The sequence below is a fragment of the Fuscovulum sp. genome (assembly GCA_035192965.1).
Taxonomy (GTDB): Bacteria; Pseudomonadota; Alphaproteobacteria; order Rhodobacterales; family Rhodobacteraceae; genus Paragemmobacter.
Genome location: CP136571.1, coordinates 3,044,149 through 3,101,677, shown reverse-complemented (window position 1 = coordinate 3,101,677; position 57,529 = coordinate 3,044,149). Strand labels below are relative to the sequence as shown.

Annotated in this window: 48 protein-coding genes (1 of these 48 cut by a window edge); 22 read left to right on the top strand and 26 right to left on the bottom strand. The window is 63.9% G+C overall.

Going from position 1 to position 57,529, the window contains the following annotated elements; all coding sequences use genetic code 11:
- Positions 1–1,644, bottom strand: the 5' portion of a protein-coding gene (locus RSE12_15160; GenBank protein ID WRH61699.1) for an aminopeptidase P family protein. Its footprint begins 153 nt before the window's first position; the window shows 1,644 of its 1,797 coding nt (coding positions 1–1,644); its start codon is at positions 1,642–1,644; its stop codon lies beyond the left edge, outside the window.
- A gap of 70 nt (positions 1,645–1,714) precedes the next feature.
- Entirely contained in the window at positions 1,715–3,583 is a 1,869-nt protein-coding gene (cobT, locus tag RSE12_15155; GenBank protein ID WRH61698.1) for a cobaltochelatase subunit CobT, read from the bottom strand.
- A 214-nt stretch (positions 3,584–3,797) separates the two neighbouring features.
- Between cobT and RSE12_15150 the strand changes: the two genes are divergently transcribed.
- Both RSE12_15150 and RSE12_15145 read left to right on the top strand, forming a co-directional pair.
- Positions 3,798–4,382, top strand: a complete 585-nt coding sequence (locus RSE12_15150; protein WRH61697.1) for an NADPH-dependent FMN reductase — start codon at positions 3,798–3,800, stop codon at positions 4,380–4,382.
- A 426-nt stretch (positions 4,383–4,808) separates the two neighbouring features.
- Entirely contained in the window at positions 4,809–5,528 is a 720-nt protein-coding gene (locus RSE12_15145) for a hypothetical protein (GenBank protein ID WRH61696.1), read from the top strand.
- Between the two features lie 21 nt (positions 5,529–5,549).
- Here the strand turns inward: RSE12_15145 and RSE12_15140 are convergent, their stop codons facing one another.
- Positions 5,550–5,942 carry a hypothetical protein gene (locus RSE12_15140; protein ID WRH61695.1) on the bottom strand — a complete coding sequence of 131 codons (393 nt, stop codon included), beginning with the start codon at positions 5,940–5,942 and terminating at the stop codon, positions 5,550–5,552.
- A gap of 238 nt (positions 5,943–6,180) precedes the next feature.
- Here RSE12_15140 and RSE12_15135 point away from each other — a divergent pair, with 238 nt between their 5' ends.
- The 3 genes from RSE12_15135 to RSE12_15125 all read left to right on the top strand — a co-directional run bounded on the left by RSE12_15135 (position 6,181) and on the right by RSE12_15125 (position 10,782).
- Positions 6,181–6,522, top strand: a complete 342-nt coding sequence (locus RSE12_15135) for a hypothetical protein (protein WRH61694.1) — start codon at positions 6,181–6,183, stop codon at positions 6,520–6,522.
- Between the two features lie 57 nt (positions 6,523–6,579).
- The gene (locus RSE12_15130; protein ID WRH61693.1) at positions 6,580–8,553 is read left to right on the top strand and encodes a calcium-binding protein; all 1,974 of its coding nucleotides are present in this window, start codon (positions 6,580–6,582) and stop codon (positions 8,551–8,553) included.
- A gap of 687 nt (positions 8,554–9,240) precedes the next feature.
- Positions 9,241–10,782, top strand: a complete 1,542-nt coding sequence (locus RSE12_15125) for a hypothetical protein (protein ID WRH61692.1) — start codon at positions 9,241–9,243, stop codon at positions 10,780–10,782.
- Positions 10,783–10,844: 62 nt separating this feature from the next.
- On the opposite strand, the gene cobS is transcribed toward RSE12_15125, so the two are convergent.
- Complete coding sequence (gene cobS, locus RSE12_15120) at positions 10,845–11,831, bottom strand: cobaltochelatase subunit CobS (protein ID WRH61691.1); 987 nt, start codon at positions 11,829–11,831, stop codon at positions 10,845–10,847.
- Between the two features lie 232 nt (positions 11,832–12,063).
- Between cobS and msrB the strand changes: the two genes are divergently transcribed.
- Both msrB and RSE12_15110 read left to right on the top strand, forming a co-directional pair.
- Positions 12,064–12,546, top strand: coding sequence for a peptide-methionine (R)-S-oxide reductase MsrB (gene msrB / locus RSE12_15115; GenBank protein ID WRH61690.1), 483 nt, complete (start codon positions 12,064–12,066; stop codon positions 12,544–12,546).
- A 109-nt stretch (positions 12,547–12,655) separates the two neighbouring features.
- Positions 12,656–13,075 (top strand): hypothetical protein, encoded by a 420-nt coding sequence (locus RSE12_15110; protein WRH61689.1) that lies wholly within the window; start codon positions 12,656–12,658, stop codon positions 13,073–13,075.
- Here the strand turns inward: RSE12_15110 and RSE12_15105 are convergent.
- Positions 13,060–13,695, bottom strand: a complete 636-nt coding sequence (locus tag RSE12_15105) for a J domain-containing protein (GenBank protein ID WRH61688.1) — start codon at positions 13,693–13,695, stop codon at positions 13,060–13,062. The genes RSE12_15110 and RSE12_15105 overlap by 16 nt on opposite strands.
- A gap of 76 nt (positions 13,696–13,771) precedes the next feature.
- Here RSE12_15105 and RSE12_15100 point away from each other — a divergent pair, with 76 nt between their 5' ends.
- Complete coding sequence (locus RSE12_15100) at positions 13,772–14,023, top strand: BolA family protein (GenBank protein WRH61687.1); 252 nt, start codon at positions 13,772–13,774, stop codon at positions 14,021–14,023.
- Positions 14,024–14,286: 263 nt separating this feature from the next.
- On the opposite strand, the gene RSE12_15095 is transcribed toward RSE12_15100, so the two are convergent.
- A complete protein-coding gene (locus RSE12_15095; GenBank protein WRH61686.1) occupies positions 14,287–16,437 on the bottom strand; it encodes a malate synthase G in 2,151 nt (716 codons plus the stop codon).
- A gap of 189 nt (positions 16,438–16,626) precedes the next feature.
- On the opposite strand from RSE12_15095, the gene RSE12_15090 reads away from it, so the two are divergent.
- The 3 genes from RSE12_15090 to RSE12_15080 are packed head-to-tail and all read left to right on the top strand — an operon-like array spanning position 16,627 to position 18,315.
- On the top strand, positions 16,627–16,974 hold the full coding sequence (locus RSE12_15090; GenBank protein WRH61685.1) for a metalloregulator ArsR/SmtB family transcription factor: 348 nt from the start codon (positions 16,627–16,629) through the stop codon (positions 16,972–16,974).
- Positions 16,964–17,440: an SRPBCC family protein gene (locus RSE12_15085; protein ID WRH61684.1), complete on the top strand. Its 477-nt coding sequence runs from the start codon at positions 16,964–16,966 to the stop codon at positions 17,438–17,440. Before RSE12_15090 ends, RSE12_15085 begins: the two co-directional genes overlap by 11 nt.
- Entirely contained in the window at positions 17,437–18,315 is an 879-nt protein-coding gene (locus RSE12_15080) for an SRPBCC domain-containing protein (GenBank protein ID WRH61683.1), read from the top strand. Before RSE12_15085 ends, RSE12_15080 begins: the two co-directional genes overlap by 4 nt.
- Before the next feature lie 47 nt (positions 18,316–18,362).
- Here RSE12_15080 and RSE12_15075 read toward each other — a convergent pair whose 3' ends face one another.
- On the bottom strand, positions 18,363–18,515 hold the full coding sequence (locus RSE12_15075; GenBank protein ID WRH61682.1) for a DUF2256 domain-containing protein: 153 nt from the start codon (positions 18,513–18,515) through the stop codon (positions 18,363–18,365).
- On the bottom strand, positions 18,515–20,032 hold the full coding sequence (locus RSE12_15070; protein WRH61681.1) for an FAD-binding domain-containing protein: 1,518 nt from the start codon (positions 20,030–20,032) through the stop codon (positions 18,515–18,517). Before RSE12_15070 ends, RSE12_15075 begins: the two co-directional genes overlap by 1 nt.
- Before the next feature lie 202 nt (positions 20,033–20,234).
- Here RSE12_15070 and RSE12_15065 point away from each other — a divergent pair, with 202 nt between their 5' ends.
- Entirely contained in the window at positions 20,235–22,328 is a 2,094-nt protein-coding gene (locus tag RSE12_15065) for a sensor histidine kinase (GenBank protein ID WRH61680.1), read from the top strand.
- A 58-nt stretch (positions 22,329–22,386) separates the two neighbouring features.
- Positions 22,387–24,945 carry an aminopeptidase N gene (gene pepN / locus RSE12_15060; protein ID WRH61679.1) on the top strand — a complete coding sequence of 853 codons (2,559 nt, stop codon included), beginning with the start codon at positions 22,387–22,389 and terminating at the stop codon, positions 24,943–24,945.
- Between the two features lie 72 nt (positions 24,946–25,017).
- Here the strand turns inward: pepN and RSE12_15055 are convergent, their stop codons facing one another.
- Positions 25,018–25,677, bottom strand: a complete 660-nt coding sequence (locus tag RSE12_15055) for a transglycosylase SLT domain-containing protein (GenBank protein WRH61678.1) — start codon at positions 25,675–25,677, stop codon at positions 25,018–25,020.
- A gap of 295 nt (positions 25,678–25,972) precedes the next feature.
- On the opposite strand from RSE12_15055, the gene RSE12_15050 reads away from it, so the two are divergent.
- The 3 genes from RSE12_15050 (at position 25,973) to RSE12_15040 (ending at position 28,215) form a co-directional block, all read left to right on the top strand.
- The gene (locus RSE12_15050) at positions 25,973–26,155 is read left to right on the top strand and encodes a hypothetical protein (GenBank protein WRH61677.1); all 183 of its coding nucleotides are present in this window, start codon (positions 25,973–25,975) and stop codon (positions 26,153–26,155) included.
- 68 nt (positions 26,156–26,223) lie between these two features.
- Positions 26,224–27,735, top strand: coding sequence for an Asp-tRNA(Asn)/Glu-tRNA(Gln) amidotransferase subunit GatB (gene gatB / locus RSE12_15045; GenBank protein ID WRH61676.1), 1,512 nt, complete (start codon positions 26,224–26,226; stop codon positions 27,733–27,735).
- 108 nt (positions 27,736–27,843) lie between these two features.
- Positions 27,844–28,215 carry a DUF4177 domain-containing protein gene (locus RSE12_15040; protein ID WRH61675.1) on the top strand — a complete coding sequence of 124 codons (372 nt, stop codon included), beginning with the start codon at positions 27,844–27,846 and terminating at the stop codon, positions 28,213–28,215.
- Between the two features lie 11 nt (positions 28,216–28,226).
- Here RSE12_15040 and RSE12_15035 read toward each other — a convergent pair whose 3' ends face one another.
- The 5 genes from RSE12_15035 to RSE12_15015 form a co-directional block, all read right to left on the bottom strand.
- Positions 28,227–29,333 (bottom strand): pyridoxal phosphate-dependent aminotransferase, encoded by a 1,107-nt coding sequence (locus tag RSE12_15035; GenBank protein WRH61674.1) that lies wholly within the window; start codon positions 29,331–29,333, stop codon positions 28,227–28,229.
- Between the two features lie 159 nt (positions 29,334–29,492).
- Entirely contained in the window at positions 29,493–29,825 is a 333-nt protein-coding gene (locus tag RSE12_15030) for a DUF1992 domain-containing protein (GenBank protein ID WRH61673.1), read from the bottom strand.
- A 117-nt stretch (positions 29,826–29,942) separates the two neighbouring features.
- The gene (locus RSE12_15025) at positions 29,943–33,071 is read right to left on the bottom strand and encodes a valine--tRNA ligase (GenBank protein WRH61672.1); all 3,129 of its coding nucleotides are present in this window, start codon (positions 33,069–33,071) and stop codon (positions 29,943–29,945) included.
- 88 nt (positions 33,072–33,159) lie between these two features.
- A complete protein-coding gene (locus RSE12_15020; protein ID WRH61671.1) occupies positions 33,160–33,984 on the bottom strand; it encodes a hypothetical protein in 825 nt (274 codons plus the stop codon).
- A complete protein-coding gene (locus RSE12_15015; GenBank protein WRH61670.1) occupies positions 33,981–34,427 on the bottom strand; it encodes an ABA4-like family protein in 447 nt (148 codons plus the stop codon). Before RSE12_15015 ends, RSE12_15020 begins: the two co-directional genes overlap by 4 nt.
- A gap of 97 nt (positions 34,428–34,524) precedes the next feature.
- Between RSE12_15015 and RSE12_15010 the strand changes: the two genes are divergently transcribed.
- The gene (locus tag RSE12_15010; protein ID WRH61669.1) at positions 34,525–35,154 is read left to right on the top strand and encodes a TetR/AcrR family transcriptional regulator; all 630 of its coding nucleotides are present in this window, start codon (positions 34,525–34,527) and stop codon (positions 35,152–35,154) included.
- A gap of 6 nt (positions 35,155–35,160) precedes the next feature.
- Here RSE12_15010 and RSE12_15005 read toward each other — a convergent pair whose 3' ends face one another.
- Positions 35,161–35,592, bottom strand: coding sequence for an Lrp/AsnC family transcriptional regulator (locus RSE12_15005; protein ID WRH61668.1), 432 nt, complete (start codon positions 35,590–35,592; stop codon positions 35,161–35,163).
- A 209-nt stretch (positions 35,593–35,801) separates the two neighbouring features.
- Between RSE12_15005 and RSE12_15000 the strand changes: the two genes are divergently transcribed.
- The 3 genes from RSE12_15000 to aguB all read left to right on the top strand — a co-directional run bounded on the left by RSE12_15000 (position 35,802) and on the right by aguB (position 40,270).
- Positions 35,802–36,947, top strand: a complete 1,146-nt coding sequence (locus RSE12_15000) for a type III PLP-dependent enzyme (GenBank protein WRH61667.1) — start codon at positions 35,802–35,804, stop codon at positions 36,945–36,947.
- A gap of 109 nt (positions 36,948–37,056) precedes the next feature.
- Positions 37,057–39,327, top strand: a complete 2,271-nt coding sequence (locus RSE12_14995) for a xanthine dehydrogenase family protein molybdopterin-binding subunit (protein WRH61666.1) — start codon at positions 37,057–37,059, stop codon at positions 39,325–39,327.
- Positions 39,328–39,388: 61 nt separating this feature from the next.
- Positions 39,389–40,270 carry an N-carbamoylputrescine amidase gene (aguB, locus tag RSE12_14990; GenBank protein ID WRH61665.1) on the top strand — a complete coding sequence of 294 codons (882 nt, stop codon included), beginning with the start codon at positions 39,389–39,391 and terminating at the stop codon, positions 40,268–40,270.
- A gap of 57 nt (positions 40,271–40,327) precedes the next feature.
- On the opposite strand, the gene gltA is transcribed toward aguB, so the two are convergent.
- Positions 40,328–41,623, bottom strand: a complete 1,296-nt coding sequence (gene gltA / locus RSE12_14985; protein ID WRH61664.1) for a citrate synthase — start codon at positions 41,621–41,623, stop codon at positions 40,328–40,330.
- Between the two features lie 81 nt (positions 41,624–41,704).
- Positions 41,705–43,114 carry a glutamate--tRNA ligase gene (gene gltX, locus RSE12_14980; GenBank protein WRH61663.1) on the bottom strand — a complete coding sequence of 470 codons (1,410 nt, stop codon included), beginning with the start codon at positions 43,112–43,114 and terminating at the stop codon, positions 41,705–41,707.
- 85 nt (positions 43,115–43,199) lie between these two features.
- On the opposite strand from gltX, the gene RSE12_14975 reads away from it, so the two are divergent.
- Positions 43,200–45,272 carry a ComEC/Rec2 family competence protein gene (locus RSE12_14975; GenBank protein ID WRH61662.1) on the top strand — a complete coding sequence of 691 codons (2,073 nt, stop codon included), beginning with the start codon at positions 43,200–43,202 and terminating at the stop codon, positions 45,270–45,272.
- Here the strand turns inward: RSE12_14975 and lexA are convergent.
- From lexA to RSE12_14945, 6 genes are all read right to left on the bottom strand, one after another.
- Positions 45,266–45,952 carry a transcriptional repressor LexA gene (gene lexA, locus RSE12_14970; protein ID WRH61661.1) on the bottom strand — a complete coding sequence of 229 codons (687 nt, stop codon included), beginning with the start codon at positions 45,950–45,952 and terminating at the stop codon, positions 45,266–45,268. The genes RSE12_14975 and lexA overlap by 7 nt on opposite strands.
- Positions 45,953–46,032: 80 nt before the next feature.
- On the bottom strand, positions 46,033–47,211 hold the full coding sequence (locus RSE12_14965; protein WRH61660.1) for a molybdopterin molybdotransferase MoeA: 1,179 nt from the start codon (positions 47,209–47,211) through the stop codon (positions 46,033–46,035).
- A complete protein-coding gene (moaC, locus tag RSE12_14960) occupies positions 47,208–47,708 on the bottom strand; it encodes a cyclic pyranopterin monophosphate synthase MoaC (protein WRH61659.1) in 501 nt (166 codons plus the stop codon). The genes RSE12_14965 and moaC overlap by 4 nt, the downstream gene beginning before the upstream one ends.
- A gap of 4 nt (positions 47,709–47,712) precedes the next feature.
- Positions 47,713–48,519 carry an indole-3-glycerol phosphate synthase TrpC gene (gene trpC / locus RSE12_14955; protein WRH61658.1) on the bottom strand — a complete coding sequence of 269 codons (807 nt, stop codon included), beginning with the start codon at positions 48,517–48,519 and terminating at the stop codon, positions 47,713–47,715.
- A gap of 46 nt (positions 48,520–48,565) precedes the next feature.
- The gene (gene trpD / locus RSE12_14950) at positions 48,566–49,582 is read right to left on the bottom strand and encodes an anthranilate phosphoribosyltransferase (protein WRH61657.1); all 1,017 of its coding nucleotides are present in this window, start codon (positions 49,580–49,582) and stop codon (positions 48,566–48,568) included.
- The gene (locus RSE12_14945; GenBank protein WRH61656.1) at positions 49,579–50,172 is read right to left on the bottom strand and encodes an aminodeoxychorismate/anthranilate synthase component II; all 594 of its coding nucleotides are present in this window, start codon (positions 50,170–50,172) and stop codon (positions 49,579–49,581) included. The genes trpD and RSE12_14945 overlap by 4 nt, the downstream gene beginning before the upstream one ends.
- 136 nt (positions 50,173–50,308) lie before the next feature.
- On the opposite strand from RSE12_14945, the gene RSE12_14940 reads away from it, so the two are divergent.
- Positions 50,309–51,946 (top strand): divergent polysaccharide deacetylase family protein, encoded by a 1,638-nt coding sequence (locus RSE12_14940; GenBank protein WRH61655.1) that lies wholly within the window; start codon positions 50,309–50,311, stop codon positions 51,944–51,946.
- A gap of 675 nt (positions 51,947–52,621) precedes the next feature.
- Here RSE12_14940 and trpE read toward each other — a convergent pair.
- The 3 genes from trpE to RSE12_14925 form a co-directional block, all read right to left on the bottom strand.
- A complete protein-coding gene (gene trpE / locus RSE12_14935) occupies positions 52,622–54,130 on the bottom strand; it encodes an anthranilate synthase component I (protein WRH61654.1) in 1,509 nt (502 codons plus the stop codon).
- A gap of 8 nt (positions 54,131–54,138) precedes the next feature.
- Positions 54,139–56,010 (bottom strand): SurA N-terminal domain-containing protein, encoded by a 1,872-nt coding sequence (locus tag RSE12_14930; protein ID WRH61653.1) that lies wholly within the window; start codon positions 56,008–56,010, stop codon positions 54,139–54,141.
- Positions 56,011–56,108: 98 nt separating this feature from the next.
- Positions 56,109–57,287, bottom strand: a complete 1,179-nt coding sequence (locus RSE12_14925; protein WRH61652.1) for an aminotransferase — start codon at positions 57,285–57,287, stop codon at positions 56,109–56,111.
- Positions 57,288–57,529: the final 242 nt, after the last annotated feature.

The following is a 57,529-nucleotide window of genomic DNA, read 5'->3' as shown; positions in this document are numbered from 1 at the left end:
GGCGAAGGTGAGCGTTTCAAAGCTGAGTTGGTCACGCCCGTCGCCCAGTGTGGCCGCGGGTTGGACCACGATCAGATTTTCCAGCCGAATCCCGAAGGCGCCTTCGCGGTAATAGCCCGGCTCGTTCGACAGGATCATGCCGGGTTCAAGCGGCACCTCGGAAATGCGGGAAATGCGCTGCGGCCCTTCATGCACCGACAGGAAGGCCCCCACGCCATGGCCGGTGCCGTGGTCAAAATCCATGCCCGCAACCCAAAGCGGGAAGCGCGCCAGCGCGTCGAGATCGCGCCCGGCGATGCCGCGCGGCCAGCGGGCGCGGGAAATGGCGATCAGGCCTTGGAGCACACGGGTATAGCAATCGCGCGCCTCGGACCCCGGATCGCCCACGGCGATGGTACGGGTGATATCGGTGGTGCCATCGGCATATTGCGCGCCGCTGTCGACCAGCAGGAGTTCGTTCTGCCGCACGGGGCGGTTTGTCTCGGTTGTCACGCGGTAATGCATGATCGCGCCGTTCCGGCCTGCGCCGCAGATCGTATCAAAGCTGATATCATGCAGCACGTTCGTCGCCCTGCGATGGCCTTCAAGCGCGGTGACGACGTCGATTTCGGTCAGCCCGCCCTTTGGGGCCTCATGGTCCAGCCAGCAGAGAAATTCCACCACCGCCGCGCCGTCACGCAGATGCGCCTCGCGCATTCCGGCCACTTCGGCGGCGTTCTTGCAGGCCTTGGGCAGGCGGCAGGGATCGTCGCCCCAGGCGACGGTTGCGCCTCCCTCTGCAACCAGCTGCGACACGGCCAGCGGCGCGGTGCCGCGATCCACCCGAATGGTGCCGGTCAACGCCTTGATCGCGGGGGCAAAATCGGCGGGCGCGTGCAGGCGGACGCTCACATCCAGCGCATTGCGCGCCGCGTCATTGAGTTTGGCGGAGGCGAGGAAGGCATCGACCGACCCGTCATCATGCAGGATGGCAAAGCCGTGCAGGATCGGATTGCGCGGGACATCTGCGCCGCGCAGGTTGAGCAGCCAGCACAGCGAGTCGGGCAGGGTGATCACCGCCGCCGACTGCCCGTCCTTGCGCAGGTTTGCCGCCAGCCGGGTGCGTTTCTCGACCGACGTTTCCCCCGCCAATGTGACAGGATGGGGGAAGGCCGCGCCCGCAGGCGGGGCGGGCTGATCGGGCCAGATCGCATCGACGGCATTGGCGACGGCGCGCAGGGTCACACCCGATCCTTCCAGCGCGGCCTCGATCCGGGCGATTTCATCGGCGCTGTGCAGCCACGGGTCGAACCCCACCACGCCTGTCTCCAGATGATCGCGGATCCATTGCCCCGGCTTCACCTCGGGCCAAGGAACGGGGGTATAGGCAGCAAGATCGACCTGGCCTTTCACTTGCACGCGATACCGACCGTCGATGAACACGCCTGCCACATCCGGCAGCACGATGGCAAAGCCCGCAGAGCCGGTGAAACCCGTGAGCCATTGCAAGCGTTCATCGCGTGCCGCGACATATTCGCCCTGATGTACATCGGCGCGGGGGATCAGGAACCCGGCCAAGCCTTCGGCGCGCAGATGATCGCGCAGGCGCGCCAGACGCCCCGGTCCGGCGGCCGGGTCGGAGGTCGTCTCAAAGCTCTGGAACATGCTTTCACCCGTTCTTCAAATATCCTCGGGGGGAATGGGCCGAAGGCCCAGAGGGGGCTGAAAGCCCCCTTTACCCCGCCCGCCGCAGGCCCGCCTTGGCCCGCTTTTTCGGATCGACTTCGAACAGCCCGGCAAGCTGTTCGGTCATGGCTCCGGCAAGCTGTTCCACATCGGTGATCGTGACGGCGCGCTGATAATAGCGCGTCACGTCATGGCCGATGCCGATGGCGATCAGTTCCACCTGACGCCGCCGTTCCACCATGGAGATCACGTCGCGCAGGTGTTTTTCCAGGAAATTCGCGGGGTTGACCGACAGGGTCGAGTCGTCCACCGGTGCACCGTCGGAAATGACCATCAGGATCTTGCGCGCCTCGGGCCGGGACATCATGCGGCGATGCGCCCATTCCAGCGCCTCGCCATCGATGTTTTCCTTCAAAAGGCCTTCTTTCATCATCAGACCCAGATTGGGCCGCGCGCGCCGCCAAGGCGCATCGGCGGATTTGTAGATGATATGGCGCAGATCGTTCAGGCGGCCCGGCCCCTGCGGGCGACCCTGCGCCAGCCAGCGTTCGCGCGACTGCCCGCCTTTCCAGGCGCGGGTGGTGAAGCCGAGGATTTCCACCTTGACGCTGCACCGTTCCAGCGTGCGCGCCAGCACATCGGCGCAGATCGCGGCGATGGAGATCGGACGCCCGCGCATGGATCCGGAATTATCCAGAAGCAGCGTCACGCAGGTATCGCGGAATTCGGTGTCCTTTTCCTGTTTGAACGACAGGGGCGTGGTGGGGTTCGCCACCACCCGCGCCAAGCGGCCTGCATCCAGTGTGCCTTCCTCCAGATCGAACAGCCATGAGCGGTTCTGCTGCGCCTGAAGGCGGCGTTGCAGCTTATTGGCCAGACGGCTGACCGCGCCTTTCAGGGGCTCCAACTGCTGATCGAGATAGGCGCGCAGGCGTTCCAACTCGGCCGCCTCGGCCAGATCCTCGGCACGGATTTCTTCATCGAAATCCGTTGTATAGACGGTGTAGTTCGGATCGGCATCGGAATAGGGGGCAGGGGGCGGCGGCTCTAGCGGGGCCTCGCCTTCGGGCAATTCTGCCTCATCGCCCTGTTCCATATCGGCGCTGTCTTCCATCGTGACCTGCGCCTGCGACTGATCCTGCTGCTCCTCTTGGCTGCGTTCGGGGGCGGCCTCGGATTCGTCGCTGTCCTGTTCATCCTCGCCCGCGCTGTCGGGGCTGTCCTGATCTTCTTCGGCTTCGCCCTGCTGATCGTCGGGATCGCTTTGATCCGGGTCGTCGCCCAGCTGATCGCCATAGCCGAGGTCGGAAATCACCTTGCGGGCAAGACGGGCGAAGGCGGCCTGATCGTCCAGCACGTGATCCACGTTTTCCAAGGTGCCGCCGGCCTGTTCTTCGATGAAGCCACGCCAGAGTTCCATGACGTTGCCGGCACCTTTGGGCATGTCGCGGCCCGTCGCCAGATGGCGCACAAGATAGCCCGCCGCCACGGCCAAGGGGGCATCCTGCATGCTGGTGATCTGGGAATATCCTTTGCGATCAGCCTCATGCGAGATCTTGGCGTCGATGTTGACGGCGGTGCCCGGCATGGCGCGGGCACCCACGGCCTCGCATCTTGCGGTTTCCATCGCCTCATAAATCTCGCGGGCGAGGTTGCCTTGGGGGGCATAGCGGGCGGCGACCGTGTCATCGTGGAACTTGCGGCGCAGGGCGAAGGCATCGGCGGTTCCGCGCGCCAGCATCACCTCATCCCGGGTCATGCGGCGGGAGACCTGCGGCAGGCGCACGCCTTCGCGGTTCATCCCGGGCGGATCGACCGAATAGGACACGGTCATTTCGGGATCGTCCGCCATCGTGCGTGTGGCCTCGGCCAGCGCTTTCTTGAAGGGATCGGCGGGGTTGTCGTTGGGTTTGGTCATCGGGTCATGCCTGAAACAGCGGCCAAAAGGCTTTGCGCCAGAGTGTCACCCCGGGGTGCCGGGGGCAAGGGCGGGCGCGGGAAATATGGGGCCATACGGCAAACTTCGTGCATGGGCGCACATGGGGGTTGCAGCCGCGCCGAATTGCAAGATTCCGAGCGATAACCACTTATTCAGCACAGAACTCAACCTCCTGAATGGACTGGAAAATCCCATGAGCAATCCGAAAATCGCCCTTATCATCGGCTCTACCCGCGCGTCGCGCTTTGCTGACATTCCCGCCCAGTGGATGCTGGCGCAGGCGAAGGCCCGTACCGATATGGATGTCGAACTGGTCGACCTGCGCGACTTTGACCTGCCGCTGTTTGACGAGGTCGCCTCGAACGCTTGGGCGCCGTCGCAATCGCCCGCCGCGGTGAAGTGGCAGAAGAAGCTGGCCGAGTTCGACGGCTATATCTTTGTGGTGGCCGAATATAACCGCTCCATCACCGGCGCGCTGAAGAACGCGCTGGATCAGGCCTATGTCGAATGGGCGAAAAAGCCCTTTACGGCAATGGCTTATGGTTCGGTCGGCGGCACCCGCGCGATGGAGCATCTGCGCCTGATCGGCGTGGAACTTCAGATGGTTCCGACGCGCAACGCCGTGCATCTGGGCATGGGCGATTTCTTCAAGGTCCATCCGGGCATGGGCGGTTCGGGCAATATGGCCGATGTGGAGGCCAACCTGCTGCCCGCCGCAACGGCCTCGCTGGATGATCTGGTTTGGTGGGCGAACGCGACCAAAGCCGCGCGCGGCTGATCTTTCCCACATCTCCCTGTCGGGGAAAGGGGTGGCCGTTTGGCCGCCCCTTTTCTTTTTCTGCGCCGGTTTTGCGTTGTTAACACAAAGGGTTGGCCGGAAACGGGCGTGCAGCGCGTGGTGCAGACGCCGGTGCAGACGGGCGTATGCACGCAGCGCACGGTGTTGGGGCGTTAAGGTTAACGTTTGAGGAAGGGGTTGGGGGATTCTGCGCGCTTTCGCGAGGCGGGCTTCGGACCACTTGCGGTCGGATTGACAAGGGCGGTGGTGTTGGGTTTTTTAAGCGGATGCAACTTTGGGTTGCAGTCTCGGTTGCGGGTTTACTGGGGAGTAAGGGGTGCGTGGGTGTGGGGACTTCTTGGCTGGGGTGATCCGGCTGGCCGCTTTTGCTTGGGGCGGATGCCGTGAACGCGTCAGGGCGATCTGATGGTGACGGCCCTGCTGCGGCGTTTGCTTGCGATCTCGGTCCTTGTCGGGGTGCCGCTCGGTTCGCTTTGGGTGCTGTTTGGCGACAACCTGCCTCAGTCGGTTCGCCCGACGCGAGAGCCGGGGGCAGAGGAGACGCCATTTGTATCCTCGACAGTGACAGATGATCTGAGCGAGGAGCATCCCTTCCTCATGTCCAATGGAAAGCGGTATCGCGACCTCTACCCCTTGTCGAACCGAGAGGCGAAAAACGCTCGCTCGAATTACGGGACAGCGCCGTTCGATTTCCCTTCGGCGCAGTCCTGCTTGCACGGAAGTCTTCCTGAAGGCGCACCGCCGACCCATCACAAGCTGGCTTGGGACAAATTATTGACCGTTGGGGCGGTTGAGGTCTGCCTTGTGCGCGTGATGCGCAGGTTCTTAGAGGTGGAGAAAGCGGTGGCTTGGCTGGGGGCACAGGGGCTTGCGCGCCAATCTGGCACAGAACCCATCGCACCAGATGACAGCGCGGTTTTCTTTTTGTGGAACCCTGCGACTAATGGAGGGCCGCACGCGCTCTGGAATGCAATGAGCGAGCGCGAGAGATCGATCCGACTGAGCTTTGTTGTCACGATGAGTTTTTGCAGTGACCCGCGAGACTGCAGCAGCCTAGATGCACCCATTATCGGTTCGCACTCATTTGCTTTCGATGTGGGGTTTAACACAGTCTACCACAAGTAGAGAGGTCAGCGCTCCACCCGGTCAGGACAGATAGGCCTCACATGACCGCAGGAGCGTTTCCGCCCGCTTTGCGGCGCGAGTCTGGTCTGGTGCGGGGCCGTGGCGGGATTGGCCCAGCAGGGCGGCGTGGGCGGCCTTGGCCTCGACCCGCCAGGCCATGACCTGCGCCTCTTGCCCCGGCGGGGTGAGGGAGGCCACCACATCCAGCACCGCAGACCGCCGCGCCTTGGTGATGTCAGATGCTGGGCCATCGACCAACCATTGATGCTCCATCAGCGCCGACATGCGGCCTGCACAGGTGGCGAAGAAGTGGAGGGGGTTGTCGGGGATGTCCCTGTCGGTCTGCGCGGCCGCGGGTGCGGCAAGCGCGCAGAGGAGCAAGGGGGTGCACAGGTGTGTTTTCAAAGCGCCCATTAATAGAGCATGATTGCATTCATTTTGGTTATCAAGTGTGCGGAAATATAACTTTGGTCTGTATTGGAGACGATTGACAGGTAAGTCAATCTTGGGTTTTCTTGCCGCAAGACAACGCTCGGTTGCGTGTCGGCTGAGGGTATTTGGTGCGTGGGTGTTGGTGGGTTTTGACCGGGCGGATAGAGCGGGCATCCTTTCCCTTGGGTGGTTGCCCTGATCCCGTGGCAGCGGCTGCGACATGAACCTGCTGCGTCGGCTTCTGGATATTGGGGTTTTTGACGGGGTGCGGGTGGGCTCGCCCTCGGTTCGTTTCGGTGGCACGCTTTCTGCGCATACCTGTCTGCGGCGCGTGGTGCCGGATTTGGCGCGCGATCTGCCCGAGGCGTTTTCGGTCACCATTCGCGGGGATCGGGACCGGACGTCCTTTGTGGCGTCGGGACGCAAGGATGAAAACATCCGTTGGGCCGGGCTGCCCGAAAATCGCAGAAGGGAGCGGGCCGGGTCGAAGGCTGAGTTTGGCGTCCGCCAGAGGTCCAGCCTTTGCGGGCAGGTGGAAGGCACCGCGCAATGCGCGCTGTAGCACGATGTCTTTGTCTAAATGTGATCGAATTTTAACGAGTGAAGGGGTGTTGTCCGAATGACCATATATCTTGGTGGGAACCGTTTGCCTGCTGTGCCGCTGTACGGGCATTTGCAGATTGTCCGAGCGGGCCGTGAACTGGAAGTCCAACCCTCGGACGGTTTTCTGGGCGAATGGACGGAGAACAGCTTTTGGGCCTTTCAGAACAGGTCGGTGAACGGCACCGGGGCCGGAGGTTATTCGAATACACCCGGCTATGGCGTCTGGGGTCTTTATGCGCAGGTCGCCCTTGATATCGGTGATCGGAGCGACGCGGATGTCTGGCGGGTGTTGGCTGCCGCAACGGTGCAATTCACGGCACAGATGAACCTGTCCATCCCATACAATGCCGTCGCGCCTGCCTTTAACAGCAACAGCTTTATCACCACCCTGCTTTCGATCATCGGGATCGAGGTTGCAGAATATATCGGCGGGGCCTCACCTGCCGAGGTTTTCGATCCGGTGACGGGCAGCACGCTTTATTTTCTGAGCTTCCCGGGGGCCGGGAACAACGCGCTTGATTATCCTGAGTACTCTCCCGATTTCCGCCTGTTCGGCGGGGCGTCGAATGACATCATCCGAACCGGTTTCGGCGATGACACGATCAACGGAGGTGCGGGGGACGACTCGCTTTCCGGGGCCGCAGGAAATGACAGTCTGAACGGGACAACGGGCAATGACATCCTGGATGGCGGGGAGGGTGACGACTGGTTGCACGGGGGCGTTGATGCCGATCTGCTGGATGGGGGTCTTGGCAGCGATACGTTGGACGGTGCGGCGGGCAATGATACGCTGTTGGGAATCGATGGCAGCGATACCCTGACGGGTGGTGCCGGGGCCGATCTTCTGGATGGGGGAGAGGCGGCGGATCGGCTTGATGCCGGGTCGGGCAATGACACCCTTCGGTTTGATGAAGATGACTTCATCTTTGGCGGAGCCGGGCGCGACGTGGCCTATATGTCGGCTTTCCCGCAATCGGTGACGGAACAAGCCGTGGCTGTGCGTGGCTTTGCGCTGAACATGGATGAGGCCGGGATTGAAGTGCTGATCGCGCCTGCGGCTTTTCTTGGGGTGGGTGGCGATACGATCACCGGGATCGGCGCGAATGACATGGTCGCCGCCGGTGGCGGGGATGATGTGATGGTGATTGACCGCACCACGGGAAGCGGGCCGACGATCCTTTGGGGGGGTGAGGGGGCGGATACGTTCGACTTCCTGCTTGGGCAGGATCGGGGGCGGCCGCTGGGGATCATGGTGGTCAATGTCGACAATCTGACGGAGGGCAACTTTGCCTCGTTCGATCGTTCGATGATCTCGGTGCCGGAAGGGTTCCGTTGGGGGATGATCGACGCGATCATCATCAATCCCGATGCCGGGGATCGCATCATGGCGGATGGTGTGTTGCAGGGGACCAGCGTTCAGCAGCATCTTATCACCCACCGATACCGGCTTCGGGATGGGCAGGAGGAAACCCAACTGGTTGCGACGCGGTCCTATGTGGCGGGATCGCTGGATCCGGACGTTCCCGGTGGCATTGCGGGCAATTACGATGTCCGCTTTCTGGGCGGTGGGGTGCAGGAGGTTTTCGGCGCAGCGGCGACGCCCTATCATGTGAACTTCCATCGGTATGAGTCGACAGAGGTGGAACAGGCGGTGACCGAAGCCTTTGGGCCGCGCTGGTGGACGGGCGTTCTGAACCCTGCCGAAGCGCAGCGGGTGATGGCCTCCTATGGCGTCGATTATCTGCTCGAAGAGCATTACGTCACCAACCTGAACCATGTGCTGGCCTATACGCGGGGCTATGGGCAAGCGCCTGCCGGGCGCGTGATCGACGGCACGCCGCTGGGCGTTCCCTCGATCGACGCGCTGCCTGCGTTCACGCGGGCGGATGCGTTCGGTCCGTGGTTCGTGCTGGGGGGCGAATTCGACGGCGCATCGCTGGAGTCGCTGGACCGGTTCCGCGTGACGATGCCGGACGCGCCCTTGCTTTGATCGTCAGGCCTGCAGGGGATGCTGTGTCAGACCGGATGGCCCCGTGAGGGGGCCTTTCCGCGGGCGGGGCTGGGGCGTTGGTGTGTTGATTGGTGGGTGGGGTGTTCTGGTGCCTATGGGGGGCACGCCCCACACCGCCGCCCGTGGCGCCTTGGTGATGGGGGAGGCGGGGCCATCCACCAGCCGTTGATGTTTCATCTGGGTCGATTGGTGGCTGGCGCAGGTGGTGAAGGCGTGGAGGGGGTCGTCGGGGACGTCACTCTGGGCCTGCGCCGGGAGGGGGGCAGCGAGGGCGCAGAGCAGCGCCGGAAGGAGGAATGTTCGCAAACCGCCCATGTTGGCAGGATCAGGCAGGATTTTTGGGTTAGCAAGTGGGCGGTTTGGGGGGGTCTTGAAGTACAAACTGTACTAGCAAAAACTTGGCGCGCAACGTTTACAGTGGCGGCGGTTCTGACTCTAAATGCGATGGTTGTAGGAGGCGCAACTTGACCACAGTAAGTGAAGGCTTGTGCAAATTGCGGTTTAGATGGCTTGAGAGGACTGCAAGTAGCCCAATGCAAACTTGATCTGAATGTTTACACTATGTTGTATAACCGTAGGTGGGAAATTGGCTTGAGGAGTGCTCAAGCTAAAGAATGCCGGCGGTCGTAGCGTGCTTGTAAACAGTGACCTAAGTGGAATTGCGAAATGAAGGAAGAGCAATCAACATCTACCAACAGTGAAATCGCATTGGACGAAATCACTACTGAGCAAGATTCGGTCCATGTTTGGAGGCAACGCTTGCGAAAGATGGTCTGGCCATTACACGCGGCTTTTCCTAATACTGTTCCAAGCCCATACGGAGATGAGACGGATTATTTCCTAGAACTCGATAAGGAAGAGAATGCCAAGTCACAAATTGAGGATGGCGTAAGCCTTCGCCTTGCTTGCATAATGGTGACTGAGTTATTCGGGCCAAACGAAATTGACTCACTTTATGAATCGCTTGAAAGAATAGGATGGGATCAAGATGGGATGTTTGCGCGATCTGATTCGAATGTTGAATGGCTGAAAGCGCAGCGTCTTTATGGCGCTTTTGGTTATTTACCACTTGGGAGGATCATACGGGCTAGCGAAGCCAAGAGCTATCACTTTGTAAGATATACGGCAGATTTTCCAAGAGAGTTTTCTTCGCTGCTGGTCAATATTTCGCAGCTCACTCCCTCAACAACGTGTTTAAGTGTTGGCTTTGTGCTCGCGGACAATGTGGCGAACGAATACGCTAGTGCAATAAACGCGCCTGCGAGAACAGTCCGAGTTCCAAAGAGACGTTTCAAATCCTATTCAATAAAGGGTGCCGAACATGTCAAAAGAGAACGCGTTCGTAACATTAGAAGAAAGTATCTCAAATTAGGCGTTGGATGGGTATCGAAGAACTTTCCTGGCTACTTCAGCGCAAGTGGTCAGCAAGGAAAGTTTCCTACGGCGGAATTTCTATCCTTGGACGGCTTTACAGCCTTTGAGCGAGATGCTGAAAGAAAAAGAAACTGGCTACACTGGTCGAGATTTCTGAACATCGAAGATGACTTGGGCAGTTGGGTTTGCACATCTGTTCCGTCTTTGCGGTTCTCTTTCGAACATGGATATCGTGATGACCTCCCTAATCATATGACAATAGCTCTACGCTGGGACGATCTAAGTGAGAGTGAGAAAGATTTATTTCAAGATGATAGTCTGTTTATCAGAACATTCTTTGCTCGCGAAAAATTGGGCGGAATAATCGCCAGATTTGCGTTGGCAAGTTATCTTCGGGAGTTGCTTAGATACTTAAAGGAAACACAACAATCTTTATCTTTTCGTTCAAAGCCACATCGGTCCACAAGTCAAATTGACAGGATCAGTGCGTTCTTCAGTCAATCCATCGGGGTTCCGATGGTTGCACGCGAAGTACTAGCACTTTCTCAGAATGACGCGTCCTTTCAATGGAACGCCACTGGCTTTACTCGGAAGACCAGCGTCGGAAAGGAAATTGCTGACATAAAGGATGGTTTAAAATCTCTTCTCGCGCAGCTTTCTAAGCGGCTTCTCGAAGAAGATCGCGATACGCGTGAACTATTAAATCAGCTTTCGTCAGCAATCGGTACTCGAGAAAGCGTTCTGGCACAGGGGCGCATGGAGTTTATTGCACGGGTTGCCTTAGCTGTAGCCGTGGCTTCTTTAATAGCAGCGGCGGTGACGATTTTTAAGTGAAGTGGAGGTGAAAAGCTAAATGGGATCAACTTGATCCGGACACTTGTTCACCTTCCCCCACCTCACTTCATCGCCATACTCGCCGCGCTTTCCGGGAGTTCCTCGCCGAAGCAGCGTTGGTAGAACTCGGCCACCGTCTGGCGTTCCAGTTCGTCGCATTTGTTCAGGAAGGACAGCCGGAAGGCGTAGCCGACGTTGCGGAAAATCTCGGCGTTCTGGGCCCAGTTCAGGACGGTGCGCGGGCTCATCACGGTCGACAGGTCGCCGTTCATGAAGGCGGTGCGGGTGAGGTCGGCCACGGTGACCATCTGGCTGATGGTCTTGCGGCCCTTTTCCGTGTTGTAATGCGGGGATTTCGCCAGAACGATGGCGGCCTCGGCATCGTGGGACAGGTAGTTCAGCGTGGCCACGAGCGACCAGCGGTCCATCTGGGCCTGGTTGATCTGCTGGGTCCCGTGGTAAAGGCCCGTCGTATCGCCCAAGCCCACGGTGTTTGCCGTGGCGAAGAGGCGGAAGGACGGGTGGGGGGTGATGATCTCATTCTGGTCCAAGAGCGTGAGCTTGCCGTCATGTTCCAGCACGCGCTGGATGACGAACATCACATCGGCGCGGCCGGCATCGTATTCGTCGAACACGATGGCCACGGCGTTGCGCAGCGCCCAAGGCAGGATGCCTTCGTGGAATTCGGTGACCTGCTTGCCGTCGCGCAGCTTGATCGCGTCTTTGCCGATCAGGTCGATCCGGGAGATGTGGCTGTCGAGGTTGACGCGCACGCAGGGCCAGTTGAGCCGGGCGGCCACCTGTTCGATATGGGTGGATTTGCCGGTGCCGTGATAGCCCTGGATCATCACGCGGCGGTTGTAGGCAAAGCCTGCCAGGATCGCCAGCGTCGTGTCCGGGTCGAATTTATAGGTGGGGTCGATATCGGGCACGCGATCGGTCCGGTCGGCGAAGCCCTTCACCTTCATATCGGTGTCGATCCCGAAAACATCCCGGACCGAGATTTCTTCGGTGGGTTTCATCACAGTGTCCAGCATACCGTCCGCCATCGTTTCGCGTCGCGCCCTGAGTTCGGGCCATGGGAAGTGTGTGGAACATATCGCGGGGGGCTGCAAGGGGAAGGGCGGCAATGGGCGGGCAGGACGCGACATCAGGCCGCCGGGGGGGCGGGGATGCGGGGTTTGGGGGGGAGGGAAACGCAATCGCGTGATCGGGTGAAACCTTGTGCCGCGCCGGGGCGTAACTTCTGCCACTATGACCCGCATCCAAGGGAGGATCCCGATGCACCGCCGCCACCTTCTGCGCCTGACCGCGCTTGCCGCCCTGTTCCCCGTCCTGCGGCCCGCTTTGGGGCCTGCCATGGCGTCTGAGGGGGATTTCCCGTTCAAGCTGACCGATGCCGAATGGCGGGCAAAGCTGACGCCGCTGCAATATGCCGTGCTGCGGGAAGAGGATACCGAACGCGCCGGGACCAGCCCGCTGGACAAGGAAACGCGGGCGGGGGTCTATCACTGCGCGGGCTGCGATCTGGCGGCCTATTCGTCTGAGCACAAATATGATAGCGGCACGGGGTGGCCGAGCTTCTGGCAATCGCTGCCGGGGACGATCGGCACCAAGGAAGACAACAGCCTGTTCGCCACGCGGACCGAGGTGCATTGTATCCGCTGCGGCGGGCATTTCGGGCATATCTTCGACGATGGTCCGGAGCCGACGGGGATGCGCCATTGCCTGAACGGCGCGGCGCTGACGTTTCGGGCGGCCTGATCGGCCAGTCTTGACCAGCCTGTCTTGATCGGCATGGCTTGATCGGCGTGGCTTGATCGGGCGGGTGAGGCAGGCCAGATAGGGACAAGCCTTATCTGGAGCCGCCCCCATGACCCTGCGTGATCGACTGACCCTTGTGCTGCCGCTGGCGCTGTTGATGGCGGCGGCGGTGGCGCGGGCGGAGTTGGGGGCGGATACCGAGGCCTCAGTTCTGTTCACCCCGGCTTTTGCCCGCGCGCTGCCGGTAGCGGCAGTCGTGGCCTGGATCGTGGCGCCCGGTTTCGGGCGGCCCGGTCTGGCGGGCTGGCTGCGCGCGGGCATTCTGTCGGCGCTGGTGCTGGTTGTGGCAGGGCTGGCGGCTGCGCTCATCTTGCCGGTGCTGCAGCCCGAAGGTGGGCCTGCGGCTTTGCTGCTGGCGCTGCCGCACTATCCGCTCGCCTGGGGAAGCGCGCTGTTCGGCGCGGCTGTGGCGCAGCTGATGGCGCTGCGCCAGCAACGCGGGGTATGGCCGGGTCAGTCGCGGAAGTAGCGGCTGTCCTTGATCTGATCCCAGGCCCAGACGACCTCTTGCAACCGGTCCTCATCGCTGCGGTCGCCGCCGTTCATGTCGGGGTGCAGATCCTTGACCAGTGATTTATAGGCCTTGCGGATTTCGGCCTTGGTCATGGTGTCGCGGGCATCCAGAATTTCCAGTGCCTTGCGTTCGGTGGCGGGCAGTTTGCGGGTGGCGTTGCCGGTGGGTTTGGCCGGGTTGAGTGTGGCCTTTTCACCAAGGATCGCCATGGGATCATCCACGCCGAGGCGTGACCAGGCGCGGCCTTCATCGGGGCGCTTGCCGAAAGGCTGGGTGGCGCGGCCCCAGACGCGGTCCTCATCAAGAAACTTCTTGAACTCTTCATCGGTGGAACCCTGGAAAAAGTTCCACTTCAGGTTGTATTCGCGGACGTGATCCTTGCAGAACCAGAAGTACTCATCGAGGTGGTCTGGCGATTTCGGGGCGCGGTAGGCCCCCTGTTCGGAACAGCCCGGATATTCGCAGCCTTTCTGCGATGTCTCGAACGCGCCGGACATGCCGCGCCGGGTGGTCTTGCGGCGCTTCTTGTCGGAAGAGACGCGGATGTCGAACTCAAAAGGGGGACGGGTAGACATGTTTCGCGCTGGCCTTTCCGACTCGGAGGCAAGAGTTTAGGGGTTATCGCGGCAGATAGAAGGGGCCTTCGGAAAAATGGCAGCACAGGATGAGATCACAAAGCGGTTGACCGCCGCTTTTGCGCCCCGCGAATTGCAGGTGATCAACGAAAGCCACAAACATGCCGGCCATTCCGGGGATGACGGTTCCGGCGAGAGCCATTTCCGCGTGGTGATCCGCGCGGATGTCTTTGCCCCGATGAACCGGGTGGAGCGCCACCGCGCGGTGCACAAGGCGCTGGGGGATCTGAACACCCGCATCCATGCGCTGGCCCTCGATATTGGTTGAGTTGACATGAGCGCGCCCCAAAGGGGCCGCGCATTCCTTTTGCCTCGCCTGCGCGCCTGCGCGCTTGGCTCAGGTGGGGGCTGCCGCCCCCGTCGCCCGTTCCGGGCGCCTCCCCCGCGGGTATTTTTGCCAAGATGAAGCGGCTTTCACCTTGGTTCAAATACCCAGGGGGTCCGGGGGGAACCCCCGGCCTGAGCCAAGCGCGCATGCGCGCAGGCGAGGCAAAAGACGTGCGGGCGCATGCCCGCGCAATCTGATTGCCGTCAGACGAGGTGGATGCGGCTGCGGGCTTTGAGTTCCAGTCTGCGGCGATGCAGGACGGGCTCGGTGTAGCCTGAGGGTTGCGCGCGGCCGTCGAAGACCAGATCGCAGGCGGCCTTGAAAGCGATGCCGTCAAAGCGCGGGGCCATGGGGATGTAGGCCGGATCGTTGGCATTCTGGCGGTCGACCACGGCGGCCATCTTGCGCATGGCGGCCATGACCTGTGCTTCGGACACCACGCCATGGTGCAGCCAGTTGGCCAAGGCCTGGCTGGAGATTCGGCAGGTGGCGCGGTCTTCCATCAGACCGACATCGTGGATGTCGGGCACCTTGGAGCAACCCACGCCCTGATCCACCCAGCGCACGACATAGCCGAGGATACCTTGGGCGTTGTTTTCCACCTCGGACCGGATGTCATCGTCTGACCAGTTCGCGCCGGTGGCGAGGGGGATGGTCAGCAGGTCATCCAGCTGTCCGCGCGGGCCGCCTTTGGCGATGGTATCCTGCACGCCCATCACATCGACGCGGTGATAATGGGTGGCGTGGAGGGTGGCGGCAGTGGGGGAGGGGACCCAGGCGCAGGTGGCGCCGGCCTGCGGGTGCGCGATCTTGGCCGCAAGCATGGCAGCCATCAGATCGGGCATCGCCCACATGCCCTTGCCGATCTGCGCGCGGCCTTTGAGCCCGCAGGCAAGGCCGATATCGACATTGCGATCCTCATAGGACTTGATCCAGGCGGAGGACTTCATGTCGCCTTTGCGGATCATGGGGCCGGCTTCCATGCTGGTGTGGATCTCATCCCCCGTCCGGTCGAGGAAGCCCGTGTTGATGAAGGCCACGCGGTCGGCGCTGGCGCGGATGCATTCTTTGAGGTTTGCGCTGGTGCGGCGTTCCTCATCCATGATCCCGAGTTTGACGGTGAAGCGGGGGAGGGAGAGGGTTTCTTCCACCCGGTCGAAGATGGCGCAGGCGAGGGCCACTTCCTGCGGCCCGTGCATCTTGGGTTTGACGACGTAGACCGAGCCGTGGAGCGAGTTGCGGGGGCCTTGCGTCTTTTGCAGATCGTGGAGCGCGCAGAGCGTGGTGAGGAAGGCGTCCATGATACCTTCGCCCACCTCGCGCCCTTGCGCATCCAGAATGGCGGGGTTGGTCATCAGGTGGCCCACGTTGCGCACGAGCATGAGCGCGCGGCCCTTGAGCAGGAGCGGGCTGCCGTTCGGGGCGCTGAAGGCGAAATCGTCGCGCAGGCGGCGTTCGATGGTCTGGCCGTCTTTCTGCACCATCTCGACCAGATCGCCCTTCATCAGGCCGAGCCAGTTGGCATAAGCGAGAACCTTGTCTTCGGCATCCACGGCGGCGACGCTGTCTTCGCAATCCATGATGGCCGACAGGGCGGATTCCATGCGGATATCGGCCAGACCGGCCCGGTCGGCGGCGCCGATGCGGTGGCCCGGGTCGATGCGCAGCACGAGGTGGAGGCCGTTGTTTTTGAGCAGGATGGCGGAGGGGGTTTTGGCATCGCCGCGGAAGCCTGCGAATTGGGCGGGGTTCTTGAGAGCGGGGACGAGTGTGCCTTCTGCGATGTGGTAGCCGGTCACGTCGGCATGGCTGCCTTTGGCGAGGGGGGCCACATCATCGAGGAAGGCCTTGGCCCAGGCGATGACCTGTGCGCCGCGGGCGGGATCATAGGCCTTGCCCTGCGGGGCGTCGCCCAGTGCATCGGTGCCGTAAAGCGCGTCATAGAGCGAACCCCACCGCGCATTGGCGGCGTTGAGCGCATAGCGCGCGTTCATCACGGGGACCACCAGTTGCGGGCCGGGAACATGGGCGATTTCGGGATCGGTGCCAGTGGTGCGGATGGTGAAATCGGGGCCTTCGGGGAGGAGATAGCCGATCTCATACAGGAAGGCGGTATAGGCGGTGGGGTCGTGGGGTTGGCCCTTGCGGGCGCGGTGCCAGGCGTCGATCTGGGCCTGCATTTCGGTGCGGACAGCCAGCAGGCGGCGGTTCTCAGCGCCGCAGACATCGACCGCCTCGGCCAGGCCTTGCCAGAAGCGGGCCGGGGCGATGCCGGTGCCGGGCAGGGCGCTGTCTTCGACAAAGCGGGCGAGGCGGGCATCCACCTGCAATCCGTGGCGATCCAGACGTTCCATGGGCGGCTCCTGACGTTCGGTATGCGATGGCACACCATACCGAAGGGCGAGGCGGGGCTGCAACCCGGGGACGGGGAAGATTGCCGTGATTTTCCGAACATCAGTTTTCGGTCTGGGCGGGAAATCGGATGGTTTGTCGATTGGCTAAGTTTTTCTGGTTCGACTCGGTGGGATATGTTACTTAGCAGTATGGCTAAGCATGATCCTGACCTTTCGTTGCTGTTTCACGCGCTGTCCGATCCGACGCGGCGCGCGATGCTGGCGCGCTTGGCGGCGGGACCTGCGGCGGTGACGGAACTGGCGGCGCCCACGGGCCTGCGCTTACCGACGGTGCTGCGGCATCTGGCGGTGTTGGAGGCGGCGGGGTTGATTGCGACGGCGAAGGATGGGCGGGTGCGGACCTGTGCCTTTGTGCCGGCGGCGCTGACCCCTGCGCGCGACTGGATGGAGGCGCAGCGCGCGCTTTGGGAAGGGCGGCTGGACCGTCTGGATGACTATGTGATGAAACTGATGCAGGAGAACGGCCGTGACGGATGATCTGGACCCCGACCTTGATCTGGTGCTGGTGCGCGAACTGGCCGCGCCGCGCGCGGTGATCTGGCGCTGCTGGACCGAGCCGGAGCACCTGATGCAATGGTTCGTGCCGAAACCGCACAAGGTGACGGCCTGCCATCTGGACGTACGGGTGGGCGGAGCCTGCAACACCACATTCGACGTGGAGGGTGCAGTGATGGAGAACAAGGGTGTCTATCTGGAGGTGGTTCCGGGTGAAAAGCTCGTTTTCACGGATACTTATACCGAAGGCTGGAAGCCCGCGGCGGAGCCGTTCATGACGGCGATTGTGACGTTCGAGGATCTGGGTGGGGGGCGGACGCGCTATACTGCCGTGGCCCGGCATCGCAATTCCGAGACGGCGCGACAGCACCGCGACATGGGGTTCCATGACGGGTGGGGGACAGTGGCCACGCAGTTGGAGGCCTATGCGCAAGGGTTGGGGCAATGAGTGATCCGCTATGCGCGACCCTGACATTCGAGCGGGAGGTTGATGCCCCGGCGGCGACGCTGTGGCAGGCCTGGACCGCGCCCGCCGCGCGGGCGATCTGGGCGGCGCCTGCGCCCGAGGTGGCGGTAGAGTTTGTCGAGGCCGATACCCGCATCGGTGGGCGTGAGGTTTCCATCTGCCGGGTGGCGGGGGAGCCGGATGTGCGCTGTGAGGTGGGGTGGCTGGATTTGCAGGCCGGGTCGCGCAGCGTGAATTATGAGGTGCTTGAAAGCGGCGGGGAGCGGCTGTCCGCCGCGCTGGTGACGGCGCGGGTGGCAGAACAAGGCGAGGGAAGCCTGCTGTCGGTGACGGTGCAATTGTCCAATCTGGCGCAGGACATGGCGGCGGGCTATCGCGCGGGGTTTGGTGCGGGGCTGGACAATATGGCCGGGGTGGCCGGACGGATGATGATGCTTACGCGGGTGATCCAAGCGCCGCGTGCGGCGGTCTGGGGCGCGTGGATGAATGCGGAGTCGTTGCCGAAATGGTGGGGGCCGGACGGGTTTTCCTGCCGGACGCAGCGGATTGACCTGCGCGAGGGCGGGGAATGGGTGTTCGACATGATCGCCCCGGATGGCACCGTCTTTCCCAATCACCACCGCTATGGCCGGGTGATCCCCGAGGCGCGGCTGGATTATGCGCTGCTGTGGGGGGAGAACGGGCCGAAACATGCGGATGCCTGGGCGGCGTTCGAGGATTCGGAGGGCGCGACGCGGGTGACGCTGTGCATGGTCATGGCGACGCGCAAGGAATGGGAAGACGCGCGCGGCTTCGGGGCCGAGGCTTTGGGTCAGCAGACGCTGGGCAAGCTGGCGGCGATGGTGGGTGCGGCCTGAGGGGGACGATTTTTCTGCGAAAAATCTGAGGGGACGAGCCGTGCTGTTCAGGTTTTCCGCTTTGCGTCGTTGCGGCAGCGGTCGGAGCAGTATTTTACCTCGTCCCAAACCTTTTCCCATTTCTTCCGCCAGGTGAACGGCAGCCCGCAGCAGGCGCAGGTCTTGGTGGGCAGGTCGCCTTTTTTGCGCATCTTGGCCATCAGAGATCGAGGCTCATTTGCGCTGTGTCCGCGTGGCGGCGCGGAGCGCGGGGGCTGCGGTCGTTGACAAAGCGGGGATCGGCGCGGCTGGCGTGGCGTTCGATGACCTCGGCCATCTCGGCTGCGTGGCCACGTTCGCGGCGCAGGCCCCAGCAGGCATCGCGCGCGGCGCGGGCGGCGGCTGCGACATCGACGATGGGTTCGGGATAGAGCCGCCCGAGCAGGCCGCGCGCGCCGGGCCATTTCCACGGCTCTTGCAGGAAGGCATCGGGAACGCTGGCGAGTTCGGGCACCCAGCGGCGGGTGAAGGCGCCGGTCGGATCCTGATCATGGCCCTGCTTGATGGGGTTGTAGATGCGGATGGTGTTGATCCCCGTGACGCCTGCCTGCATTTGCACCTGCGGCCAATGAATGCCGGGTTCGTAATCGGTGAAGCGGCGTGCCAGCACCGCCCCGGTGGCCCGCCAATCCAGCCAGAGGTGGTAAGAGGCCACGGCCATCACCATGCTGCGCATCCGGAAATTGAGCCATCCTGTGGCGCGCAGATAACGCATGCAGGCGTCAAGGAAAGGCATCCCGGTTTCCCCCGCCTGCCACGCGGCCAGCCGGAGCGCATCGGGTTCACGCGGGCGCAGGGCATCTGCGGCGCGGTGCAGGGCGCGAACCTCAATCGCGGGTTCGGATTCGAGTTTCTGCATGAAATGGTCGCGCCAGGCCATGCGGCTTTGGAAACTGGCCAAGGCGCCGGGCCAGCGCCCACCGGGGCGTTCCGCCGTGCGGGCCGTGGCGGCCTGCACCACCTCACGCGATGAGAGCGTGCCGAGCGCCAGATGCGCCGAAAGACGGGAACAGGCGCGTTCGCCGCTGACGGGTGAGGACATGGCGGCGCGGTAGCCTTCGCCGCGCTGGGTGAGGAAGCTGTCCATCAGGATCAGGCCCTGTGCGCGCCCGCCCTGTTGGCGATGGGCGCAGGGATCATCGGGCAGGCGCAGGGCGCGGGCAGTGGGGATTGCGCCGGGTTCCACCCCGGCCACCGGATTGAGCGCGAGAGGCGCGGGAATTTGCTGGGCGGCGACAAAGCCATCGCGCCGCCGGGCCCAGCCGTCGCGGTGGGGCAGGCGGCGGATGACGCCCTGCTGGGGCAGTTCGTGCCAGATCACCCCCGCCTCGCGCGCCCAGGCGGCGACGCGCCGGTCGCGGGCATAGGTCCAGAGGTTGCCGGTTTCTTCATGGCTGAAGATGCGGGCGATGTGGTGCTGGCGGCAAAGCCGGTCCAGCACCTGAACCGCGTCGCCCATGCGCACCACGAGAGGCGCGCCAAGGCTGCCCAGGTCGGCGCGCAGATCGGCCAGCGAGTCGGCGATGAAATCCCATTGCCGGGCCGATGCATCGGTCTGCCGCCACAGATCGGGTTCCACGATATAGAGCGGCAGTACCGCCCCCGTGGCCGCGGCGGCGGCAAGGGCGGGGTGGTCATGGAGGCGCAGGTCGCGTTTGAACCAGATGAGAACATTCATGGAACATTTATCTATCCACCCCGGCAGATTCGTAAAGCCCCCGCGTGGGGAAAAGCCGGGGCCCAGACCTATGCGGAAGGATGGGTGTCCACTTGCCAACGACAATGCGACACTTCGCATGATCCTGTTGCCACAGGGCAATGTGTCGTATGTGATCCACTGTTTTTCTTGAGGAACGCCTTTTCCGGAGCGTGTTGATCAGATGCAGGACGCAAAAGGGATTGGCAAGCACGGGCCTCCGCAGCTGAAGACATGGCTGTGGCGGTCCTATCTGCGGGCCGCGCTGGTTCCGCTGCTGCTGATCGAATTGACCTTTGTCGGGCTCTATTGGGGCACCAGCCGGGTGGTCTATGATCGCAGCGCCACCGCCATCACCGAAGTATCGACCGAGGCTTTGCGTGCTGCCTCGCGCCGCGAGGCCGAGGTCATTGCGCGGCGGCTGGAGACTATTGCGGCACTGACCCGCATCTATGCCGGGGAAACGGCGCGGGCTTTGGCGACACCGGCCACGGATGTGAGCGCCGCCGACAAGGCCCGCCATGCCACGTCGCCTGACGGGGTGTTCTACAGCACCGAAGATACCGGTGGTTCGGCGGTGTTTTATAGCGGGATCGTCCCGGTAGGGCCTGTGGAACAGGACAAGGTCTGGCGCACAGCGCGGCTGGACCCAATCATGCGGTCGATCACGGAAAGCGATCCGCTGATTCAGCAGGTCTATGTCAACACCCATGACAGCCTGAACCGCATCTATCCCTGGTTCGATGTGCTGGCGATCTATCCGCCGAAAATGGATATCCCCAGCTACAATTTCTATTACGAGGCGGATGCCCGCCATAACCCCAAGCGGTCGGTGGTCTGGACCGACAGCTATCTTGATCCGGCCGGGGCGGGCTGGATGGTGTCGGCCATTGCCCCTGTCTATGGCGGCGGGGATGGGGTGGAGGCCAAGCTTGAGGCGGTGGTGGGCATTGATGTGACCATCGGGACTATCGTCGAGGATGTGCTGGACATCGAACTGGAAGGCGATGGCTATGCGATCCTTGTCAGCCGCGACGGCACCATTCTGGCGCTGCCCCCGGCGGGCGAGAGCGATCTGGGGGTGACCGCGCTGATCGAGCACAGCTACAGCGAGGCGATCCTCCAAGACACGTTCAAGCCCGACAGTTTCAACCTGTACCGCCGGGCCGAACTGTTCAGCGTGGCCGACGCGTTGCAATCCGCGCCCGAGGGGCAGAGCACGGTGGACCTTGGCCGCCCGATGATCGCCGCTTGGGCCACGATTGCGGGGCCACAATGGAAGCTGATCGTTCTGACCAGTGAAAGCAGCATCCTGTCGGGGGCCACCACACTGCGCGAGCAGCTGGCGCTGGTCAGTCAGGGGATGCTGGCGATATTGGTGCTGTTCTATCTGGGTTTCCTCCTGTTCCTCTGGCGGCGGTCGGTTGCCATGTCGGCGCGGGTGGCAGAACCGCTGGCCGAGATTGAGCGCAAGATGGGCCAGATTGCCGCCGGGGGCAGTGTGCCGCCGGGCCACCGCTATGCGGTGGCGGAATTGCAGACTGTGGGCGATCATCTGGTGACGATGGGCGACAAGCTGAAGGCCGCGAGCCGCGCGAAGGCGAGCTTTCTTTCGGCCATGAGCCATGAATTCCGCACGCCGTTGAATGCGATCATCGGCTATTCCGATCTGCTGTCCTCTTCGACCGTGCACCCGCTTGCGCCCGAGGATCAGCGGCAGGTGCAGGCGATTTCGGCGGCGGGATGGCAGCTTTTGCAACTGGTCGACGGGGTGATCGAACTGAGCCGGATCGAGCAGGGCGAAGTGCTGCACAGCCTGCTGCCGCTGGATGTGCTGCCCAGCCTGCGGCAGGCGGTGGCCAGCGTCCAGGTGCCGCCAAACGCGCCGAAGGGGGTAACGGTCCGGCTGGAAGAACCCGCTGCATCGCCGCCGCTGGCGAAGACGGATGCAGAGATTGTCCGTCGGATCGTTGCGCATCTGGTGGCCAACGGGGTGAAATACAACCGCGAGGGCGGCAGCGTGACCGTGTCTTTGGCGGTGGAGGCGGGGCGGATGGCGATCCTGGTCAGTGATACCGGGATCGGGATTGCTTCAGAAATGCAGCCGCGACTGTTCACCCCGTTTGACAGGCTGGGCCATGAAAACGGCACCATCGGCGGCACCGGGATCGGCCTTGCGATCTGCCGCCGTCTGGCCGATCTGATCGGGGCCGAGATCGGCTTTGAAAGCCGGGCCGGGCAGGGATCGACCTTTACGCTCTATCTGCTGCTGGCCTAGGGCGTGCCTTGCCTTCGCCCGTCCTGCTTCATAGCTTGCCGGTCAAAGGGAGTGTTCCATGACCGACCAGCCGCGCGCCGTGCATCTTGCCGAGTATCAGCCGTTCACCCATCGGGTGGAGGGGGTGGCGCTGAGCTTTCGCCTTGCGCCCATGGCCACGCGGGTTGGCGCGGAACTGCGCCTGTCGCCCAACCCGGCGCGGCCCGGGCGGCATGACTTGCGGCTGGATGGGGAAGGGCTGCGCCTGATCGCGGCGCGGATCGACGGGCAGGAAGTGGCGCTGACCCCGGATGCGACAGGCCTGACGATCGCGGCTGCGCTGTTGCCGGACGGGCCATTCACGCTGGAAACCGAGGTGGAGATCGCGCCGGAGGCGAATACCGCGCTGGAAGGCCTGTACATGTCGAGGGGCATGTATTGCACGCAATGTGAGGCGGAGGGGTTCCGCAAGATCACCTTCTATCCGGACCGGCCCGATGTCATGGCGCCGTTCCGGGTGCGGGTGGAGGCGGACCTGCCGGTCTTGCTGTCGAACGGCAACCCGGTGGGGCAGGGCGCGGGCTGGGCGGAATGGGATGATCCCTGGCCCAAGCCTGCCTATCTGTTCGCGCTGGTGGCGGGCGATCTGGTGGCACATTCCGCGCCGTTCCGAACCATGTCGGGGCGCGAGGTGGCGCTGAACATCTGGGTGCGCGACGGCGATCAGGACCGCTGCGCCTATGCGATGGACAGTCTGATCCGGTCCATGCGGTGGGATGAGCAGGTGTATGGCCGCGAATACGATCTGGACGTGTTCAACATCGTGGCCGTTGATGATTTCAACATGGGCGCGATGGAGAACAAGGGATTGAACATCTTCAACTCCAAATTCGTGTTGGCCAGCCCCGAGACGGCGACGGATGATGATTTCGGCCGGATCGAAGCGATCATCGCGCATGAGTATTTCCACAACTGGACCGGCAACCGGATCACCTGCCGGGATTGGTTCCAACTGTGCCTGAAGGAAGGGTTGACCGTGTTCCGCGATCAGCAGTTTTCGGGCGACATGCGATCCCATGCGGTGAAGCGGATCGAAGATGTGCTGATGCTGCGCGCGCGGCAGTTCCGCGAGGATGGCGGGCCGCTGGCCCATGCGGTGCGGCCCGACAGCTATGTCGAGATCAACAATTTCTATACCGCCACGATCTATGAGAAGGGCGCGGAAGTCATCGGGATGCTGAAGCGGTTGGTGGGGGATGCGGGCTATGCCAAGGCGCTGGATCTGTATTTCACCCGCCATGACGGCGAGGCGGCGACGATTGAGGATTGGCTGAAGGTGTTCGAGGATGCGACGGGGCGCGATCTGACCCAGTTCAAACGCTGGTACACGGAGGCGGGAACGCCGCGCGTGAAGGTGTGGGAAGATTGGGACGGGGCGACGTATACCCTGACGCTGGAGCAGGAGAACCCCGCCACGCCGGGACAGCCGGAGAAGGGGGCGAAGGTGATCCCCGTGGCGGTGGGGTTGCTGAACCCGAATGGGGATGAGGTGCTGCCGACGACCGTGCTGGAATTGACGGAGACGCGGCAGAGTTTCCGCTTTCTGGCCGCCACGCGGCCGATCCCATCCATCCTGCGGGGTTTCTCCGCGCCAGTGATCCTGGAGCGCGAGGTGAGCCCCGAAGAGCGGGCCTTCCTGCTGGCCCATGACACCGACCCGTTCAACAAATGGGAGGCGGGGCGCGCGCTGGCCAAGGATCTGCTGATGCAGATGGTGACGGAGGATGCCGCGCCCGGCCCTGATTGGCTGGATGCCATCGCCCGCGTGACCTTTGACGAAACGCTCGACCCGGCGTTCCGCGCGCTGGCGCTGCGCCTGCCGGGCGAGGATGACATGGCGGCGACGCTGCATGCCGCGGGGATCACCCCCGATCCGGCGCGCATCTGGGCGGCGCGGCGGCGGATGGGCGATGCGCTGGCGGGGCGGTTGGGCGGGCAATTGCCCGCGCTGATCGACGGGCTGGCGGAGCCGGGGCCGTTTACCCCTGATGCCCGCGCGGCAGGGCGGCGGGCGCTGCGCATTGCGGCGCTTGCCTTGCTGACGCGGGTGGATGGCGGGCGGGCGGCGGGGGCCGCCTATCGCGCGGCAAACAACATGACCGAAGAGGTGGGCGCACTGTCGGCGCTGCTGGACATCGGGCAAGGGCAGGCGGAATTGGGCTTGTTTCAGGCGCGCTGGGCGGGGGATCGCAACGTGATGGACAAGTGGTTTGCGTTGCAGATCATGCTGGCCCATCCCGACCGTGCCGCAGAGGTGACCGAGGGTTTGACCCGGCACAAGGATTTTGACTGGAAGAATCCAAACCGGTTCAGGTCGGTGATCGGGGCGCTGTCGGCCAATCATGCCGGGTTCCACCATGCTTCGGGCGCGGGGTATCGGCTGATCGCGGATTGGCTGTTGCGGCTTGATCCGCTGAACCCGCAGACAGCGGCGCGCATGTCCACCGCCTTTGACACCTGGCCGCGCTATGATGCGGACCGGCAGGCGATGGTGCAGGGGGAATTGGCGCGGATGGCCGGCACACCGGGACTGAGCCGGGATCTGGGGGAAATGGTCGGGCGGATGCGGGGGGTGTGAGGGGCGGAGGCGCCCCTCAATGTTACGATGGGCCAGCGATATCCCAGCGGGGCGCCGGGCAGGGTGGGGCCGTCAGCCCTTGGCTGAGAGGGTCACGCCCTCGCGCGGGGCGAAGAAGCCACCGCCATCCTTGACCTGGCAGTAAGGCTGCGCCCGCGTCCAGTTGGCCATGGCTTCACGTTTGCCGCCATCGCGCAGGGGCATCCAGTCGCGGCCGATGCCGCGATTGCCGCCGCCGGCGACCAGACCGTCGCGTTCCACGGCCTTGGCCATCATCTGCGCAGCGCATTCCAGATTCTCGGACCCGTCCTTCAATTCGGACACGGTGTCGGCCTCGCACTGGTGATAATCGGCTGAAACGGGCGAGATCTGCATGATTCCTATATAGCGCCCGCCGCCGCCCGAGGCCTGTGGGTTCCAGGTGCTTTCATAGCGGGCGACTGCCGACATCAGCCCCGCCCAGAAGGCGCGGCGATCCTCGATCGAGGCGGTGGCGTAGCCGGGGCACCACGTTTCCATGTCGCTTGGCACGGTTGACGCCAACACGGCGTCATGGGTTTGAAGAGCACTGAGCGTGTCGCGGGTCCATTCCGGCCCTTCGGCACGGACATCCCATTGCATCGGCGGCGTCTGGCCGCTGGTCGACAGGCTTGTCGTTGCATCACTGGACACACAGCCGCCGAGAATGACGGCAACAACGGAAAAGGCCACAAAGGCGGAAGGACGTATCATCGATTCCTGATCGGCAGCGCCGCACCCCCATGCGCGACCCGGGGCTTTTGATCAGGGACGGTTCCACCTGTCCATGGAAACAGTTTGTTGCCGGCCGGGATAGGCAGAAAACCGCCTTTTCGGGCCGGTCGTTAACCTTGCGTTAAGGGTTTGCCCTCAATTTGCCACAATACCGCTACACGAATGACACTGCTCGCTAAACCGTCGGTGGACTGCCCGCCGATCCTGCCCAAGATGTGCCTGAACGTAACGGACCGAAAGGTCCGCGTAACCCTGTAGATGGTGTGACACTGCCATGTCGCGTTTTATTGCTTCGTCGGTCACGGCCGATATCCTGAGCCGTGCCTGGAACATGCTTTTGTTCATCCTGCTTTTGCCGATCGTGCTGATCCTGACGCGGATGCCAGAGGTCGACAAGCAAGAACCCAAAGGGCAGACATGGCCGCGCTCGGCAACGCCGCCAGGGCAGAACCGGTGACAGCATGCTTGATGCCGCTGCCCTGACGCCCTAGACAGGCGGGCAAACGGATCACAGGACGGCACGCCATGCTTGACATCAGTTATCAGCCCCCGAAACCCAAGGTCATCGCGGGCGCGAAGGGCGATTGGGAACTGGTGATCGGGATGGAGATCCATGCCCAGGTCGCGTCAAACGCCAAGCTGTTTTCGGGGGCCTCCACGCAGGTAGGGGCAGAGCCCAATTCCAACGTGGCCTTCGTCGATGCCGCGATGCCGGGGATGCTGCCGGTCATCAACGAGTTTTGCATCGAACAGGCGGTGCGGTCCGGGTTGGGCCTGAAGGCGCAGATCAACCTGACCTCGGCCTTTGACCGGAAGAACTATTTCTATCCCGATCTGCCGCAGGGCTATCAGATCAGCCAGCTGTACCACCCCATCGTGGGCGAGGGTGAAGTGCTGGTCGAACTGGCCCCCGGCGTGGCGCGTCTGGTGCGGATCGAGCGCATTCATCTGGAACAGGATGCCGGCAAGTCGATCCATGACATGGACCCGACCATGTCCTTCGTGGATTTCAACCGGACCGGCGTGGCGCTGATGGAGATTGTCAGCCGCCCCGATCTGCGCGGGCCAGAGGAAGCGGCGGCCTATGTGGCCAAGCTGCGCCAGATTCTGCGCTATCTGGGCACCTGTGACGGCAACATGCAGAACGGCAACCTGCGCGCCGACGTCAACGTGTCGGTCTGCCGCCCCGGCGATTACGAACGCTATCAGGCGACGCAGGACTTTGGCCATTTGGGCACGCGCTGCGAGATCAAGAACATGAACTCGTTGCGGTTCATTCAGGCCGCCATCGAATACGAGGCGCGGCGTCAGATCGCCATTCTGGAGGATGGCGGCAAGGTCGATCAGGAAACCCGGCTTTACGATCCCGACAAGGGCGAGACACGGTCGATGCGCAGCAAAGAAGAGGCGCATGATTACCGCTATTTCCCCTGCCCGGACCTGCTGCCGCTGGAGATCGAACAGGCTTGGGTCGATGATATCGCCGCCCGGATGCCGGAACTGCCCGATGCCAAGAAGGCGCGGTTCATGGCCGATTTCGGGCTGACTGATTACGATGCCAATGTCCTGACCGCCGAGCTGGACAATGCCGCCTTTTTTGAGGAGGTGGCCAAGGGCCGCGATGGCAAGCAGGTGGCGAACTGGATCATCAACGAACTGTTCGGTCGGTTGAACAAGGAAGGTCTGGGCATCAGCGACAGCCCGCTGTCGGCGGCGCAGATTGGTGGCGTGCTGGATCTGGTCGCGAGCGGTGAGATCACCAGCAAGATGGCGAAAGAGCTGTTCGAGCTGCTGTGGACCGAAGGCGGGAACCCCGCCGAAGTGGCCGCAAAGCATGGCATGAAGCAGGTGACGGATACGGGCGAGATTGAGCGGGCGTTGGATGCCCTGATCGCGGCCAACCCCGATCAGGTGGAAAAGGCCAAGGTCAATGCCAAGCTGGCGGGTTGGTTCACAGGCCAGGTGCTGAAGGCGACGGGGGGCAAGGCCAATCCGGCGGTGGTCAACCAGATGGTGGCACAGAAGCTGGGCCTGTAAGGGGCAGGGCTGGGTGCGGTCGGCGGGAAAGCCCGCCTGCCCGCGCCAGCCCCTTTGCCAGAACGGCGCAAACCTCTACTTACGCCCTAGAAACTTCCGGAGAGTCCGATGCAGCGTTATGAATACAAGGTTCTTCCGGCCCCGCGCCGCGGCACCAAGGCCCGCGATGCCAAGACGACCGAGGATCGCTTTGCGCTGACCCTGACCACGCTGATGAACGATCTGGGCCGCGACGGGTGGGAGTATCAGCGTTCGGAAACCCTGCCTTGCGACGAACGGTCGGGCTTTACCAAGACGAAGACGACTGAACAGACCATGCTGGTCTTCCGCCGCGCCCTTCCTGCAGGGGTGGCTACTGCGCCTGTGGCGGGCAGTGCAGGCACGGTGACCGCTGTTTCGGCAGAGGCCCCGACGCCGCGCCTTGGCCCGGCGACGGATGCGCCTGCCGGCCCGACGCCCGCGCTGGGCCGGGCTGAGTGATCAGGCGGTGATCAGCGCCGCAGGGCGGCCAGCGCCTGCGGCAGAACCTCGGCCAGCACGTCCAGATCGGCATCGGTTCCCGCGCTGATCCGCAGGCAGCGGTCCAGCGGCGCCACGCCGGGCATGCGGATGAACACCCCCCGTGCGATGCATTCAGCGAGCACTGCGCGGGCGAAATTGCCATCCCGCCCGGTGTCGAGCGTGACGAAATTGGTGGCCGAGGGCAGGGCTGTCAGGCCGTTTGCGGCCCCGATCTTGGCGATACGCGCGCGGGCCTGCGCGACATTCGCCTGTACGGTGGCCAGCCAGTCCTGATCTGCCAGCGCCGCGAGCGCCGCCGCCTGCGCGACGCGGCCCACGCCGAAATGGTTGCGGACCTTGTCGAAGGCGCGGATCAGGGGCGGTGCGGCCAGCGCATAACCCAGCCGTAACCCGGCCAGACCGTAGCCTTTGGAAAAGGTGCGCATGCGGATGACGCGGGGATCATCGGGGGGAATCTCCGGTGCGGTGCCGGGAGGGGCGAGGTCGATATAGGCCTCGTCCAGCACCAGAAGCGTGCCTTCGGGCAGCGCGTCGATCAAGGCGATGACGGTTTCGGCCGGGTGGCAGGTGCCCATCGGATTGTCGGGATTGGCGAAGTATACGAGTTTCGCCCCCACCTGCCGCGCCATGGCGGCGAGTGCCTGCGGGTCTTCGTGGTCATCCCGGTAGGGGACACGGTGCAGGGTTGCCCCGAAGCCCGCGACATGGAAGTTGAAGGTGGGGTAGGCGCCCAGCGAGGTGACGACATGATCCCCCGGCCCTGCTGTCAGGCGCACCAGCGTGCCGAGAAGCCCGTCAATCCCTTCGCCCACGATGACATGGGCAGGTGTTGTGCCATGATGAGCGGCGATTGCCGCGCGCAGATCGTGCATTTCGGGGTCGCCATACATCCAACCCTCGGCCGCCGCCGCCGCCATGGCCGCGATGGCACGGGGCGAGGGGCCAAAGCGGCTTTCATTCGCGCCAAGACGTGCGCGGAAGGGGCGACCCAAGGTGCGTTCCTGCGTTTCGGGCCCGACGAAGGGCACGGTTTCAGGCAGGCTGTCGGCAAGCGGGGTGAGGCGGGGTCCGGTCATGGGGGCCAAGGAAGCGCGGCTTCGGGCGAAGCGCAAGAGGCGAATTTTTCGTGAAAAATTCGCAGGGGCAAACTTTCCTTGGAAAGTTTGGGCAGGTTTTCCATGGAAAACCTGCAGCAGAGAAGAATTTTCAGTGAAAATTCTTCGCCAGCGGCGCGGTCAGCCGCGCAGAAAGGCGCGGCGGGCCTCTTCCGCCATGGCCTGCCGCATCTGCACATCGGCAATGCGCGCCATCATCGCTTTGCGCGCCTCGGGATCGGTGATCGTGGCGAGTTCGGCCATGAGCCGGGCGGCTTCCTTTTTCAGGACAATCTCTTCGGGCAGGACGCCCGCCTCGGCCATGATGCGGAAACCCATCGCCTCACCCGGCGTGACAAAGGCATCGGCGGTGTGGTCGGGCAGGGGCTTGCCCTCTCCCTTCAGACCTTGAAGCTCACCCTTGAGGCGGGCTTTCTGCATCTGGCGTTCGGCGAGGCGGTTGAGCCATGACATTGGCAATCTCCTTCACCGGGAGTGTTGCGCGAATGATTGGCAAAGAAAAGGGGGCTGCGCGCCCCCTCGCCCCCCTGCGGGGGGCCTACCCCGCGGGATATTTTTGCAGAGAAGAAATCAGCCGATTTCAGCAAGACGGGAGAGGGCCGATTGCAGTTTGGCTGCCTCATCCTGACGCGCTTCGAGGTTTGCGCGGGCTTCATCCACCACCTCTTCGGGGGCAGAGGCGACGAAGGCTGGGTTGTTCAGCCGCCCGTTCAGCCCGCCGATTTCCTTGGCGAGTTTGTCCAGCGTTTTGGTCAGGCGGGCCTTTTCCTCGGCAATGTCGATGATCCCGTCCAGCGGCATGGCGAAGGCCGCGCCGTCCAATGCGATGGAGACGCTGCCTTTGGGGGCGGTGGCCGCCTCGGTCAGAGCATCAATGCGGGCGAGGCGTTTGATCAGCACTTCGTTTCGGGTCCAGGCGTGGCGGGCCTCATCGGACAGGGTGGTGGCAACGAGGTCGATCTTCAGGCCGACGGGGACATGCATCTGCGCGCGGGCGGAACGGATCTCGTCGATCAGGGTGGTGACCCAGCCCATTTCGCGGTCGGCGGCGGGATCGGCGAGCGACAGGTCGGCGGTCGGCCAATCGGTATGGACGAGCATCTTGGCGCGGGTGCCAGTGGTGGCCCAAAGCTCCTCGGTTATGAAGGGCATCATCGGGTGCAGCAGGATCATGCAGTGATCGAGCACCCAGGCCATGGTCCGGCGGGTTTCGTCGGCGGCGGGGCCGTCGAAGAGCGGTTTGGCGAATTCGACATACCAGTCGCAGACCTTGCCCCAGACGAATTTGTAGAGCGTGTCTGCGGCCTGATCAAAGCGGTAGTCGGTCAGGGCGGCGTCAACCTCGGCCAGGGCGCGGAGGGTTTCGCCGATGATCCAGCGGTTGGCTGTGGCGGTGGCCGTGGGGGGTGCGGATTGGGTGGCGTGGCCTTCCCACACCCCGTTCATTTCGGCGAAGCGGCAGGCGTTCCAGAGTTTGGTGCCGAAATTGCGATAGCCCGCGATGCGCTGGGTGTCGAGTTTCAGCACGCCGCCCAGCGAGGCCATGGCCGCGTTGGTGAAGCGCAGCGCGTCGGCGCCGAATTCGTCGATGATGTCGAGCGGGTCGATGACGTTGCCGAGCGACTTGGACATCTTCTTGCCCTTGGCATCGCGCACGAGGCCGTGAAGGTAGACCGTCTTGAAGGGTACCTGATCCACCACGGCAAGCTGCATCATCATCATCCGGGCGACCCAGAAGAAGAGGATGTCTTGCCCCGTGATCAGGACGGAGGTCGGGAAGAAGCGCTTCAGCGCATCGGTCGGTTCGGGCCAGCCCAGCGTGCCGATGGGCCAGAGGCCGGAGGAGAACCAGGTGTCGAGGACGTCGGGGTCGCGGACCAGAGGCGTCTTATGGATGTATTCCTTCCGGTCGTAGAATGCCTTCAGTTCATCGATCGTCTCTATTTGGACAAAACGATCTTCCGGCTCCAAATAGTACTCGGAAGCCATCTTGCAGACGTCGGACCAAGACGCGGCGCAGAATTCGGCACGATTCCCGCCGAAGGGGCCGCCCAGTCGATCATGCTTGTCACGCAAGGCACGTTGGCGGTCGGACCACACTATCCGCGACGTAACCCTTGGCCCATACCACACCGGGATCTGATGGCCCCACCAGAGCTGGCGCGAGATGCACCAGGGTTCGATATTGTCCAGCCAGTGGTAATAGGTCCGCTCGCCGCTTTCGGGGATGATCCTGACTTCGCCCGAGCGGACGGCGTCCAGAGCGGGTTGCACAATTCGAACAGTATCGACGAACCATTGGTCCGTCAGCATGGGTTCAATTACAGTTTTCGAACGATCGCCGAAGGGCTGCATGATTTTCTTGGACTCGACGAGGGGTACGGTTTCATCGGCCCCTTCGGCCCCGGCCTTGATCGCCGTCTTGCCCAGACGCGGGTCATCCGCGCGGGTCATGACGGCCAGACCTTCGGCCGTGATCTCGTCCACCACGCGTTTGCGCGCGTCTAGCCTGTCCAGCCCGCGGAGGTGATCGGGGACGAGGTTGAGGGCGTCGACCTTTGCCTCGGATAGCGTGAAGGGCTGCTCGGCGATGCCGGGTGTGGCATAGCCTTTGGAGACCAGCCATGCGCGGGACATTTGGCCTGCCACACGCGCGGCTTCGGCGTAGGGAGCGCCGTCGTTGCGCATCCGGGCGCGGGTGTCCATCAGGCGGTAGCAAGGGATGCCGCCGCGTTTGGCCACGGCGTAATCGTTGAAATCATGCGCCCCGGTGATCTTCACCGCGCCGGAGCCGAAAGTCGGATCGGGATATTCATCTGCGATGATCGGGATCAGGCGGCGGGTTTCCTTTGGCCCGACCGGGATTTCGCAGAGCATCCCCACGATGGCGGCATAGCGTTCGTCCGAGGGATGCACCGCAACTGCACCATCGCCCAGCATGGTTTCGGGGCGGGTGGTGGCGATGGAGATGTAATCCCGCGTCTCGCGCAGGATCACGTTCCCATCGGCGTCTTTTTCGACATATTCATAGGTGGCCCCGCCCGCGAGCGGATATTTGAAGTGCCACATATGGCCGTCGGTTTCGGTATTCTCGACCTCAAGATCCGAAATTGCGGTCTCAAAATGCGGGTCCCAGTTCACCAGCCGTTTGCCGCGGTAGATCAGGCCCTTGTTGTAGAGGTCCACAAAAACGCGGATGACGGCGTCGTGGAAATTGCCTTCCTCGCCCGCCGGGGCCCCCGGCGCGCCGGACATGGTGAAGGCTTCGCGGTCCCAATCGCAAGAACAGCCGAGACGCTGTAGTTGACCGATGATCGTGCCGCGGGATTTCTTTTTCTGTTCCCAGACGCGGCGGGTAAAAGCCTCACGCCCCATCGTCCTGCGGTCCGGCTCTTGATGCAGGGCCATGTCGCGTTCGGTCACCATCTGGGTGGCGATGCCGGCATGGTCGGTGCCGGGCTGCCACAGCGTGTCATGCCCGCGCATGCGGTGCCAGCGCGTTAGGATATCCTGCAACGTGTTGTTGAAGGCGTGGCCCATGTGGAGCGAGCCCGTCACATTGGGCGGCGGGATCATCACGCAAAAGCTTTCCGCGCCGGGTTTGGCGTTGGCCCCGGCGCGAAAGGCCTTGGTGTTGATCCATTGCGCGGAGATCCGCGCCTCGGCCTCGGCGGCGTTGAAGGTCTTTTCCATCGGCATCGCATGCACCCCTTGCAGTCGTGGGGGTTCTAGCGCGCGACGGGGGCGAGGGAAAGCAGGAGATGCCCGCTTTCCCCGCGCGGCGGGGTCAGATGAGGGGAAGGCCTTGCAGGGCCTGCCCGAAGACCGCAGCGACGAGGAGGGCATAAGCAGCAGCGCCCGCCCAGACCAGCGTCAGCCCGCCCCGCGCATCGCCCATGCGGGCCGCGACAAGGCCCCAGAGCGGGAGGCCGTGCAGCGCATGGGTGGAGAGGAAATGCGCAACGCGCAGATCGCCCACCTCGCGCGACCAGCCGAGGATGGGAAGCGTTGCCCCGGTGACAGGGATGCCCACGAAATGGCCCCCGGCGGAGGAAAGATAACCTGCCGTGATGACGGTCAGGACGAAGGTCAGGATCAGACCCAGCGCGATGGAGAGTTTGACTGCCGGGCTCAGACCGGTTTCAGGGTTGCGCCAGATGGAGATGCCCATGGCGAGGCTGGCCGATGTGAGCAGCACGGCAAAGACCCCCATCAGCGAATAGATCGCCGTAAAGAAGGGGATGTCAGTGTTGAAATGCGACGCGGTGTTCTGCATCGCCGCCGCCGACAGCCACGCGCATTCGGCCAGGATCGCGAAGATGACCGATGCCGTGAACCACCGCCAGCGGCGGCTGGTGCGGGTGGTGACGGGCATGTAGCGGGCGAAGAAGGCGAGGGTGATGGCGTAGATGGACAGGGCGTAGTGGAACTTTACCGGCTTCATCCACGGGCTTTCGCCCTGAAAGACGCGAGTATCAATGGCCATGGCGGCGTAAAGAGGGACCAATGCGAGGATCAGAATGACCGCCAGCACCGTCAGCGCGGGGGCGTCGGACCACATACGGCGCAGATCGGGGAAGAGCGGGGCGGGGGTGGCGAGGGCGGTGGTCATTGGGTGGCTCCGGTCATGCGGGCGCGCAGGGTGAGGCTGGCGCGGAGGATGAGGAAAGCAAGCAGGCCTGCGGGACCGAAGAGGAAGGTCAGCACGAGGCAGGGCAGGATCAGCAGGTGGGGGATCGCCTCGGCTCGGGCGGTACGGGTGATCCAGGCCCCGACGAACAGATCGAAGGCGAGGTAGTGGACCCATCCTGCAAGCGCGACGGCGGGGTTGGTGAAAAGTGCCATGACATTGGCAAGGCTGTCGAACCCGCCCGGCGCATCGGCCCAGTGGACGAGGATCAGCGCGGTATAGGCCACCGAAAGCAGGGCCGGGATGACCAGCGCCGCCACCCAATCGGCCAGACGCGGCGCCAGCGGCGACAGCACCAGCGCCAGCCAGCCCAGCATGGCCAGCGGACCGGTGATCTGAAACATCTGGTGGGGATCGGACAGCATCGGCGGCTCCTATCTTGACAGTGTCAGGATATGGGGTCGGCGAGACCTGTCAAGGAAAATCTTGCCAGTGACAAGATCGGACTGTATCCCGATGCGTATGACCAGACTGCCACCCAAACTTTTGCCTGATCCTGCGCCCCCGTCTGCCGAGGGTCGGGCCTATCATCACGGCGATCTGCGGGCGGCCCTGTTGGCGGCGGCCGAAGATGAATTGGCCGCGCGCGGGGTTGAGGGGTTTTCGCTGCGGCAGGTGGCCAAGCGGGCCGGCGTCAGCCATGCCGCGCCCGCGCATCATTTTGGCGATGCAGCGGGGCTGTTGACGGCGTTGGCGGCAGAAGGGTTCCGCCAGTTTCTGGCCGCGCAAGCCGCGCGCGAGGCGCGGGCGGCGCAGGATCCGGCATCACAATTGGTGGCGGCGGGGCTGGGTTACGTCGATTTCGCCATGGCGCGCCCGGCGCTGTTTCGGCTGCTATGGCAATCGGAGCGGCCGGATTTCGGCGATGCGGACCTGCGGGCCGCGGCGCGGGCAGCGTTTCAACATCTGGTGGATCAGGTGATGGCGGCGGGTGGGCGCAGCATGGCGGATGAGGCGGCGGCCTGGGCTATGGCGCATGGGTTGGCCGATCTGCTGGCGTCCGGGCGGCTCGAATCGCTGGGCAGCATGACGGGGGAGGCGCGGGACGAGATGGTGGCCGCGATCATCCGGCGGGTGTTGCCTGCGGGGTAGGGGGCTTCACACAGCCCGGTCGATCCGGGTGCTGAGATGGATCAGGCTTTCCGAGGATTTCACCCCGGTCATCGCGCCGATCTGATCGAGCACCTGATCCAGCACTTGTGTATTGGGGCAGGCGATCTGCATCAGAAGATCGAAGCGCCCGCTGGTGGTGAAGACACGCTCCACCTCGGCAATCGATTTGAGGCGGGTCAGAATCCCGGCCTGCGCGCGGGGTTCGATGGTCAGCAGGACCGAGGCGCGAATCCGCCCCTGACGCGCGCCTTCGCCCAGTTTCAGCGTGTATCCGGCGATCACGCCGGTGGTTTCCAGCCGCTCCAGCCTTGCCTGTATGGTGGAGCGCGCAACCTTTAGCCGTCGGGCCAGAGTCGCCACCGACATACGGGCATCCGCCCCCAGAAGCCCGATTATGTTGCGATCCAGTTCGTCCATGCAATATGCCCGATGTTTTCGTCATTATAACGAAGAAATAGCGCAATTATACAGTTTTGTTCGGTGACTTTGTACAGCATACGACGCATCCTTAGTTGCAGGAAAAGGGCGGCTCATACGCACCTGGCCTGGTTGGAAAAACCACGCAGGTGCCCACCGTCGAGCAGCGGGAAGGGACTTGCGTCTTGTTGGCCGAAAGGATCACGCCGATGGGACTGTCAAAGACAATCTGGACCAACCCGACCGAATTTCTTCGTAGTCAGCAGCCGGAGAACCCGGTGCTGTTCTTCAGCCCCTCGGCCCTGCAGGCGGCCGCGCGCCGGTTCATCGACGGCTTTCCGGGCATGGTGACTTATGCCGTGAAATCCAATCCGGGCGAGGAAGTGGTGGAGAACCTCTCGGCTGCCGGGATTCGCGGCTATGACTGCGCCTCCAGCTTTGAGATCGACCTGATCCGTCGCCTCGCCCCGGACGCGGCCATCCACTACAACAACCCGGTGCGGTCGCGCACCGAAATCGCCTATGCGGTGGAAAAGGCTGTGAAGTCCTATTCCGTTGATTCCGCAACGGAACTGGCCAAGCTGATCGAACTGGTTCCTGTCCGCGACACCGAGATTTCCGTGCGCTTCAAGCTGCCCGTTGCAGGGGCGGCTTATAACTTTGGCGCGAAATTCGGCGCGACGGCAGAGCTGGCCACCGATCTGCTGCGCACTGTGGCCGAGGCGGGTTTCATCCCGTCGCTTACGTTCCATCCTGGCACGCAGTGCACCGATCCGGCCGCGTGGGAGACCTATATCCGCACTGCCGCCGATATCGCGCGGGATGCGGGCGTGACGATTGCGCGGCTGAACGTGGGCGGCGGGTTCCCGTCGCACCGTCTGACGGGCGTGATCCCGGCGCTGGAAGCCACCTTCCAGCTGATCGACCGTGTGGCGACCGAATCTTTCGGCGACAACCGCCCGCTGCTGGTCTGTGAGCCGGGCCGCGCGCTGTGCGGCGACGCGTTCACGCTGGCGGCACGGGTCAAGGCGCTGCGCGACGATACGCATGTGTTCCTGAATGATGGTGTCTATGGCACGCTGACGGAACTGCCGCTGATCGGCGTGATTGACCGTACCGAAGTGCTGACACCGGAAGGCGACAAGCGCGAGGGCGCGTTGCAGGGCCGGATCGTCTTTGGCCCGACCTGCGATTCGGTGGACCGTCTGCCGGGAGAAGTGGCGCTGCCGTCCGATATCGCCGAGGGCGATTATGTGATCGTGCAGGGGATGGGGGCCTATTCCACCGTCACCAACACCCGGTTCAACGGGTTTGGCGATCTGATGATGGCGACGGTTCTGTCGCTGAAGGTCTGATCGCGGACCTGCTGTTCGGTTAATTGGCTGTCAATCATTGCGCCCCCGGCTGGACATTCCCCGCCGGGGGCGTAGTTTTTGCGGCTGCACCTTACAGGAACAGCCCCCCATGAAATTCGGCCAAGCCCAACCCGCCCGTCGCCGTGAAGATATCCGCTTCCTGACCGGGCAGGGCCGCTTTGTCGATGATATCGCGCCCAAAGGCGCGCTTCAGGCGTGGTTCCTGCGATCGGATCACGCGCATGCGGATATCACGGCGCTGGATGTGGCGGCGGCCCGTGGTGCGCAGGGCGTGCATCTGGTGCTGACGGCAGGGGATCTGCGCGCGGCCGGGGTGGATACGGGGATGCGCTTTACCCGCGTGCCCAACCGCGATGGCAGCAAGGGCGCGGCCCCCGCACGGCCGGTGTTGGCCGAAGGGCGGGTGCGGTTTGTGGGCGAGGCGGTGGCGATGATCGTGGCCGATACGCTGGATGCCGCGCGGGATGCGGCGGAACTGATCGACCTGTCGCTGGAGGAGGTGCCGGTATCGCTGTCGCTGCATCCCGGCGGCGCGGCGATCCACCCAGAGGCGGCGGGGAATCTGGCCTTTGACTATGGCATCGGGCGCGAGGCGGAAACCGCCGCGGCGCTGGCGGCATCGGCGCATGTCGTGCGGCTGGAGGTGCTGCACAACCGGGTGATCGTGAACCCGATGGAGCCGCGCGCGGCCTGGGCGGAATGGGACGGGGCAAAGCTGCATCTGTGCGTGAACGGGCAGGGCGTCTGGACCCAGAAGAAAGAACTGGCGCGGATGCTGGGGCTGGCCCCGGATGCCGTGCGGGTGACCAACCCGGATGTCGGCGGTGGGTTCGGGATGAAGGCGATGACCTATCCGGAATACGTGGTCATCGCGCAGGCGGCGCGGATTCTGGGCCGTCCGGTGCGGTGGATTTCCGAGCGTGGCGAAGGGATGCTGACTGACAATGCCGGGCGCGATCTGGTGGCAGAGGCAGAGATGGGGTTTGATGCCGATCTGCGGATCACCGGGTATCGGGTGCGGGTGCTGTCGAACCTTGGGGCCTATAATTCGCAATTCGCGCAGGCGATCCAGTCAGAACTGTTTTCCAAGGTGCTGACCGGGCTTTACGACATTCCCAATGCTTGGCTGAATGCGCTGGGGGTGTTTACCAACACCGCGCCGGTCGATGCCTATCGGGGCGCGGGGCGGCCTGAGGCGATTCTGACCATTGAGCGGGTGATGGATGAGGCCGCGCGCGTGCTGGGGGCCGATCCGTTCGATCTGCGGCGGAGGAATTTCATTCGCACTTTCCCCTATCGGACGGTGACGGATCAGGTGATCGACGTGGGCGATTTCCATCGCGTGCTGGCGCGGGCCGAGGTGGAGGGCGATGTTGCCGGCTTTGCTGCGCGTCGGGCGGCGAGTGAAGCCAAGGGGATGCTGCGGGGGCTGGGGCTGGCCACCTATATCGAATCCATTCTTGGCGATCCGTCGGAAACCGCGCGGCTGACGCTGGATCCGGATGGTGGGGCGACGCTTTACGTGGGCACGCAATCGAACGGGCAGGGGCATGAAACGGTTTATGCCCGGATGACGGCGGGCATGACCGGGCTGCCTGAGGAGAAGATCCGCATCGTTCAGGGTGACAGCGACCTGGTCGCGAACGGTGGCGGGACAGGCGGTTCGCGATCGGTGACGGTGCAGGGAACGGCGACGCGGGCCACGGTTATCCAGACAGTGGCGCGGTTGGGCGCGTTTCTGGAAGAGGAACTGGGCCTGAGCGAAGTGCGGTTCGATGACCTGACTTTTGGCGCTGCGGGTTCGAACCTGCGGCTGACGCTGGCCGAGGCGGCAGAGTTGGCGCGGGAAAAGGGGCGCGAAGACCTGTGCGACCATGCCGCGACGATCACGCTGGAGGGACGGTCTTTCCCCAATGGCGCGCATTTGGCCGAGGTGGAAATTGATCCGGAAACCGGGGCGTTGCGGCTGGATCGCTATACGGTGGTGGATGATTTCGGAACGCTGATCGCGCCGGAACTGGCCATCGGGCAGGTGCATGGCGGGGTGGCGCAGGGCTATGGGCAGGCGGTCATGGAACTGGCCGTGCATGATGAGGCGGGACAGTTGCTGACGGCAAGCTTCATGGATTACGCCATGCCGCGAGCGGATGATCTGCCATTCATGGATTTCACATCAGAGCCCGTGCCATCGGTGCTGAACCCGTTCGGGATGAAGGGCTGCGGCGAGGCGGGGACAGTGGGCGCGCTGGGGGCCATTTCCAATGCGGTGCGCGATGCGCTGGCCGGGCAGGGTGTGACGCGGGTGGACATGCCCTTTACCCCGCAGCGCATCTGGCATTGGTTGCAGGCGGCGGGGTAGGGCGCTTTTCTTTGCCCCCGGCTGCGGGTTAACTGCCCGCAACCCGAGCCGGAGGAAACCCATGACCACAGTCACCGTCGCCGCCACGCAATTCGCCTGTAGCTGGGATTTGCCCGCCAATGCCGACAAGGCGGAGGCGTTGGTTCGGAAGGCCGCCGCGCAGGGCGCGCAGGTGGTGCTTATCCAAGAATTGTTCGAGGCGCCCTATTTCTGCATCACCGAACGCGCGGAATATTTCCGTCTGGCCCGTCCGTTGGAGGGGCATCCGCTGGTGGCGCGGTTTCAATCGCTGGCGAAAGAGTTGGGGGTGGTGCTGCCGCTTTCGTTCTTTGAGAAGGCGGGGCAGGCGCATTTCAATTCGGTTGCCATGATCGATGCTGATGGCGCGATGTTGGGCCTGTACCGCAAGAGCCATATCCCGCAGGGGCCGGGGTATGAGGAGAAATACTATTTCTCGCCCGGGGATACGGGGTTCAAGGTGTGGTCAACCGCCCATGGCCGGATTGGTGTGGGCATTTGTTGGGACCAGTGGTTCCCCGAAGCGGCGCGGGCGATGGCGTTGATGGGGGCGGAGATGCTGCTGTACCCCACGGCCATCGGATCAGAGCCGCCTGCGCCGGGCTATGACAGCCAGCCGCATTGGGAAATGGTGATGCGCGGCCATGCGGCGGCGAATATCCTGCCGGTGATCGCGTCGAACCGGATCGGTACGGAAACTGCGCCGGAAGGGGTGGATGTGACCTTCTACGGATCATCCTTCATTTCCGATCAGACCGGGCAACTGGTGGCCAAGGCGTCGCGCGACCGGGAAGAGGTGCTGACGGCGACCTTTGATCTGGAGGCGATTGCCGCGCTGCGCGGAAGTTGGGGGCTGTTTCGCGACCGGCGGGTCGATCTGTACGGCGCGGTGCAGACGCTGGACGGTACGCGGCGCAGCGCCTGAAACCGTGCATGAAAAACGGCGGCCAAAGGGCCGCCGTTCCTGCAGATTTCTGATCTATCAGCGGTTTTTCAGATCGACGAAGTCGCGCTTGGTTTCGCCCACGTAAAGCTGGCGCGGGCGGCCGATCTTCTGGTTCTTTTCGCCAATCATCTCTTTCCACTGCGCGATCCAGCCCACCGTGCGCGACAGCGCGAAGATCGGGGTGAACATAGCGGTGGGGAAGCCCATCGCATCGAGGATGATGCCGGAATAGAAATCGACGTTGGGATAGAGCTTTTTGGAGACGAAGTAATCGTCTTCCAGCGCGATCCGTTCCAGTTCCTTGGCGACTTGCAGGGTGGGGTTGTTTTCAATCCCCATCAGGCCCAGCACCTCATCCGCGGATTCCTTCATCACCTTGGCCCGAGGATCGAAGTTCTTGTAGACGCGGTGGCCAAAGCCCATCAGGCGGAAGGGATCATCCTTGTCCTTGGCGCGGCGGATGTATTCGGGAATGCGGTCCACGGTGCCGATTTCGCGCAGCATTTCCAGACAGGCCTGATTGGCCCCGCCATGCGCCGGGCCCCAGAGGCAGGCGATGCCGGCAGCAACGCAGGCAAACGGGTTGGCCCCCGAAGACCCGGCCAGACGGACGGTGGAGGTAGAGGCGTTCTGTTCATGGTCGGCGTGCAGCATCATGATGCGGTCCAGCGCCTTGGACAGGACCGGATCGACGACGTAATCCTCTGCCGGAACAGAGAAGCACATGTGCAGGAAATTGCCCGCGTAATCGAGGCTGTTCTTCGGATACACGAAGGGCTGGCCGATGGAGTATTTGTAGGCCATCGCGGCGATGGTGGGGAGTTTTGCGATCATCCGGATCGCAGCAACCTCGCGCTGCCAGGGATCGTTGATATCCAGCGAGTCGTGATAGAAGGCTGACATGGCGCCAACGACGCCCACCATGGTGGCCATCGGGTGGCTGTCACGGCGGAACCCGCGGAAGAAGTAGTGCATCTGTTCATGCACCATCGTGTGCCGCGTCACGCGGCCCCGGAAATCGGCCAGTTGGGCGGCGGTGGGCAGTTCTGCGTAAAGCAGCAGATAGCAAAGCTCGAGGTAGGAGGATTTATCCGCCAGCTGTTCGATCGGATAGCCACGGTGCAGCAATTCGCCCTTGTCGCCATCGATATAGGTGATCGCGCTTTCACAAGCGGCGGTGGAGGTGAAGCCGGGGTCAAAGGTGAAGACATCCGCCTCGGCATAGAGTTTGCGGATGTCGAGGACATCCGGGCCGAGCGTCGGGGAATGGATGGGAAGATCGTAGCTTTTCCCGTCCAGGGTCAGGGTTGCGGATTTCTTGCTGTCGGCCATCTTTCAACGTCCCTCATTGTTCCGCTCGCCGGGCAGGGCGATGCGGCTGGTAGCATTGGGGCGGCCGTCAGAGGGGGGCATTCAGCCCGCAGCATCCTCAAGCCGCGCGATCGTTTCGTCACGACCGATGACTAGCATCATGTCGTAAACGCTTGGTGTCGCAGTCCGCCCCGCAAGGGCTGTGCGCAGCGGCGCGGCGAGTTTGCCGAATCCGATGCCGTGGGCTGTGGCGATTTCGTTCAGGATCGGCTCCAAATCCTGTTTCGTCCAGCTAACATTTTGCAGTCGCGGCGTCAACATTTTCAGTATACCACGGGATACCGGATCGAGGGCCTTGGCCGCAGCCTCATCTGCCGCGATGGGGCGGCTGGTCAGCGCAAAATGCGCTTTTTCAAGCAGTTCCGGGAATGTCTTCGCGCGTTCCTTGACGCAGTAAAGCGCGCGTGACAGGAGGTCGCGCTGCGCCCCTGTCAGGGCAGGCAAGGCGGCGGCGGCAAGGTAACCTTCGATTTCATGCAGCAGTGCAGCATCGTCGCTGGCGGCAATGTGCAGGCCGCAGATGTTTTCCAGCTTCTTGAAATCCAGCCGTGCGGGGGACCGCCCAATGCCGGGCAGATCGAACCATTCCGTCGCCTGCGCGGTTGTGAAGAACTCATCATCGCCATGCGCCCAGCCCAGACGGGCCAGATAGTTGCGCATGCCCGCCGCCGGGTAGCCCTGCGCCTGATAATCGCCCACAGCGGTGGCGCCGTGGCGTTTGGACAGTTTCTTGCCATCCGGCCCGTGGATCAGCGGGATATGCGCCCAGACCGGGATATCCCAGCCCATGGCATCATAGACCATTTGCTGGCGCGCCGCGTTGTTGAGGTGGTCATCGCCCCGGATCACATGGGTGACGCCCATATCATGGTCATCGACCACCACGGCCAGCATGTAGGTGGGCGTTCCATCGGATCGCAATACGATCATGTCATCCAACTGGTCATTGCCAAAGCGCACGGTACCCTGAACGGCATCTTCGACCACGGTTTCACCTGTGCGGGGCGCGCGCATCCGAATGGCATAGGGGGCATCCGGATGGGTGGCAGGGTCGGCATCGCGCCAGGGCGACAGGAAGACGGCATAGCTGGCACCCTTCGCCTCGGCTTCGGCGCGGAAGGCGGCGATTTCTTCGGCGGTGGAAAAGCACTTATAGGCCGTGCCGCGCGCCAGCATTTCATGCGCCACTTCGGCATGGCGGTGACGCTGTTCGAACTGGCTGACGGCGTCGCCATCCCAATCGAGGCCCAACCAGCGCAGGCCTTGCAGGATCGCCTCGGTCGCGGCGGGGGTGGAGCGTTCGCGATCGGTGTCTTCGATCCGCAAGAGGAACTTGCCGCCGCGCCCGCGGGCGTAAAGCCAGTTGAACAGCGCCGTGCGCCCGCCGCCGATATGGAGGTATCCGGTGGGCGAGGGGGCGAAGCGGGTGACAACAGGCTTATCGGCGCACATCGTGCATTAACCTTTCGGAAACCAAGGCGGGAATAGGGTCGGGGCCTGTCTAGGCAATCGCGGGGCGGGAAACAAGGTGGTGGGGGTGGGTGCCTTGGCGGGCAAGGGGATGCTGGGCCTTGCCGGGCTGCGCGGGCAGCTGTTCGCCTTTGTGCCAGTGGGGATTGGGATTGGCATCGGGGTCTGGTTCGGCCTGCGCGAGGAACCGGGTTTGTGGGCCTATGCGGGGATCGGAGCCGGTATTGCGCTGATTGGGCTGCTGCATCGTCTGTGGGAGCCGGTTCAGCCGCTGGCCCTCTTTGCGGCCTGCGTGCTGGGTGGTTTTCTGGCCTGTGGCCTGCGGGTCCATTTCGTGGCGGCCCCGATATTGGAGGCGGAGTTCTATGGTGCGGTGACGGGCCGGATTGTCGAGGTGGACCGGTCACAGGCGGGGGCGCTGCGGATCACCTTGGACCGGGTCTGGTTGGAGGAGGAGCCGCCCACTGCCACCCCGGCCCATATCCGGCTGTCATTACAGGGGGATCAGCGCTGGCTGGATCCGGTGCCGGGATCGGTGGTGATGGCGACGGCGTTCCTGTCGCCGCCGCAGGGGCCGGTGGAACCGGGGGCCTTTGATTTTCGCCGCATGGCGTTCTTTGAAGGGTTGGGCGCGGTGGGCTATACCCGCCACCCGGTGCTGTTGTGGCAGGAGCCCGCGCCGGGTGAGGCGCGGGTGGGGCGGTTGCGCGCCTTTCTGTCAGCTGCAATCCGGGCGGAGATTGCGGGTGATGCCGGGGCCTTTGCGGCGGGCGTGCTGACGGGAGACAGATCCGGCCTATCGCGTGAGGCGGTGGAGGCGTTGCGGGATTCGAGCCTGGCGCATCTGCTTGCGATTTCCGGGATGAACATGGCCTTCCTGATCGCCTTTGTCTTTGCGCTGTTGCGCTATGGGCTGGCGTTGGTGCCGCCGGTGGCGTTGCGGATCAACAGCAAGAAGGTGGCGGCGGTTGTGTCGCTGGGGGTGGCGGCCTTTTATCTGGCGCTGTCGGGGTCGAATGTGGCGACGGAGCGTGCTTTCATCATGGTGGCGGTGATGCTGGTGGCGGTGCTGCTGGACCGCCGGGCGATCACGCTGCGGTCAGTGGCGATTGCGGGCATGATCCTGCTGCTATGGCAACCCGAGGCGCTGCTGTCACCGGGGTTTCAGATGAGCTTTGCCGCAACCGTGGCGCTGATCGTAGGCTTTGCCGCGATGACGGATCGGCTGGAGCCGGGGCAATGGCCGCGCTGGGTGCAAATGGGGGTGGCGCTGGTGTTGTCATCGATACTGGGCGGGGTGGCGACGGCCCCCTATGCGGCGGCGCATTTCAACCGGTTCACGGATTATGGGCTGGTGGCGAACCTGCTGACGGGGCCGGTGATGGGGATGGTGGTGATGCCCGCCGGGGCGATGGCGGCGGTGATGGCACCATTCGGGCTTGCCGGGTTGCCGCTATGGGTGATGGAGCAGGGATGCCGCTGGATCCTGTATGTTGCGCATGAGGTGGCCGCGCTGGAGGGGGCGGTGACCGCCATACCCGCGCCGCCTGCTGTGGTGCTGCCGATGCTGACGCTGGGGCTGTGCTGGGTGGTGTTGTGGCCGGGGCGGCTGCGCTGGGGCGGCGGGGTGGCAGTGGTGGCGGCGCTGGTGATCTGGGCGCAGGCCGCGCGGCCCGTGGTTCTGATCGGCGCGGGGGGGATGGTTGGGGTGATGGGGCCGGAGGGGCGAGCGATTTCATCCGCGCGCGGGGCGGGGTTCATGGTGGCGAACTGGCTGGAGAATGATGGTGATCTGGCGGGTCAGGAGGCTGCCGCGGGGCGACCGGGGTTCGTTGAGGGCGAGGGCGGGCGGGTCTTTCCCTTTGCGGGCCGGACAGGGCTGCTGGTGGCGAAGGGGGGTACGGCGCCACCGGGGGCCTGTCAGAGCCATGCGGTGGTGGTTGTTCACGAGGTGGCGGAGAGGAGAGGCCCCTGTCTGTTGATCGACACGGACCTGCTGGACCAAAGCGGCACGATTGCCATCGTGGACGCCACTTCAGGGCTGCGCGTTCAGGTCACACAGGGCGACAGACGGATATGGTCCGCCACGACAGTCGTCGCGGGGCTATCCTTGCCGGCTGTCGCGCTGCCGGATCAATAGCTGCGGATCAGCCCGACAAGGCGGCCCTGCACACGAACGGCGTGATCAGGGAAGACGCGGGTTTCATAGGCCGGGTTGGCCGCTTCCAGCGCAATCATGCCGCCACGGCGGCGAAAGCGTTTCAGCGTGGCCTCGGCTTCCTCGACCAAGGCTACGACGATATCGCCATTCTCGGCCGTGGATTGTTCGCGGATCACCACGATGTCGCCGTCGTTGATCCCGGCTTCGATCATCGAGTCGCCCTTCACCTCCAGCGCGTAATGGTGACCCTTGCCCGAAAGCATGGACCCCGGCACGGCGATGTGGTGGGAGATTTCGGCAATCGCCTCGATCGGGACGCCAGCTGCGATGCGGCCCATGACGGGCAGTTCCATGGCATGGATCGCCTCAACCGGCAAGGCGGCGCGGGGCTGTTCGGGTTTGGTCCCTTCGATCACGCGGGGTTTGAAGCCGGCTTTTTCCATCGCCTCGGGCAGTTTGACGATTTCCAGTGCGCGGGCGCGGTGGGCAAGGCGGCGGATGAAGCCGCGTTCTTCCAGTGCGGTGATCAGGCGGTGGATGCCGGATTTGGAGCGCAGATCGAGCGCCTCTTTCATCTCGTCGAAGGACGGGGGAACGCCGTCCACATCCATCCGGGTCTTGATGAAATCCAGAAGTTCAAGCTGTTTACGGGTCAGCATGTGCCACCTCAACGCGACTGTGTTGGTGCAATGTTCTGCCAGTGTTCTTGTTTTGTGTCAACCCGTTCTCATCATGCGGGTCAGAGCGGCAGGAAATCCACCTCGGTTCCCGCAGGCTGGGGCCCATCGCCAAGGGGGCGGATCAGCAGGGCGTCAGCCTCGGTCAGGATGGTGATGAGGGCGCTGTCCTGCCTGTCAAAGGGGGTGATCTGCGGCAGGCCGGGGCCGGGGGACAGGCGCGCGCGCATGTAATGGGTGCGGGGGCCGTTGGCGGGGGTGTCCTGCGCGAGAACGGCCCGCCGGGTGGCGGGCGGGTGTTCGCCAAGGCCCAGCATGGCGCGGACCATGGGAAGCAGGAACAGATGCCCGCAGACGATGGAGGAGACGGGATTGCCGGGCAAGCCCAGCATCGGGATGCCGCGCAACCGGCCCGCCATCAGGGGTTTGCCGGGGCGCATGGCGATTTTGTAGAAGGCGCGTTCCATCCCCATGCTTTCGGCCACGCGGCCGACAAGATCATGATCGCCCACCGATGCGCCGCCGATGGTGACGATGAGATCGGCGCCTTCGGTCATGGACAGGACGGTGAACAATTCCGCCTCGGTATCGCGGGCGATGGGCAGGAGGCGGGCCTCGGCCCCTTCGGCCTCTACCATCGCGGCGAGGGCATAGCTGTTTGACGCGATGATCTGATCGGCACGCGGGTCTTCGCCGGGGATGACCAGTTCATCGCCAGTGGGGATGATGGCGATGACGGGGCGGCGGGTGACCGTTACCTCGGGAAGGTTCATCGCGGCGATGAGCGCAAGGTCGTTGGGGCGCAGGCGGCGGGGTGAAAGCGCGGCCCCTGCGCGGAAATCCTGGCCGAGAGGGCGGATGTGGGTGCCGGTGTCGGCATTGGGGCGAATGGTGATGGTGGTGCCGTCAGCCTCTACATCTTCTTGGATCACCACGCGGGTGGCACCTTCGGGGATAGGGGCGCCGGTAAAGATGCGGACGGTCTGGCCGTGGCCCACGGCCCCGTGAAAGGCATGGCCAGCGCCGGCCTCGCCGATCAGGGTAAAGCGGTCGCCGGGGGCAGGGTCGCCTTGCAGGGCATAGCCATCCATGGCCGAGGCGGCAAAGGGCGGCTGGTCGCGGCGGGCGATGGCGGGGCGGGCCATGACGCGGCCAGCGGCCTGGCGCAGCGGCACGGTTTCAACATCCAGCTGTGCGACAAGGGCGAAGCAGCGCGCAAGCGCCTCATCGACCGAGATCATGCGCCAACCCCGGATTGTGCGGCCTCATAGCGCCCGGATTTTCCGCCATCCTTCAGAACAAGGCGGATACCGTTGATCTGCATGCCCTTCTCAGCCGCTTTCAGCATGTCATAGATCGTGAGACACGCGACGGAGACGGCTGTCAGCGCCTCCATCTCTACCCCGGTCTGGCCGCCTGTCTTGACGGTGGCCTGCACGTGGATGCCGGGAAGGGCGGGGTCGGGGGTCAGGTCCAGCGCGACCTTGGTGATGGGCAGGGGGTGGCAGAGCGGGATCAGATCTGCGGTGCGCTTGGCCGCCATGATCCCGGCAAGGCGGGCCACGCCCAGCACATCGCCCTTTTTCGCGCGCCCTTCGACGATCAACGCCAGTGTTTCGGCCGTCATCACCACCCGCCCTTCGGCCACGGCGACACGGTCTGTCACCGGTTTGGCCGAAACATCGACCATATGGGCGTGGCCCTTGTCGTCGAAATGGGTGAGCGGGCTGTCGGACATTGCCTTATCTCTGCCCGGTCAGCGGGCGGGCGAGGATGGCGCGGGTGGCAGCTTCCACATCCTTTTGCCGCATCAGGCTTTCGCCGATCAGGAAGCAGCGCGCGCCGAAGCGGGCGATGTCGGCCAGATCGGCGGGGGTATAAAGGCCGCTTTCCGATACGATCAGCCGATCCTCTGGCACGCGACGTGCAAGGTTGCGGGTGGTATCCAGCGTCACCTCAAACGTGTGGAGGTTGCGGTTGTTGATCCCGATCAGCGGCGATTTGAGCCGCGCGGCGCGTTCCAGTTCGGCCTGATCATGCACCTCGATCAGCACATCCATGCCCCATGCGATGGCGCAATCTTCCAGTTCCGCGGCCTGACTGTCGGTCAGCGAGGCCATGATCAGCAGGATGCAATCGGCATGCAGGCCGCGCGCTTCGACGATCTGATAGGGATCGTAGACGAAATCCTTGCGCAGGCAGGGCAGGTTGGTCGCCTGATGCGCCTGGGTCAGGTATTCGTCGGCCCCCTGAAAGCTGGGCGTGTCAGTCAGGACCGAAAGGCAGGTGGCCCCCCCTGCCTCATAGGCGCGGGCAAGCGCAGGCGGGTCGAAATCCGCGCGGATCAGACCCTTGGAGGGGCTGGCCTTCTTGATTTCGGCGATCAGGCCATAGCCCGAATGCGCAGCCTCGGTCAGGGCGCGGGTGAAGCCGCGCGGCGTGGGGGCAGCGTTGGCCGCCTCTTCCAGATCCTGCAAGGATCGCTGCGCCTTGCGGGCGGCAATCTCTTCCAGTTTGTAGGTCTTGATACGGTCGAGAATGGTGCTCATGCGAAAGGACTAACCTTTGGCGACAGGGAAGGGAAGGGCGCGGGGCTTAGCCCGCCGAGGTGATGCGGGCTAGCGCGGCGACCTTGGCCTTGGCAGCCCCGCTGTCGATGGAGGCGCGGGCGATATCCACCCCTTCGGTCAGGGTAGCGGCACGGTCGGCCACGACCAGCGCTGCGGCAGCGTTGAACAGCACGGCATCGCGGTAAGCCCCGGTTGCACCATCCAAGAGCGCGCGGAAGGCGGCGGCGTTTTCGGCAGGGCTGCCGCCGAGGATATGCTCGAACGGGTGATAGGGCAGGCCTGCATCTTCGGGGCCGATGTCAAATTCGCGCACGGCCCCGTTTTCCAGGGCTGCCACCTGTGACCGGGCGGAGATTGCAAGCTCATCCGTGCCATCGCCGCCATGGACCAGCCATGCCTTTTCCGACCCCAGCGCAAGCAGCGTTTCCGCCATCGGCCGGATCAGCCGGGCGGTGAAGGCCCCGGTCAATTGCCGTTTCGCGCCTGCCGGATTGGTCAGGGGGCCGAGGATGTTGAAGATGGTCCGTGTTCCCAGCTCCATCCGCACGGGGCCGACATGGCGCATGGCAGGGTGGTGCATGGGGGCCATCATGAAGCCGATCCCGGCCTCGGACAAACAACGTTCCACCACTTCAGGGCCGACCATGACGTTTAGGCCCAGTTCGGTAAGCGCATCGGCAGAGCCGGATTTCGACGACAGGTTGCGATTGCCGTGCTTGGCAACTGGCACGCCCGCGCCCGCCACCACAAAGGCCGCAGCGGTGGAGATGTTCAACGTGCCTTTGCCATCGCCCCCGGTGCCGACGATATCCATCGCACCGGCAGGCGCTGTGACCTTGTGGCATTTGGCGCGCATCACCGTGGCGGCGGCGGCAAATTCATCGACCGTTTCGCCCCGCGTGCGCAGTGCCATCAGGAAGCCGCCCATCTGGGCGGGCGTGCCTTCGCCGTTGAACAACGCCTCGAACGCGGTTTCCGCTTCGGCCCGGGTCAGCGGGCGTTCGGCGGCAAGGCCGATCAGGGGGCGCAGCACATCGCTCATGCCGGCACGCGGGATGCGGCTTTTGCCTCATCCAGAAAGTTACGCAAAAGCTGATGGCCGTGTTCGGAGGCGATGCTTTCGGGGTGGAACTGCACGCCTTCGATCAGCCGATCCTTGTGGCGCAGGCCCATGATCGTGCCATCCTCGAGCCATGCCGTCACTTCAAGGCAATCGGGCAGCGTTTCGCGTTCCACGATCAGCGAATGATAGCGGGTGGCCTGAAACGGGGAGGGCAGGCCGCGGAACATGCCTTTGCCCGCATGGTGCATGTTGCCCATCTTGCCATGGACGATTTCATGGCAGCGGATGACCTTGCCGCCGAACGCCTCACCAATCGTCTGATGGCCGAGACAGACGCCGAGCAGGGGAATCCGCGCCTCATAGGCCGCTGTTGTCAGCGGCAGGCAGATGCCTGCCTGTGCGGGATCGCAGGGGCCGGGGGAGAGGACGATACATTCGGGGCGCAGGGCCAGAACGGCCTGCACATCCAGCGCATCGTTGCGTTTCACAACGACATCCGCCCCCAACTCGCCCAGATAATGGACGAGGTTGTAGGTGAAGCTGTCATAGTTGTCGATCAGAAGCAGCATCTTGCGGGGCCTTGCCGGATAGGGGATGAACCTTGATGAGGGACGGGTTATACATGGGCAGAGCGGCAAAGGGGCGTCAAGCCCAAGCGACGCCAAAGACCGCCCGAACGGGGTGGCAGGCAGAGGAGTGCAGGGTGTGATCCGGGGCTTTGTGACGGGCGTGATCTGGGGCGGTGTGGTGGCGGCGACGGGGCTTGCGGTTGTGTCGCAGGTTGCACCCTTGCCAGCGCCGGACGCTGTGGCCGAGGGGGAAGTCTCCCCGGCTGTCGTGCCGTTGCCTGAGGCGCCGGAAGCCATTGATCCCGTAGAAGAACCTGCGCCGCCACCGGTACCGGAAGTACCCGATCCGGTAGAGGCGGAGGCGGCGGAACCCGATGCGGTGGTGACCGAAGAGGTTGCCCCTGAGGCGGCCAGCGAGGCCACCCCCGAAGTGGCACCGCCCGAGGCGTTGCAGCCCGAAATCCTGCAAAAAGGCCCGGCCCCGGATGCCGCGGTCGTCGAGCCCGATCCGGATGCGCCTGCGCCGACCGACGAGCCGGTTCCGGCGCCTGCGGCAGAAGCTGCGGCACCAGAGATCGCGCCTGGGGCAGAGGCCCCTGCCGCGCCGGAAGATGCGGCTGCGCCTGAGGAAACCGTTCTGGAACAGATGCTTGCGCAGCCCGGCCCGGTGGATGACACGGCCCCTGACGCGCCCGTCTTGCCCGCAGCGCCGGATGCCGGTGTCACCGTTCCGGACGCGTTGGCCGAGGCTGCGCCGGGCCTGAGCGGGGCTGCGACGCCTGCCCTGCCGGGGGATGAGGCCGCGCCGTCCCGTACCGACGATCCGCCCGCTGTGGAAGAGGCGCTGCTGCAACCTGCGCCTGCCGCCGAAGCACCGCCTGCGCCTGCGCTGATCGTGCCGGATGCGCCGTTGCCCACCGTGCCGGACGGCGCGCCGCAGGGAACGGACGCGTCGGAAGAGATGGCGAATGCCGTGCCGGGGGTGCGGACCGACCGTCTGCCGCGCATCGGAGACGATGCCTCCCCGGCCGAGGATGACATGGCAACAGAGGGGGCGGAGACCGCAGCGCTGCCCGAGGCCGTGCTGGGCACGACCCCGCTGGAACTGTTCCGCCGCGATTTCGACAATCCCGATGCCAAGCCGCTGTTTTCGATCATCCTGATTGATGAGGGCATCCCAGCCGAGGAACGCGCCAGACTGGCCGCGCTGCCCTTTGCGGTGAGTTTCGCACTTGATCCGCTGGCAGCGGATTCCGCTGATGCAGCAAGGGTTTACCGCGCGGCGGGGCAAGAGGTGGTGATGCTGGCAAGCGGCATTCCGCAGGGGGCGACAGCGAGCGATCTGGAGCAGACTTTCCAGGCGCTGGACATGGCGATGCCCGAAGCGGTGGCCGTGCTGGACCGGATGGAGGGCGGTTTTCAGGACACGCTGGACCTGGCCCGGCAGGCGGTGCCGATTGTTGCGGAACAGGGGCGGGGCGTTGTCACCTATGACCGCGGGCTGAATTCGGCCGATCAGGTGGCGCGGCGCGAAGGGGTGCCGAGGGCCACGATCTTTCGGGTGTTGGATGCCGAGGGCGAGTCCATTCCCAAGATGCGCAACTACCTTGACCGCGCGGCCTTCAAGGCGGCGCAGGAGGGTCGGGTGCTGGTCATCGGCCGGGCGCAGGCGGATACGGTCGCCGCGATCCTGGAATGGACGGTCGAGGGGCGGGCGGCATCGGTGATGCTGGCGCCGGTGAGTGCCGTATTGGAAACACCGACAAGCCCTTGAGGACGCTGTGTTAATTCGGTGAAGGTGGCGATTTTGGTCGTGCCGCTGCTGGTGCAGACGGTGGTGCAGACAGCTGTGCATACGCGCGCCTTGTTCGCGAGCCGTTAAGGTTAACGCCAGGTAAAGGCGGTGGGGGCAGGGCGGGGCGTTTATGGAGTGTGATTTGTGGAGTGTGATTTGTGGATTGTGCGGTCCTTTCTGTGCCGGGTTGCGCGTTTTCTGTCCGGATGAGGGCGCATGGTCGGGCGGTTGGGGCGTGGCTTTGATGGGAGGCAGAGAGTTCTCTGCGATGACTGTCTGCGGCCTGCGACGGGGGGCGACTGGCTGCGGCGACGGCATGAACTCCGGCAAAGATTTTGTCCGATCCTTCTGCGAAGGATCGGAGGGGGAGGGATACTAGAGAGTGGTCCGGCCTCTGGGTGACCCACGCCTTTTGGTGCGCCGTCTATTGTGCAGCACGATGCGGTTCGCGCGGTCTGCTGGGGGCGCGTCGGGGCATGTCTTTGCGAGAGGCTGGAGGTGGCGAAGAATTTTCAGTGAAAATTCTTCGCAAAGCGCAGCGTGGCAGAATAGGGCGGGGAGGGATGCAAAATCTTTGAAGAAGATTTTGCCTGATCCTTCGCAGAAGGATCAGGTCAGAAGAATTTTCGGCGAAAATTCTTCTGCTTTGCCCTGTCAGCCGTTGTTGCGGCGGGTGAAGAGGCCAGCGTCTTCGGCTGCGCGGCGCAGGGCGCGGGATTTGTTCACCGTTTCCTGGTATTCCGACTCCGGGTCGCTGTCATATACGACGCCGCCACCTGCCTGGATGTAGAGCGTCTCATCCTTCAGCACGGCGGTGCGCAGGGCGATGCAGAAATCCATCTCGCCATTGCCGGCAAAATATCCCACGCCGCCGCCATAGACGCCGCGCTTTTCGGGTTCCAATTCGTCAATGATTTCCATCGCCCGCACCTTGGGCGCGCCCGACACCGTGCCTGCGGGCAGACCCGCCAGAAGCGCGGACAGCGCATCTTCGCCATCTGCGATCTGGCCCACCACGTTGGAGACGATGTGCATGACGTGGGAATAGCGTTCGATGATGAATTGCTCGGTCGGGCGCACAGTGCCGACCTTTGCCACGCGGCCCACGTCGTTGCGGCCCAGATCGAGGAGCATCAGGTGTTCGGCCAGTTCCTTCTTGTCAGCCAGAAGATCGGCCTCCAGCGCCTTGTCCTCTTCCGGGGTGGCGCCGCGTTTGCGGGTTCCGGCGATGGGGCGGATCGTCACTTCGCCGTCGCGCAGACGGACGAGGATTTCGGGGCTGGCCCCCACCACCTGAAACCCGCCGAAATTGAAGAAGAACAGGAAGGGCGAGGGGTTGGTGCGGCGCAGGCTGCGATAGAGCGCGAAAGGCGGCGCCTCGAACCGCTGCGACCAGCGCTGCGAGGGGACGACCTGAAAGATGTCGCCCGCGCGGATGTAGTCCTTGGCCTTTTCGACGGCGGCTTTGTAGCCTTCGTGGGTGAAGTTCGACTGCGCCTCGCCCACGGGGGCGGCTTCGCCAAAATCACGTTGGGCAGGGGGCGCGCGATCGAGATCGCGCAGCGCGTCCATTACCCGTTCGGCCGCCTGCGCATAGGCGGCGCGGGCTGACAGGCCAGAGGCGACCCAGGCCGGGGCCACGACCGTGACATCACCCTTCACCCCATCCAGCACCGCCACGATGGAGGGGCGCATAAGCACGGCGTCTGGCAGGCCCAGCGGATCGGGGTTCACGTCGGGCAGGTGTTCCACCAGACGGATCATGTCATAGCCCAGATAACCGAACAGGCCCGAGGCGATGGCGGGCAGGCCTTCGGGCAGGTCGACCCGGCTTTCGGCGATCAGGGCGCGCAGCGTATCCAGCGGGTGGCCGTCCAGCGGCGTGAAGGCGGCGGGGTCGAAGCGGGCCTCGCGGTTGATGCGGCTTTGCGTTCCGAAGCATTGCCAGATCAGATCAGGCTTCATGCCGACGACAGAATAACGCCCCCGCACTTCGCCCCCGGTCACGCTTTCCAGCATGAAGGTGTCAGAACGCGCCTCGGCCAGTTTCAGCATCAGGGAGACCGGCGTATCGAGATCAGCCGCGATCCGGGCATGGACGACCTGATTGCGCCCGGCGGCCCAGCCGCGTTCGAAATCGGCGAAGGAGGGTTCCAGCTTCATCTTGGGCGTCAGTTCATCTGGGCATGGACCGCGTTCAGCGCGGTCTGGTCGATCTGGATGCCGGCCTCGTTCGAGAGCGCATTGGTGAAGAGGGTGAAGGCATCCTGTGCCAGCGCCTGACGGGCGCGAAGTTCAATGGAATCGCGCAGGGCGGCGGCCTCATCCCCTTCGGTTTCTGCGGCCTGAATGGTGTCGAGCCGGACAAGGCCGGTGAAGCCTTCGCCCTGGATCACCTGAACCTCGCCCTCGGCCATGGTAAAGAGCGTGGGCAGCAGGGTGGTGGGGGCGCCTTCGACGAAGCCGTCGCGGGTGATGTCGCGGGTGACGCTGACGATGCCGAAGCCGCCGAGGGCGGCCCCGCCCTCGACCTCGGTCTTGATGGCGGCGGCGCGGTCAGCGAGTGCCTTGGCGGTGGCTTCGGCCTGCCAGCCTGCGAGCACGTCTTCGCGCGCCTCATCCAACGGGATGGGGGTGGGGGGGACGACGGCATCAAGGCGCAGGGCGACAAGGCCGCCATCGGCGAGCTGCGTCACTTCGGGGAAGTCGCCTTCGGCGATGGCATCGGCTGCCTCGCGGAAGCCGGGATAGGCGGTGATGCCTTCGGGGGTGTCGGTGGCGATGTAATCGATCGTTGCCAGTTCCATCCCGGTTTCCTGCGCGACCTCTTCGAGATCGGCACCGGAGGCGAGGAGATCGTCGATTTCCTCAATCCGCGCGCCAATGGCGCGACGGGCGGCATCGGTGCGAAGCTCTGCGCCGAGGGTTTCCTGCGCCTCTTCAAAGCTGGTTTCCTGCGCGGCAAGGATAGCGTTCATCCGGAACAGGGCAGGGCCAAGGTCGGATTGCACTGGGCCCGCGACGCCGGGTTCGGTCAGGGCGAAGACAGCTTCGCCTGCAGCGCCCAGATCGGATTGCGCCACATCGCCAAGGTCGATGTCATCGAGCGAGAGGCCGCGTTCTGCGACGAGGGTGTCAAAGGTGACCTCGCCCGCGTCCAGCCGGGCCTTTGCGGCCTGCGCCTCGGCATCCGTGGGATAGACGAGGCGTTCGACAAGGCGCTTTTCGGGGATCATGAATTCGTCGATGCGGGCGTCATAGAGATCGCGCAGCGCCTGTTCGTCGACCTCCATCGTGGGGGCGAGCGCTTCGGGAAGAAGGGAGACATAGGTGATGCGCTTTGCCTCACCCTTTGTGAAGCGTTCGATATTGGCGTCGTAGAAGGCTTGCAGGTCTGCATCGGTCGGGGCGGCGACGGGGGCGGGAAGATCCGCCTCGGTCAGCGGCAGGAGCGAGAAGCCGCGCCGTTCCCCGGCCCATGCGGAGAGCCGGTCCACCACGGCCGGCGGGGCGGTGAAGCCGCCGACGATTGCGCCTTGCAGGATGGAGCGGGCGACGTCGCTGCGGATGCCCGCTTCGAACTGCGCCTCGGTCAGGTTGTTGCGTTCGAGCGTGAAGCGATAGGTTTCGCGATCAAAGCTGCCCGCGGTGCCCTGAAAGGCGCGCATGGCGGTGATTTCGCCCGCCACGGTGGCATCGCCGGCCGAGATGCCGATGCGATCCGCCTCATTGTCCAGCGCGGTGCGGGTGATCACGGTTTGCAGCACCTGCTGGTCCAGACCGAAGGCCTGCGCCTGTGCAAAGGTGATGGGCGCCCCGAACTGGGCCGAGATTGCATCCATCTCTTGCCGCAGGGCGCGGGCGTAATCGTTCATCTCGATGTCACGGTCGCCAACCCGGCCGATGGAGGTGAGGCCCCCGCCGAAATTGGTGACGCCAAAGCCGCCGAGGCCGATCATCACAAGGACAAGGATGATCCAGACAAAGAGGTTGCTGGCCTTCATCTTCTTGCGGGGCTGGTCGGGTGCGGGTTCTTTGGCCATCGGTCGCGCCTTTGCGGGCTGTTGGGTGGTCATGGGTCTGCAGGTTTGTCTGCGGTCGGGGCCTGTCTAGTGGGTGACGGCGCGCTGGGCAAGCGGGGCTAGGGGCGGAAGGCGGCCAGCCTGCGAAACATCTCGGTGATCCCGGTGGCATCGACATTGGCAAAGGCGATGCGCAGCTGGCGGCGGCCGTCGGGGTTGCCGGGGGGCTGGAACATGGTGCCGGGCAGCATGAGGAGCGAGGCATCGTGCACAAGCTGTTTGGCCAGCGCGTCGGAGGCCATGTCGAAGGGGTGTTCGACATAGGCGAAATAGGCGCCGCAGCCGAGGAGTTTCCAATCGGGAAGGGCGGCAAAGCCGCTCACCATGGCGGCACGGCGCGACAGAATTTCATCCCGTTCGCCTGCTACCCATTGGGCCAGGTTCCGCATCCCCCAAAGCGCGCCGATCTGGCCCAGTTGGCTTGGGCAGATGGCGACGGTGTCTAGGAACTTTTCCACCTCGGCCAGCCGCGCGGTGCTGGCGACAATGGCGCCGACGCGGTGACCGGTCAGGCGGTAGGCTTTGGAAAAGCTGTAAAGCTGGATCAGCGTGTCGTGCCAGTCGGGATCGGTGAAGAGGTCATGGGGGCGGCCAGACCGCGCGTCGAAATCGCGGTAGGTTTCATCGACGATGAGGGCAAGGTCATGCGCGCGGCAGAGGTCGCGGAAGGCGGCGAGCGTTTCCGCCGGGTATTCCACGCCGCCGGGATTGTTGGGGCTGACCAGCACGATGGCGCGGGTGCGGGGGGTGATCAGGCGGGCGGCATCGGCGGCCTGCGGGATGAGGCCGGGGCCGGCGGGCAGGGGAACCGTGGTGACACCCTGCATGTCCAGCCACATCTTGTGGTTGAAATACCATGGGGTTGGCAGGATCACCTCATCCCCCGCGCCCGCGAGGGTGGACATGATGGCGGTGAAGGCCTGATTGCAACCCTGGGTTATGGCGACTTGCGAGTCGTGGATCGTGCCGCCATAGGCCAGGGACCATTGCGCCGCGATTTCCGCGCGCAGTTCGGGCAGGCCGAGGACGGGGCCATAAAGATGCGCGGCGTCATTGTGCAGCGCGGCATCGGCCAGCGCCTGCCGCAGGCCGAGGGGCGGCGGGTCCACCGGGGCGGCTTGGCTGACATTGATCAGGGGGCGGTCTGCGGGAAAACTGGCCCCTTGCAGCCAACGCCGCGCCTCCATCACCGGGGGGGGATCGGTGGCGGCCATGGCGGGGTTCAGGGGCAGGGTCATCGGTGGCTCCGTGGGCTGTTCGCGGCCAGTCTAGGGGGGGAAGATGCAGGCTGCGACCGCCAATTTGCGCGGGGGGCGCATCGTTTGCGACAGTGTGGCGGGCGCGTCTGTGCGAAATGGCGGGCGAGGGGTGGCGAAATCTGACGCAGATTTCGCGCCGCTTTCTGACGCAGAAAGCGGGGTCCAAGGGCGGGGGCCGGAATTTGCGTCAAATTCCGGTGCGTTTTCTGCGTCAGAAAACG

Coding starts and splice junctions, on each gene's coding strand:
- RSE12_15050 (WRH61677.1), top strand. CDS start 25,973: ATGTCGCGTTTTATTGCTTCGTCGGTCACGGCCGATATCCTGAGCCGT.
- RSE12_15135 (WRH61694.1), top strand. CDS start 6,181: ATGAACCTGCTGCGTCGGCTTCTGGATATTGGGGTTTTTGACGGGGTG.
- RSE12_14945 (WRH61656.1), bottom strand. CDS start 50,172: ATGCTGCTTCTGATCGACAACTATGACAGCTTCACCTACAACCTCGTC.
- cobT (WRH61698.1), bottom strand. CDS start 3,583: ATGACCAAACCCAACGACAACCCCGCCGATCCCTTCAAGAAAGCGCTG.
- RSE12_15010 (WRH61669.1), top strand. CDS start 34,525: ATGACCAGACTGCCACCCAAACTTTTGCCTGATCCTGCGCCCCCGTCT.
- RSE12_15065 (WRH61680.1), top strand. CDS start 20,235: ATGCAGGACGCAAAAGGGATTGGCAAGCACGGGCCTCCGCAGCTGAAG.
- RSE12_15000 (WRH61667.1), top strand. CDS start 35,802: ATGGGACTGTCAAAGACAATCTGGACCAACCCGACCGAATTTCTTCGT.
- RSE12_15125 (WRH61692.1), top strand. CDS start 9,241: ATGAAGGAAGAGCAATCAACATCTACCAACAGTGAAATCGCATTGGAC.
- RSE12_15020 (WRH61671.1), bottom strand. CDS start 33,984: ATGACCACCGCCCTCGCCACCCCCGCCCCGCTCTTCCCCGATCTGCGC.
- RSE12_15075 (WRH61682.1), bottom strand. CDS start 18,515: ATGGCCAAGATGCGCAAAAAAGGCGACCTGCCCACCAAGACCTGCGCC.
- msrB (WRH61690.1), top strand. CDS start 12,064: ATGCACCGCCGCCACCTTCTGCGCCTGACCGCGCTTGCCGCCCTGTTC.
- RSE12_15015 (WRH61670.1), bottom strand. CDS start 34,427: ATGCTGTCCGATCCCCACCAGATGTTTCAGATCACCGGTCCGCTGGCC.
- RSE12_15055 (WRH61678.1), bottom strand. CDS start 25,677: ATGATACGTCCTTCCGCCTTTGTGGCCTTTTCCGTTGTTGCCGTCATT.
- RSE12_15100 (WRH61687.1), top strand. CDS start 13,772: ATGGCAGCACAGGATGAGATCACAAAGCGGTTGACCGCCGCTTTTGCG.
- moaC (WRH61659.1), bottom strand. CDS start 47,708: ATGTCCGACAGCCCGCTCACCCATTTCGACGACAAGGGCCACGCCCAT.
- RSE12_15040 (WRH61675.1), top strand. CDS start 27,844: ATGCAGCGTTATGAATACAAGGTTCTTCCGGCCCCGCGCCGCGGCACC.
- RSE12_15140 (WRH61695.1), bottom strand. CDS start 5,942: ATGGGCGCTTTGAAAACACACCTGTGCACCCCCTTGCTCCTCTGCGCG.
- RSE12_15095 (WRH61686.1), bottom strand. CDS start 16,437: ATGGAACGTCTGGATCGCCACGGATTGCAGGTGGATGCCCGCCTCGCC.
- RSE12_15030 (WRH61673.1), bottom strand. CDS start 29,825: ATGTCATGGCTCAACCGCCTCGCCGAACGCCAGATGCAGAAAGCCCGC.
- trpC (WRH61658.1), bottom strand. CDS start 48,519: ATGAGCACCATTCTCGACCGTATCAAGACCTACAAACTGGAAGAGATT.
- gatB (WRH61676.1), top strand. CDS start 26,224: ATGCTTGACATCAGTTATCAGCCCCCGAAACCCAAGGTCATCGCGGGC.
- RSE12_14995 (WRH61666.1), top strand. CDS start 37,057: ATGAAATTCGGCCAAGCCCAACCCGCCCGTCGCCGTGAAGATATCCGC.
- RSE12_15145 (WRH61696.1), top strand. CDS start 4,809: ATGGTGACGGCCCTGCTGCGGCGTTTGCTTGCGATCTCGGTCCTTGTC.
- RSE12_15005 (WRH61668.1), bottom strand. CDS start 35,592: ATGGACGAACTGGATCGCAACATAATCGGGCTTCTGGGGGCGGATGCC.
- RSE12_15150 (WRH61697.1), top strand. CDS start 3,798: ATGAGCAATCCGAAAATCGCCCTTATCATCGGCTCTACCCGCGCGTCG.
- lexA (WRH61661.1), bottom strand. CDS start 45,952: ATGCTGACCCGTAAACAGCTTGAACTTCTGGATTTCATCAAGACCCGG.
- RSE12_14925 (WRH61652.1), bottom strand. CDS start 57,287: ATGACCCTGCCCCTGAACCCCGCCATGGCCGCCACCGATCCCCCCCCG.
- RSE12_15130 (WRH61693.1), top strand. CDS start 6,580: ATGACCATATATCTTGGTGGGAACCGTTTGCCTGCTGTGCCGCTGTAC.
- RSE12_15080 (WRH61683.1), top strand. CDS start 17,437: ATGAGTGATCCGCTATGCGCGACCCTGACATTCGAGCGGGAGGTTGAT.
- trpD (WRH61657.1), bottom strand. CDS start 49,582: ATGAGCGATGTGCTGCGCCCCCTGATCGGCCTTGCCGCCGAACGCCCG.
- RSE12_15035 (WRH61674.1), bottom strand. CDS start 29,333: ATGACCGGACCCCGCCTCACCCCGCTTGCCGACAGCCTGCCTGAAACC.
- RSE12_14930 (WRH61653.1), bottom strand. CDS start 56,010: ATGGCCAAAGAACCCGCACCCGACCAGCCCCGCAAGAAGATGAAGGCC.
- cobS (WRH61691.1), bottom strand. CDS start 11,831: ATGGCGGACGGTATGCTGGACACTGTGATGAAACCCACCGAAGAAATC.
- RSE12_15090 (WRH61685.1), top strand. CDS start 16,627: ATGGCTAAGCATGATCCTGACCTTTCGTTGCTGTTTCACGCGCTGTCC.
- gltX (WRH61663.1), bottom strand. CDS start 43,114: ATGTGCGCCGATAAGCCTGTTGTCACCCGCTTCGCCCCCTCGCCCACC.
- RSE12_15070 (WRH61681.1), bottom strand. CDS start 20,032: ATGAATGTTCTCATCTGGTTCAAACGCGACCTGCGCCTCCATGACCAC.
- RSE12_15025 (WRH61672.1), bottom strand. CDS start 33,071: ATGCCGATGGAAAAGACCTTCAACGCCGCCGAGGCCGAGGCGCGGATC.
- aguB (WRH61665.1), top strand. CDS start 39,389: ATGACCACAGTCACCGTCGCCGCCACGCAATTCGCCTGTAGCTGGGAT.
- trpE (WRH61654.1), bottom strand. CDS start 54,130: ATGAAGCTGGAACCCTCCTTCGCCGATTTCGAACGCGGCTGGGCCGCC.
- RSE12_14965 (WRH61660.1), bottom strand. CDS start 47,211: ATGATCTCGGTCGATGAGGCGCTTGCGCGCTGCTTCGCCCTTGTCGCA.
- RSE12_15105 (WRH61688.1), bottom strand. CDS start 13,695: ATGTCTACCCGTCCCCCTTTTGAGTTCGACATCCGCGTCTCTTCCGAC.
- RSE12_15110 (WRH61689.1), top strand. CDS start 12,656: ATGACCCTGCGTGATCGACTGACCCTTGTGCTGCCGCTGGCGCTGTTG.
- pepN (WRH61679.1), top strand. CDS start 22,387: ATGACCGACCAGCCGCGCGCCGTGCATCTTGCCGAGTATCAGCCGTTC.
- gltA (WRH61664.1), bottom strand. CDS start 41,623: ATGGCCGACAGCAAGAAATCCGCAACCCTGACCCTGGACGGGAAAAGC.